General features: G+C 70.6%; 55 protein-coding genes, 3 tRNA genes and 1 pseudogene (2 of these 59 cut by a window edge). 21 read left to right on the top strand and 38 right to left on the bottom strand.

Annotated elements, in window-relative coordinates:
• From GH740_RS01135 to GH740_RS01160, 6 genes are all read right to left on the bottom strand, one after another.
• On the bottom strand, positions 1-312 hold the start of the coding sequence (locus GH740_RS01135; protein WP_153744281.1) for an ABC transporter permease. The gene continues 423 nt to the left of window position 1, outside the view; only the first 312 of its 735 coding nucleotides appear in the window; its start codon is at positions 310-312; the stop codon falls past the left edge of the window.
• Complete coding sequence (locus tag GH740_RS01140; RefSeq protein ID WP_153744282.1) at positions 309-1,073, bottom strand: ABC transporter ATP-binding protein; 765 nt, start codon at positions 1,071-1,073, stop codon at positions 309-311. Before GH740_RS01140 ends, GH740_RS01135 begins: the two co-directional genes overlap by 4 nt.
• Positions 1,063-1,731, bottom strand: coding sequence for a TetR family transcriptional regulator (locus tag GH740_RS14245; protein ID WP_367640229.1), 669 nt, complete (start codon positions 1,729-1,731; stop codon positions 1,063-1,065). The genes GH740_RS01140 and GH740_RS14245 overlap by 11 nt, the downstream gene beginning before the upstream one ends.
• Positions 1,732-1,763: 32 nt before the next feature.
• Positions 1,764-3,272: an L-serine ammonia-lyase, iron-sulfur-dependent, subunit alpha gene (locus tag GH740_RS01150; RefSeq protein WP_153744283.1), complete on the bottom strand. Its 1,509-nt coding sequence runs from the start codon at positions 3,270-3,272 to the stop codon at positions 1,764-1,766.
• 232 nt (positions 3,273-3,504) lie between these two features.
• Complete coding sequence (locus GH740_RS01155) at positions 3,505-4,509, bottom strand: hypothetical protein (protein WP_153744284.1); 1,005 nt, start codon at positions 4,507-4,509, stop codon at positions 3,505-3,507.
• Positions 4,510-4,831: 322 nt separating this feature from the next.
• Positions 4,832-5,197 (bottom strand): VOC family protein, encoded by a 366-nt coding sequence (locus GH740_RS01160; protein WP_153744285.1) that lies wholly within the window; start codon positions 5,195-5,197, stop codon positions 4,832-4,834.
• A gap of 35 nt (positions 5,198-5,232) precedes the next feature.
• Here GH740_RS01160 and GH740_RS01165 point away from each other — a divergent pair, with 35 nt between their 5' ends.
• Positions 5,233-7,302: a prolyl oligopeptidase family protein gene (locus tag GH740_RS01165; protein ID WP_367640231.1), complete on the top strand. Its 2,070-nt coding sequence runs from the start codon at positions 5,233-5,235 to the stop codon at positions 7,300-7,302.
• Positions 7,303-7,311: 9 nt separating this feature from the next.
• Positions 7,312-7,914, top strand: a complete 603-nt coding sequence (locus GH740_RS01170) for a histidine phosphatase family protein (RefSeq protein WP_153744286.1) — start codon at positions 7,312-7,314, stop codon at positions 7,912-7,914.
• Between the two features lie 52 nt (positions 7,915-7,966).
• Here the strand turns inward: GH740_RS01170 and GH740_RS01175 are convergent.
• The 4 genes from GH740_RS01175 to GH740_RS01190 form a co-directional block, all read right to left on the bottom strand.
• Positions 7,967-8,037, bottom strand: a tRNA-Cys gene (locus GH740_RS01175).
• A gap of 138 nt (positions 8,038-8,175) precedes the next feature.
• Positions 8,176-8,248, bottom strand: a tRNA-Arg gene (locus GH740_RS01180).
• Positions 8,249-8,342: 94 nt separating this feature from the next.
• Positions 8,343-9,023, bottom strand: coding sequence for an asparagine synthase (locus GH740_RS01185; protein ID WP_367640233.1), 681 nt, complete (start codon positions 9,021-9,023; stop codon positions 8,343-8,345).
• 474 nt (positions 9,024-9,497) lie between these two features.
• On the bottom strand, positions 9,498-10,439 hold the full coding sequence (locus tag GH740_RS01190) for an aldose 1-epimerase family protein (protein ID WP_153744287.1): 942 nt from the start codon (positions 10,437-10,439) through the stop codon (positions 9,498-9,500).
• 99 nt (positions 10,440-10,538) lie between these two features.
• Between GH740_RS01190 and GH740_RS01195 the strand changes: the two genes are divergently transcribed.
• Both GH740_RS01195 and GH740_RS14250 read left to right on the top strand, forming a co-directional pair.
• Entirely contained in the window at positions 10,539-11,120 is a 582-nt protein-coding gene (locus tag GH740_RS01195; protein WP_153744288.1) for a DUF1992 domain-containing protein, read from the top strand.
• A gap of 71 nt (positions 11,121-11,191) precedes the next feature.
• Positions 11,192-13,744: pseudogene (locus GH740_RS14250) on the top strand (AMP-binding protein); the annotation flags it as partial.
• 61 nt (positions 13,745-13,805) lie between these two features.
• Here the strand turns inward: GH740_RS14250 and GH740_RS13985 are convergent.
• The 7 genes from GH740_RS13985 to GH740_RS01235 form a co-directional block, all read right to left on the bottom strand.
• Complete coding sequence (locus tag GH740_RS13985; RefSeq protein ID WP_153744290.1) at positions 13,806-14,870, bottom strand: ABC transporter ATP-binding protein; 1,065 nt, start codon at positions 14,868-14,870, stop codon at positions 13,806-13,808.
• Positions 14,867-16,324 (bottom strand): ABC transporter permease, encoded by a 1,458-nt coding sequence (locus tag GH740_RS01210; RefSeq protein ID WP_367640236.1) that lies wholly within the window; start codon positions 16,322-16,324, stop codon positions 14,867-14,869. Before GH740_RS01210 ends, GH740_RS13985 begins: the two co-directional genes overlap by 4 nt.
• 95 nt (positions 16,325-16,419) lie before the next feature.
• Positions 16,420-17,436 (bottom strand): iron ABC transporter substrate-binding protein, encoded by a 1,017-nt coding sequence (locus GH740_RS01215; RefSeq protein ID WP_153744291.1) that lies wholly within the window; start codon positions 17,434-17,436, stop codon positions 16,420-16,422.
• Between the two features lie 70 nt (positions 17,437-17,506).
• Positions 17,507-18,559 (bottom strand): nitronate monooxygenase family protein, encoded by a 1,053-nt coding sequence (locus GH740_RS01220; RefSeq protein WP_153744292.1) that lies wholly within the window; start codon positions 18,557-18,559, stop codon positions 17,507-17,509.
• Positions 18,560-18,620: 61 nt separating this feature from the next.
• Complete coding sequence (araA, locus tag GH740_RS01225) at positions 18,621-20,123, bottom strand: L-arabinose isomerase (protein WP_153744293.1); 1,503 nt, start codon at positions 20,121-20,123, stop codon at positions 18,621-18,623.
• On the bottom strand, positions 20,120-21,718 hold the full coding sequence (locus GH740_RS01230) for a xylulokinase (protein WP_367640239.1): 1,599 nt from the start codon (positions 21,716-21,718) through the stop codon (positions 20,120-20,122). Before GH740_RS01230 ends, araA begins: the two co-directional genes overlap by 4 nt.
• Complete coding sequence (locus tag GH740_RS01235; RefSeq protein ID WP_367640241.1) at positions 21,715-22,419, bottom strand: L-ribulose-5-phosphate 4-epimerase; 705 nt, start codon at positions 22,417-22,419, stop codon at positions 21,715-21,717. The genes GH740_RS01230 and GH740_RS01235 overlap by 4 nt, the downstream gene beginning before the upstream one ends.
• Positions 22,420-23,374: 955 nt before the next feature.
• Between GH740_RS01235 and GH740_RS01240 the strand changes: the two genes are divergently transcribed.
• Positions 23,375-24,229, top strand: a complete 855-nt coding sequence (locus GH740_RS01240) for an NAD(P)-dependent oxidoreductase (protein ID WP_153744294.1) — start codon at positions 23,375-23,377, stop codon at positions 24,227-24,229.
• Between the two features lie 6 nt (positions 24,230-24,235).
• Here the strand turns inward: GH740_RS01240 and helR are convergent, their stop codons facing one another.
• Together helR and GH740_RS01250 are read right to left on the bottom strand one after the other, a co-directional pair.
• A complete protein-coding gene (gene helR / locus GH740_RS01245; protein ID WP_153744295.1) occupies positions 24,236-26,380 on the bottom strand; it encodes an RNA polymerase recycling motor ATPase HelR in 2,145 nt (714 codons plus the stop codon).
• Positions 26,381-26,494: 114 nt separating this feature from the next.
• Complete coding sequence (locus GH740_RS01250) at positions 26,495-27,244, bottom strand: hypothetical protein (protein WP_153744296.1); 750 nt, start codon at positions 27,242-27,244, stop codon at positions 26,495-26,497.
• A gap of 73 nt (positions 27,245-27,317) precedes the next feature.
• Between GH740_RS01250 and GH740_RS01255 the strand changes: the two genes are divergently transcribed.
• Entirely contained in the window at positions 27,318-28,118 is an 801-nt protein-coding gene (locus GH740_RS01255) for an aspartyl protease family protein (RefSeq protein WP_153744297.1), read from the top strand.
• Between the two features lie 17 nt (positions 28,119-28,135).
• On the opposite strand, the gene GH740_RS01260 is transcribed toward GH740_RS01255, so the two are convergent.
• The 4 genes from GH740_RS01260 to GH740_RS01275 form a co-directional block, all read right to left on the bottom strand.
• On the bottom strand, positions 28,136-28,654 hold the full coding sequence (locus GH740_RS01260) for a DUF6328 family protein (protein WP_216644876.1): 519 nt from the start codon (positions 28,652-28,654) through the stop codon (positions 28,136-28,138).
• A gap of 106 nt (positions 28,655-28,760) precedes the next feature.
• A complete protein-coding gene (locus GH740_RS01265) occupies positions 28,761-29,393 on the bottom strand; it encodes a cyclodeaminase/cyclohydrolase family protein (RefSeq protein ID WP_153744298.1) in 633 nt (210 codons plus the stop codon).
• A gap of 18 nt (positions 29,394-29,411) precedes the next feature.
• Entirely contained in the window at positions 29,412-29,693 is a 282-nt protein-coding gene (locus GH740_RS01270; protein WP_216644877.1) for a hypothetical protein, read from the bottom strand.
• Positions 29,690-30,415 (bottom strand): RNA polymerase sigma factor, encoded by a 726-nt coding sequence (locus GH740_RS01275; RefSeq protein ID WP_153744299.1) that lies wholly within the window; start codon positions 30,413-30,415, stop codon positions 29,690-29,692. Before GH740_RS01275 ends, GH740_RS01270 begins: the two co-directional genes overlap by 4 nt.
• A gap of 132 nt (positions 30,416-30,547) precedes the next feature.
• Between GH740_RS01275 and GH740_RS01280 the strand changes: the two genes are divergently transcribed.
• The 4 genes from GH740_RS01280 to GH740_RS01295 are packed head-to-tail and all read left to right on the top strand — an operon-like array spanning position 30,548 to position 33,747.
• Positions 30,548-31,258 carry a hypothetical protein gene (locus GH740_RS01280; RefSeq protein ID WP_153744300.1) on the top strand — a complete coding sequence of 237 codons (711 nt, stop codon included), beginning with the start codon at positions 30,548-30,550 and terminating at the stop codon, positions 31,256-31,258.
• Between the two features lie 12 nt (positions 31,259-31,270).
• Complete coding sequence (locus tag GH740_RS01285) at positions 31,271-31,891, top strand: hypothetical protein (protein ID WP_153744301.1); 621 nt, start codon at positions 31,271-31,273, stop codon at positions 31,889-31,891.
• A gap of 51 nt (positions 31,892-31,942) precedes the next feature.
• On the top strand, positions 31,943-32,518 hold the full coding sequence (locus GH740_RS01290) for a TetR/AcrR family transcriptional regulator (protein ID WP_153744302.1): 576 nt from the start codon (positions 31,943-31,945) through the stop codon (positions 32,516-32,518).
• A complete protein-coding gene (locus GH740_RS01295; RefSeq protein ID WP_153744303.1) occupies positions 32,515-33,747 on the top strand; it encodes a glycosyltransferase in 1,233 nt (410 codons plus the stop codon). Before GH740_RS01290 ends, GH740_RS01295 begins: the two co-directional genes overlap by 4 nt.
• A gap of 3 nt (positions 33,748-33,750) precedes the next feature.
• Here GH740_RS01295 and GH740_RS01300 read toward each other — a convergent pair whose 3' ends face one another.
• The 6 genes from GH740_RS01300 to GH740_RS01325 all read right to left on the bottom strand — a co-directional run bounded on the left by GH740_RS01300 (position 33,751) and on the right by GH740_RS01325 (position 40,568).
• Positions 33,751-34,773 (bottom strand): magnesium and cobalt transport protein CorA, encoded by a 1,023-nt coding sequence (locus tag GH740_RS01300; protein ID WP_367640247.1) that lies wholly within the window; start codon positions 34,771-34,773, stop codon positions 33,751-33,753.
• A 90-nt stretch (positions 34,774-34,863) separates the two neighbouring features.
• A complete protein-coding gene (gene aceB, locus GH740_RS01305) occupies positions 34,864-36,465 on the bottom strand; it encodes a malate synthase A (RefSeq protein WP_153744304.1) in 1,602 nt (533 codons plus the stop codon).
• Between the two features lie 91 nt (positions 36,466-36,556).
• Entirely contained in the window at positions 36,557-37,612 is a 1,056-nt protein-coding gene (locus GH740_RS01310) for an ABC transporter substrate-binding protein (RefSeq protein ID WP_153744305.1), read from the bottom strand.
• A gap of 89 nt (positions 37,613-37,701) precedes the next feature.
• Positions 37,702-38,556 carry an ABC transporter permease gene (locus tag GH740_RS01315; RefSeq protein WP_153744306.1) on the bottom strand — a complete coding sequence of 285 codons (855 nt, stop codon included), beginning with the start codon at positions 38,554-38,556 and terminating at the stop codon, positions 37,702-37,704.
• Positions 38,553-39,371, bottom strand: coding sequence for an ABC transporter ATP-binding protein (locus GH740_RS01320; protein ID WP_172978241.1), 819 nt, complete (start codon positions 39,369-39,371; stop codon positions 38,553-38,555). Before GH740_RS01320 ends, GH740_RS01315 begins: the two co-directional genes overlap by 4 nt.
• Before the next feature lie 141 nt (positions 39,372-39,512).
• The gene (locus GH740_RS01325) at positions 39,513-40,568 is read right to left on the bottom strand and encodes a LacI family DNA-binding transcriptional regulator (protein ID WP_153744308.1); all 1,056 of its coding nucleotides are present in this window, start codon (positions 40,566-40,568) and stop codon (positions 39,513-39,515) included.
• Between the two features lie 178 nt (positions 40,569-40,746).
• Between GH740_RS01325 and GH740_RS01330 the strand changes: the two genes are divergently transcribed.
• From GH740_RS01330 to GH740_RS01355, 6 genes are all read left to right on the top strand, one after another.
• A complete protein-coding gene (locus tag GH740_RS01330; RefSeq protein ID WP_153744309.1) occupies positions 40,747-41,643 on the top strand; it encodes a creatininase family protein in 897 nt (298 codons plus the stop codon).
• Positions 41,644-41,675: 32 nt separating this feature from the next.
• The gene (locus GH740_RS01335; protein ID WP_153744310.1) at positions 41,676-42,341 is read left to right on the top strand and encodes a class II aldolase/adducin family protein; all 666 of its coding nucleotides are present in this window, start codon (positions 41,676-41,678) and stop codon (positions 42,339-42,341) included.
• On the top strand, positions 42,338-43,600 hold the full coding sequence (locus GH740_RS01340; RefSeq protein ID WP_153744311.1) for a Tm-1-like ATP-binding domain-containing protein: 1,263 nt from the start codon (positions 42,338-42,340) through the stop codon (positions 43,598-43,600). Before GH740_RS01335 ends, GH740_RS01340 begins: the two co-directional genes overlap by 4 nt.
• 37 nt (positions 43,601-43,637) lie before the next feature.
• On the top strand, positions 43,638-44,720 hold the full coding sequence (locus tag GH740_RS01345; RefSeq protein WP_153744312.1) for an alcohol dehydrogenase catalytic domain-containing protein: 1,083 nt from the start codon (positions 43,638-43,640) through the stop codon (positions 44,718-44,720).
• Positions 44,721-45,010: 290 nt separating this feature from the next.
• Positions 45,011-45,616, top strand: a complete 606-nt coding sequence (locus GH740_RS01350) for a dihydrofolate reductase family protein (RefSeq protein ID WP_153744313.1) — start codon at positions 45,011-45,013, stop codon at positions 45,614-45,616.
• Between the two features lie 115 nt (positions 45,617-45,731).
• Positions 45,732-46,175, top strand: a complete 444-nt coding sequence (locus GH740_RS01355; protein WP_153744314.1) for a hypothetical protein — start codon at positions 45,732-45,734, stop codon at positions 46,173-46,175.
• A gap of 40 nt (positions 46,176-46,215) precedes the next feature.
• On the opposite strand, the gene GH740_RS01360 is transcribed toward GH740_RS01355, so the two are convergent.
• The 5 genes from GH740_RS01360 to GH740_RS01380 form a co-directional block, all read right to left on the bottom strand.
• Complete coding sequence (locus GH740_RS01360; protein ID WP_153744315.1) at positions 46,216-46,641, bottom strand: VOC family protein; 426 nt, start codon at positions 46,639-46,641, stop codon at positions 46,216-46,218.
• Positions 46,642-46,925: 284 nt separating this feature from the next.
• Positions 46,926-47,726: a tryptophan-rich sensory protein gene (locus tag GH740_RS01365; protein WP_216644878.1), complete on the bottom strand. Its 801-nt coding sequence runs from the start codon at positions 47,724-47,726 to the stop codon at positions 46,926-46,928.
• A complete protein-coding gene (gene crtI, locus GH740_RS01370) occupies positions 47,723-49,282 on the bottom strand; it encodes a phytoene desaturase family protein (protein WP_367640253.1) in 1,560 nt (519 codons plus the stop codon). The genes GH740_RS01365 and crtI overlap by 4 nt, the downstream gene beginning before the upstream one ends.
• The gene (locus GH740_RS01375) at positions 49,279-50,172 is read right to left on the bottom strand and encodes a phytoene/squalene synthase family protein (RefSeq protein WP_253941152.1); all 894 of its coding nucleotides are present in this window, start codon (positions 50,170-50,172) and stop codon (positions 49,279-49,281) included. Before GH740_RS01375 ends, crtI begins: the two co-directional genes overlap by 4 nt.
• Positions 50,169-51,065: a polyprenyl synthetase family protein gene (locus GH740_RS01380; protein WP_367640674.1), complete on the bottom strand. Its 897-nt coding sequence runs from the start codon at positions 51,063-51,065 to the stop codon at positions 50,169-50,171. Before GH740_RS01380 ends, GH740_RS01375 begins: the two co-directional genes overlap by 4 nt.
• Between GH740_RS01380 and GH740_RS14255 the strand changes: the two genes are divergently transcribed.
• Both GH740_RS14255 and GH740_RS01385 read left to right on the top strand, forming a co-directional pair.
• On the top strand, positions 50,970-51,218 hold the full coding sequence (locus GH740_RS14255; RefSeq protein ID WP_367640689.1) for a hypothetical protein: 249 nt from the start codon (positions 50,970-50,972) through the stop codon (positions 51,216-51,218). The genes GH740_RS01380 and GH740_RS14255 overlap by 96 nt on opposite strands.
• A 140-nt stretch (positions 51,219-51,358) precedes the next feature.
• Positions 51,359-51,874: a MarR family winged helix-turn-helix transcriptional regulator gene (locus GH740_RS01385; RefSeq protein ID WP_153744317.1), complete on the top strand. Its 516-nt coding sequence runs from the start codon at positions 51,359-51,361 to the stop codon at positions 51,872-51,874.
• On the opposite strand, the gene GH740_RS01390 is transcribed toward GH740_RS01385, so the two are convergent.
• From GH740_RS01390 to GH740_RS01400, 3 genes are all read right to left on the bottom strand, one after another.
• Complete coding sequence (locus tag GH740_RS01390) at positions 51,819-53,354, bottom strand: FAD-dependent oxidoreductase (protein WP_253941153.1); 1,536 nt, start codon at positions 53,352-53,354, stop codon at positions 51,819-51,821. The two genes, GH740_RS01385 and GH740_RS01390, sit on opposite strands and share 56 nt — an antisense overlap.
• Positions 53,355-53,469: 115 nt before the next feature.
• Positions 53,470-53,796, bottom strand: a complete 327-nt coding sequence (locus GH740_RS01395) for a lycopene cyclase domain-containing protein (protein WP_367640256.1) — start codon at positions 53,794-53,796, stop codon at positions 53,470-53,472.
• Positions 53,789-54,193 carry a lycopene cyclase domain-containing protein gene (locus GH740_RS01400; protein WP_153744319.1) on the bottom strand — a complete coding sequence of 135 codons (405 nt, stop codon included), beginning with the start codon at positions 54,191-54,193 and terminating at the stop codon, positions 53,789-53,791. The genes GH740_RS01395 and GH740_RS01400 overlap by 8 nt, the downstream gene beginning before the upstream one ends.
• A gap of 66 nt (positions 54,194-54,259) precedes the next feature.
• Between GH740_RS01400 and GH740_RS01405 the strand changes: the two genes are divergently transcribed.
• Positions 54,260-55,465 (top strand): cytochrome P450, encoded by a 1,206-nt coding sequence (locus tag GH740_RS01405; protein WP_367640258.1) that lies wholly within the window; start codon positions 54,260-54,262, stop codon positions 55,463-55,465.
• A 438-nt stretch (positions 55,466-55,903) separates the two neighbouring features.
• Here GH740_RS01405 and GH740_RS01410 read toward each other — a convergent pair.
• Positions 55,904-55,992: transfer RNA gene (locus GH740_RS01410), tRNA-Ser, on the bottom strand.
• Positions 55,993-56,135: 143 nt separating this feature from the next.
• On the opposite strand from GH740_RS01410, the gene GH740_RS13835 reads away from it, so the two are divergent.
• Positions 56,136-56,345: a hypothetical protein gene (locus GH740_RS13835; protein WP_172978242.1), complete on the top strand. Its 210-nt coding sequence runs from the start codon at positions 56,136-56,138 to the stop codon at positions 56,343-56,345.
• Between the two features lie 56 nt (positions 56,346-56,401).
• A protein-coding gene (locus GH740_RS01415) for an AAA family ATPase (RefSeq protein ID WP_172978243.1) crosses the window boundary here: on the top strand, positions 56,402-56,827 show its start. The gene runs 2,493 nt beyond the window's last position; only the first 426 of its 2,919 coding nucleotides appear in the window; it begins with the start codon at positions 56,402-56,404; its stop codon lies off the right edge, out of view.

Below are 56,827 nucleotides of genomic sequence, written 5' to 3' on the forward strand. Positions count from 1 at the left end.
GCCGAACGCGAGCGCGTACCCCACGATCACATCGCCCTTGCCGATCGGGGTCGTCAGCAACCGCTCGAGCGTGCCGGAGCGGCGCTCGCGCAGCGTCGTGACCGAGGTGATCACGAACATCACGATGAACGGGAACAACGCGAGGATCGGGGCGCCGAAGCGCTCGAAGACGCCCTCCTGCTCGCTGAACAGCCAGGAGAAAAGGCCGACCAGCAGGCTCGGCGCGACGAGCATCAGCACGATCGAGCGCGGGTCGTGCGCGAGCTGGCGCAGGACGCGGCCCGCCGTGGCGAGCGTGAGTGCCGGGTTCATCCTCGTCCCTCCTCCCGCTCCGCGCGACGCCGGTGGGGGTGCGCGCTCTCATCCTCCTCGATGAGCTGGAGGAACGCACTGTCGGGATCGGCCGCGCCGGTCCGGGTGAGCAGGCCCTGCGGCGTGGTCTGCGCGAGCACCCGGCCCGCGTGCACGAGGACGACCTCGTCGCAGCGCAGCGCCTCGTCCATCACGTGGCTCGAGATCAGCAGCGTCGCGCCGTCGGCCGCAAGCGCCCGGAACACCTGCCACAGGCTCTCGCGCAGCACCGGGTCAAGACCGACGGTCGGCTCGTCGAGCACCAGCAGGTCGGGCTTGCCGAGCATCGCGGTGGCCAGCGACACGCGCCCGCGCTGTCCGCCGGACAGGGACCCGATCAGCTGCCCGGCCTGCGGCCGCAACCCCACCTGGTCGATCACGCGGTCGACCTCGGCGCGCGCCAGGCCCAGGGCCCGCGCGAAATACCGCAGGTTCTGCGCGACGGTCACGTCGTCGTAGACGGACGCCTCCTGCGTGTCGTACGCGACCCGGCGGCGCAGCGCGCGGGAGCCCGCCGCCTCGCCGAGCACCGTGACGGTTCCGGCATCCGACTTCTGGACGCCGACGATCGACCGCATCAGGGTCGTCTTGCCGCCGCCGGACGGTCCCAGCAGCCCGGTGACCGCCTGCGCGGACAGGTCCAGGTCGAGGCCGTCGAAGACGGTCGTACTCCCCCGGCGGACGTGCAGTCCGCGGATCGCCACCGCCGCGTTATTCACCATGTGATGAATTATGGAGCCGCCGCGGGTCGGCGTCAACATCCGCCCCGGGGACGTCGCCGAAGAGATATCGCTGCACCGTGGGTCCCACCCGGGCGACGAGCTCGTCGACGGATGCCTCGACGGCGGCAGGGAGCCGGACGACGTAGCGGGCCACGAGCAGGCCGACCACCTGTGAGGCCACGAGCGTCGCCCGCAGCTCGGCGTCCGGCGCGTCGATAGCGCCGGCGATCCGGGGCAGCAGCTCGCGGGTGAGGAACCCGGTCACCAGCGGCGTCGCCAGCTTGCCGTCGACGGCGGTGCGCAGCAGCAGCACGCCGCGTCGGCGCACGTCGGAGCGCTCGAACGCCGTGAGCACGAAGCGGATGATCTGCTCGCCGGCCCGATCCCGGGGGCCGCGCAGGATCAGCGGCACCTCGACATCGGGTCGCAGCGGGAAGCCGAGCACATCGGCGAAGAGGTCGGCCTTCGTGCCGAAGTAATGGTGCACGAGCGCGGCATCCACCCCCGCGCGGGCGGCGATGGCGCGGATCGTCGCGGTCTCGTATCCGGCCTCGGCGAACTCGGCGGTCGCGGCCGCGCGGATCCGCTCGCGCGCGTCGCCGCCACCGCCGCGGGGCCGTCCGCGACGGCGCTTGACGGGGCGGACGTCCTCGGGCACGGCCTCAGCCTAGGCCGTGCCGCGGCGCTCCGTCAGCACTCGATGACGTTGACGGCGAGGCCGCCCTCGCTCGTCTCCTTGTACTTCGTGGACATGTCGATGCCGGTCTGCCGCATCGTCTCGACAACGGTGTCCAGCGGCACGTAGTGCGAGCCGTCGCCGCGCAGCGCGAGGCGTGCGGCGGTGACGGCGGTCGACGCGGCGATAGCGTTGCGCTCGATGCACGGGATCTGCACGAGCCCGGCGACGGGGTCGCACGTCAGCCCCAGGTGGTGCTCCATCGCTATTTCGGCGGCGTTCTCGATCTGCCGGTTCGTACCGCCCATCACGGCGGTCAGTCCCCCGGCGGCCATGGCGCACGCGGACCCGACCTCGGCCTGGCATCCGCCCTCGGCGCCGGAGATCGAGGCGTTCGCCTTGAACAGGGAGCCGAGCGCGGCGGCGGTGAGCAGGTAGCGGCGGATGCCGCGGCGCCGGTTCGCCTCGGCGATCTCAGCGTCGTCCGGGTCGGGAACGTCCGCACCGGCGGTGCGGCCGGGCGCGGCATCCTGCCCGAAGCCGAGCAGGGCGCTGCCGACGAGCTCGCCGTGCGGGGTGACCGCGTTTCCGACGCCGAGGCCGGAGTCGGCGAGGAACCGCCACCAGTACATCGCGACGGCGGGGACGATGCCGGCGGCGCCGTTCGTCGGCGCGGTCACGACGCGGCCGCCCGCGGCGTTCTCCTCGTTGACGGCGAGCGCGAAAGCGCCGAGCCATTCGCCGGGGATCTCGCGACCATGGTCGGACTCGGCCTGCTCGAGCTGGGCGCGGATGCCGCGGGCGCGGCGCTTGACCTTGAGGATGCCGGGCAGCACGCCGTCCGCCTCCAGGCCCGCCGCGACGCAGCCGGCCATGGCGTCCCAGATAGCGTCGAGTCCGGCGGCGATGTCGGCTTCGGAGCGCAGGCTCTGCTCATTGATGCGGGCGGCCTCGGCGATCGACAGGCCGCCCTCGTCGCACAGCTCGAGGAGCTCGGCGGCGCTGTCGAACGCGAGGGGGAACGGATGCCGCAATACGGCGGCCGGCTCGCCCTCGCGCCGGATGAATCCGCCGCCGATCGAGTAGTACGTGTCCTCGGCGAGGACCGCGCCGTCGGCGCCGAAGGCGGACAGTGTCATCGCGTTGGGGTGCCCGGGCAGCCGCGTGCGTGCGGCGAACGAGATGTCGTCCTTGGCGAACGGCACCGGATGCGTGCCGTTCACCGCGAGCGTCGCACCCTCGGGCCAGTCGACCCAGGCGGCGCGGACCCGGGCCGGGTCGACGGTCTCCGGGGCGTCGCCGCGCAGCCCCGCCACCACCGCGTCGGGCGTGCCGTGGCCAAGCCCTGTGGCCCCGAGGGATCCGAACAGGGTGCACGTGACGCGGGTCGTGCGGGACAGGACGCCGGATGCCGCGACCCGTGCCGCGAAGTCCCGCGCGGCCCGCATCGGGCCGACCGTGTGCGAGCTCGAGGGTCCCACGCCGATGGAGAACAGCTCGAACGCCGAGACGTATGCGCTCATCCGCCCAGCGTATGTCCTCGGGTGGGGTGCGCGCGGGGGCCGGGTGGGGCGGTCCGCGGCGCGGGTGGCCGGGCGTCTGGCGCGGAGTGGACGGGATTCCCCACGAAACCGCCCCGGGACGCCGAATCGCGACCACTCCGGCCCGCCAGCATCCCGCACAGTGGGCAGGATTCCGCACGAATCGGCCCGGCGATGCCGGATCGCGACCACTCCGCGCGCCAGGGCATGGGTGTCACACGACGGGATCCCCCGGGCGCCACCCCGCCCTGACCATCAGGGTCCGGATTCGGCGGACGTTCTCGTCGGCCTGCCGATGGATGAGCCGGTCCGTGGCGCGCATGACCGACCATCCGGCTTCGGCGTACGCCTGATACTTGTCGATGTCGCGGTCCCACTGCGCTCGGCTGGTCCGATGCTGGTCGCCCTCGCACTCGATCGCGATCCGCAGGCGCGGATACGCGATCTCGCTGCAGCCGAGTAGGACGCCGCGTGCCGAGTACACGTCATGATCAAGGACGGGCTCGGGCAGGCCGGCCTCGAGCATGACCAGTCTCTGCTCGGTCTCCCCCGGTGACGAACTGCCCTGACGGACGAGCCCGAAGGCCTCCCGCAGCGTCTCGACGCCCGCCCGAGGGCCGGCTTCCACCGCCGCCTTCAACTGCGCGAGAGTGCCCTTGGGCGGACCCGCCCGTTCGATCGGCAGCGGCGGGATCCGCGGAATGCGGATGATCGCGTCGCCGAGGGCCACCAGTTCGTGCGCCGTCAGCCGATCGGCGAGCATGGCCCAGACGGACGCGGGGCTCGCCACCGGGATGCCGTCGCGCGTGACGACGTGACACAGCGCCGGACGGATCTGTCGCGGCAGCACGCCGGTCGCGCGGACACTCCGCCGCGGCGCGAACACGGAGATCTCGACGACCCTGGGATCGGGCATCGCGTCCGGGTGCCACCGCGGCGTCGGCAGACCCAGTACCGCGAGGGCGGTGAACCCGCCGACGAAAGCGCCGATCGGCATGACCCGCGCATAGGCCCTCGCGTGCAGCAGGGCCGTGCGCTTCCACGCGTCCCACGGCGACTCCTCCTGCCGCGGAGGATCGACGCGGACGCGCACGCCGGAGAAGGGTGCGGCGACACGCGGATGCCGGTCCAAGCGCCCCGCCGAGATGCCGAACCGCAGCGCCTCCGCCGGAGTGAACACGTCACCCAGTTCGCCGGGGAGGATGAGTCGCTGCGCCATCCGTCCACGGTCGCGCACGCGGCGCTGCGCTCGTGCGGGTCACGAGCGATCTGTGGGTGGAGGGCCCGGAATGCCGCGCAGCGGCGGTCTGGGGAGGCGGCGACGCACGGGGGCGGCGGGCCCGGACCGACGGCGGAGTGGTCGCAAAATCACACGTCCGCGGCATCCGGCACGAAATCCCGTCCACTCTGCGGGGCGCTCGCAGACGGAGTGGACGGCATTCGGCGTTTCCAGGCCGGAATCCGTGGAATCGCGTCCACTTCGCGGCCCGACACCCCGAGCGCCGCCGCTGCGCGCCCGGGGGCACCGTTCGCGCGCCGGCTCACCCTCGCTGGAACGCGACCAGCCCGACCATGTTGCCCTCGCTGTCGCGGATGAACGCCTGCCACTCGTCGTGGCCGGCGGGGCCGAGCCGGTCGTCCTCGTGCGTGAAGATCACGGCGGGCCGCGACACGACCTCGGCGAGCCCGTCGAGCCGTTCGAGCGTGGCGTGCACGTTGTCCACGTGCAGATACAGGAGCGCGGAAGGCGCGTTGCGATCCAGCAGCAGGCGCACCCCGTCCAGATCGAAGAACAGCAGACCGGGCGGATCGAATCGGCCGGTGGGCTCGGTCCGCAGCAGCTCCGCGTAGAAACGGGCCGCGCGGTCGAGGTCATCCGCGTGCTGGGCCACCTGGACCAGTCTCATGCGAGTCAGCGTAACCCCGCCCGTAGGCTGAGCGGGTGCACGATCCGATCGACGACGACCCCTACCTGTGGCTCGAGGCCATCCGCGACGACCGCGCCCTGGACTGGGCCCGCGAGCGCACCGCCGCGACCGAGACCGCCTACCACGCGCCCGCCCTCGCAGGGCGGTTGCGCGACATCCTCGACGACCCGGACCGCCTCGTGGTCCCGTCCCGTCACGGCGACTGGATGTACGACCTGTGGCGGGATGCCGCGAACCCGCGGGGACTGTGGCGGCGCATGCCGCGTGCGGCGTTCGCCGCGGGCGGCTCCGACTGGCAGGTCCTGCTCGACGTCGATGCCCTCGGCCGGGCCGAGGGCACGCCGTGGGCTTTCGCAGGCGCGGTGCACGGCCCCCGCGGCTCGGACCGCGCGCTTGTGCAGCTGAGCCCCGACGGCGGCGACGCGCACGTCGTGCGCGAGTTCGATCTCGCCGCCGTCCGCTTCGTCGACGACGATCCGTTCACGGTGGCCGCCGACAAGTCGCACGGCGCCTGGGTCGACGCCGAGACGCTGCTGATCGCCTCCGCGCTCGACGGCGGGTCGACCACCGCGTCTGGATACCCGCGCACCGCACGCGTGTGGCGCCGCGGGACCGCGCTGGCGGCGGCATCCGTCGTCACGGAGGCGACCGAGCAGGATGTCGCCGTGTTCGTCGGCGTCGACCACACGGATGACGTCGCGACGGCCGTCACGGTGCTCGCGCACGACTTCTTCCACGACGAGGTCTTCGCGTGGCCGGCGGCCGAGGACCCCGCGCCGGTGCGCATCGACGCGCCGCAGGACGCCCACGTGGACGTGCACGGCGCGTTCGTGTCGGTGCGTCTGCGCACCGACTGGACGGTCGCGGGCACGACGCATCCCGGCGGCACGCTCCTGATCGGCCCGCTGCACGCCCTCACCGGCGGCGGCCCCGCACAGCTCGTGCCGGTGTTCACCCCGACGCCCACCACGATCCTCGAGACCTGGACATGGACGCGCACCCGCCTCGTGCTCACGGGTTTGGACGACGTGCGCAGCCGCATCCTGTCCCTCGATCCCGCGAACGGCTGGGCGCCCACTCCTCTCGAGACGGGGATGTCGGCCGACGACATCCTCACCATCGACGTCGCGACCGCCGACGCCGACGAGGACGACGAGCTGTGGCTCGTGGCCCGCGGATTCCTCACCCCGCCGACGCTCATCGTCACGGATGCCGCGACCCCGGCGCCGCGCATCGTCGACCGCGCCCACGCCGTCTTCGAGGCCGACGACCTCGTCACCACGCAGCACTGGGCGGTCTCGGCCGACGGCACCCGGATCCCCTACTTCCAGGTCGGGCCGCGCGCGCTCGAAGAGCCGGCGCCGGTCGTGCTCAGCGGATACGGCGGGTTCGAGGTGTCGCGGCTCCCCGAGTATGCGACGATCGTCGGCCCCGCCTGGCTCGAGCGCGGCGGCGTGCACGTCGTCGCGAACATCCGCGGCGGCGGCGAGTTCGGGCCGTCCTGGCACCTCGCCGCTCTGCGCGAGAACCGGCACCGGGCGTATGAGGACTTCGCCGCCGTCGCCCGCGACCTCGTCGCCCGCGGCGTCACGACACCGGAGCGGATCGGATGCCACGGCGGCAGCAACGGCGGCCTGCTGGTGGGCAACATGCTCACGCAGTACCCGGAGGACTTCGGCGCCGTCGTCTGCGGCGTCCCGCTGCTGGACATGCGCCGCTACACGCAACTCTCGGCCGGGGCGAGCTGGATCGCCGAGTACGGCGACCCCGACGATCCCGACGACTGGGCCTTCATCCGCACGTTCTCGCCGTACCACCTGGTCGACCCGCGGCGCGCGTACCCGCCGAGCCTTTTCTACACCGCGACCAGCGACGACCGCGTGGGCCCGGTGCAGGCGCGCAAAATGGTCGCGCGGCTCACGGACGAGACGGATGCCGAGGTGCACTACCTCGAGCAGACCGACGGCGGGCATGCGGCATCCATCGACAACGCGGACAAGGCCGCACTGCAGGCGACGATCTACACGTTCCTCGACGACGTGCTGATCCGGCGGCCGGGACGGTTGGCCGAGCGACCGGCCTAGGCTCGGGGGATGATCCCCTCTCCCGCCGGACCCTCGATCGTGCTCGTGCGCCATGGGGAGACCGAGTGGAGCAGGGACCACCGGCACACGTCGGTTACCGACGTCGACCTGACCGATCTCGGACGGGAGCAGGCGCGCCGGGTGGGATCGGTCCTCGATCCCGATCGATTCGGCCTGGTGGTGTCCAGCCCGCGGGTGCGCGCGCTGCGCACAGCGGCGCTCGCGGGGTTCGACGCCCCGACGGTGCTCGACGACCTGGCGGAATGGGCCTACGGCGACATCGAGGGGCGGACGACACAGGAGATCTCCGCCGAGGTGGGACATCCGTGGAGTGTCTGGACCGCGCGCCCGCCGGATCCGGTCCCCGCCGAGTCGGTCGAGGAGCTGGGACGCCGCGCGGACGCCGTCGTCGCACGGCTGCGGACCGCGACCGACGGCGGCGCGGACGTCCTCGTGTTCTCGCACGCGCACTTCCTGCGTGTGCTCGCGTGCCGGTGGGTCGAGCTCCCGGCGATCGAAGGACGCCGGCTCGCATTGTCCACGGGCAGCATCGGCACGCTCGGGTTCGAGCACGCCGCGCCGGTGATCACCCGCTGGAACCTGGTGCCGTAGCGAGCCGCTGGCGGGGAGGTACACCTTGGACGCCGCGACAGCGGGCATCTTGAGGTGCCTGCGGGAGTCGAACCCGCCTGTCCGGCTTTGCAGGCCGCTCCCTCACCGCTCGGGCAAGGCACCAGGAACAGCTACGCTACCGGCGGGGCGTCGAGCAACATCGTTTGTGACGATGTCCGCTCGGTAACCCCCGTCAAGACAAAACCCCGGCCGTCTCGTTTTGCGAGATTGACCGGGGCTTTTCACTGTCTCAACACAGTGCGCGCTCGAAGGGACTCGAACCCCCAACCTTCTGATCCGTAGTCAGATGCTCTATCCATTGAGCTACGAGCGCTCGTGCGCATTGCTGTGCACAGGGGTCTATCTTATCCGACGCAGGACGTCACCGCGAATCGCCCTCAGCGTCACGACGCGACGCGGAAAGCTACCTACTCGAGCTCCGACAGGTCGACGCCGGCGAACGTGTCCGCGGCATCCGTCGCCACGGGCGCGTGCAGTTCTCCCGCCGCGCCCTGCGCGTTGCGGCGGCGGTGCGCGGCGAGCTTGGGCAGGTCCACGAGCCGCAGCGACTGCATCCGTGCCTCGCGCAGCTTCGCGTAGTCCGGTTCCAGGTCCGGCCGGGCGGCCTCGATGCGCAGCGTGCTGTCGATGTTGCGCTCGACATCCCCCCACGCCGCCTCGCGCGCGGCCTCGACGAGCGCCCGCAGCTCCTCGGGATCCTCGGCACGGTCGCGGAGTTCCTCTGCCACCCGCTCGGACTGCCGCTGCCGCTTGCGGAGATTCCGCACATCGCGGCTGCGATAGTCGTGCGTGCCGATCGAGTCGCTGTGGCGGCGACTTGCGCGCTTGCGCGCGGCCTCCACCCGGCGCGCGTCCTGCTCTGCCTCCTCCGCGAGCCCGAGCAGCGTCTCACGCGCCACGGGCACGAAGCGGCCCACGTCGAAGTCCTCGCCGCCCGCGATCGTCTCCACGAGGATCCGGTTCTTCAGCGACAGGCGCGTCGCCGCCGAGGCCACGTAGATCCCGTCGGCGACCATGTCTGCGACCCTCGTCGCCCCCGCGCGGCGCCAGGCGCGCCGATGCCCGCCGTCACGCTTCGTGTCCGCCACCCGTGCTCCTGAGCTGCCGCCGGAATCGCCTCATCCAACGATAACCGTCGACGCCCACGCGGCACTGCCCGGCATCCCATGACCGGAGGGCATTCCGCCCAGCGGAGGGCTAATCGCGCGCAGACGCCCTCCTCTCGGCGGCATCCCCTCGCCTCGGCGACCGCGATGCGTCAGCCGATCGCTGCGATCCGCCACTGCGCGGGCGCCCACGCGGCACTGCCCGGCATCCCACGACCGGAGGGCATTCCGCCCAGCGGAGGGCTAATCGCGCGCAGACGCCCTCCTCTCGGCGGCATCCCCTCGTCTCGGCGACCGCGATGCGTCAGCCGATCGCGGCGATCCGCCACTGCGCGGGCGCCCACGCGGCACTGCCCGGCATCCCACGAGCGGAGGGCACTCCGCCCAGCGGAGGGCTAATCGCGCTCAGACGCCCTCCTCTCGGCGGCATCCCCTCGCCTCGAGCGGCGCGATGCGTCAGCCGATCGCGGCGATCCGCCACTGCGCGGTGGCCGTGCCACCGGGGGCGAGGACCACCAGGCCGGTGTCATACGGGTAGGACGCGGCGTTGAAGGCATCCGGCGCGCACGTCATCGGCTCCACGGCGACCGCCGCACGGGTCGCCGGATCCCCCGCCGGGCCGTCGGAGGTGTACACCTGCACCCACGGGCACGCGGCATCCCACGCCATCTCCACCCCGGAGCCGGCGGCATCCGTCAGCCGCGCCGTCACCGTGCCGTCGCCGTCGCCGTCAAGACCCGTGAACGCGTGGTCGAGCTGCGCCACGCCGATCCGGCGCGGTGCGCGGAAGTCGAACCGCTCGGCGTCCACCGTCACGTCCTCAAGTCCCGCCGGGACCATCCGGTCGCTCGCGAGCAGCACCTGCGCGGCCGGCAGCTCCAGCGTCCAGTCGTCGGCATGCCCGGCGCCGGCGACCAGGTACGGGTGCGCCGCGGTGCCCCAGGGGGCGGGATGCTGCGACTCGTTCACCGCGGTCACCGACTGCACGAGCCCGATCGACGTGAGCGAGAACGATGTGCGCACCACCACCCGCCACGGGTAGCCCTTCTGCGCCTCGATCACGGCTTCGAGCGTGACGTGGCTCGCGCCCTTGTCGACCGGCATGAACTCGATCCAGGACGCGAGGCCGTGCAGAGCGTGGCCTCGCGCCGGCTCAGTCAGCGCGAGCTGCTGCTCCACGCCGTCGAAGACGTACCGGCCGTCGACGATCCGGTTCGGCCACGGCGCGAGCGTGGCGCCGCGGTGGCGAGGGCGCATCTCGTCGGCGTCGAACGGGACGACGAGGTCACGGCCCGCGTAGGTCAGCGTGCGCAGGGACGCCCCGACGCCCGCGATCACGGCTTCATAGCCCCCCGCGCGGAGGGCGTGCTGAGTTCCGGACAGGGGGGTGCGTGCCATGGTGCGGTCCTGGGGGTTCGTCGTCGGGTCAACGGGCGAGTCTACTCCGGCGGGGAGCGTGCCCCCGTCCGCGCGTAGGCTCGAGGCACGGAGGTGCTCATGGCCGACGATCCGCGCGAAGCTGCTGACCGGTACCGGCAGGACCGTGACCGACAGCGGCATCCTGAGCTCTACGGCGACGAGCCGGAGCCGGCCTCCTCCCCGCGCCCGACGACCGAGAGCGAGCGGTGGGCGTACGTGGAGACCTCCATCCAGCAGGCCATCCGCCGCGGCAAGTTCGACGATCTGCCCGGCGCCGGCAAGCCCCTGGAGGGCCTCGGCGATCACCACGATCCGGACTGGTGGATCCGCCGGAAGATCCAGACCGAGGGCCTTACCGGGCTCGGCCCGCCCGCGCTGACCCTGCGCGTCGAGAGCGCCCGGCTGCACGAGACGCTCGATGCCGTGACGCGCGAGGAGGACGTGCGGGAGCTCCTCGAGGACTTCAACCGCCGCGTGGTCGAGGCGCGACGGCAACTGCTGGGCGGCCCGCCCGTGGTGACCCCGACGCGGGATGTCGAGGACGAAGTGGCGCAGCGGCACGCGCGGCGAAGCCGACTCGAGCAGACTGCCGCCGATGCCGCCCGCCGCGCGACGGAGACATCCGCCCGACGCCGGCGTCCGCTGTTCCGCCGCCGGTAGGGCTCACGCCCGGTCGGCGGGGCGTCATCGAGGAGGGCGCCATTGTTGACTTAGGGTAGGCTAACCTCGCCATGTCCTCCGTCGCTGCCGCGTCCACGCCGATCCCGTCAAGGCCGATCCCGTCCACGCCGATCCCGTCCACGCCCAGCCCGTCCGCGTCGCGGCGCCGGCCGGCACGGCGGCTGTTCCGCGGACGCGGGCAGGATCCGGCCCTGGTGACGGATGCCGAGACGGTCACCTACGCCGAGCTCACACGTCGCGTCGAAGCCCGCTCCGCGCAGCTGGGCACGTCCCGCCGGCTGGTGCTGATCACGGCGGGCAATGCCATCGAGCCGATCGTGACGTACCTGGCGGCGGTGGAGGGCGGACATCCCGTGCTGTTCGTCCCGGACGGCCCCGCGCACGCGCGGCACCGCGCCGCGCTGATCGAGCGGTTTGATCCCGATGTCGTCGCCGGCGGACGCGACGCCGGGTGGCAGGTTGCCGTTCGCCACACGGCGCCGCGCCACCGATTCCATCCCGACCTCGCGATGCTCGCAAGCACCTCCGGATCCACCGGCTCCCCCAAGCTCGTCCGGCTCTCGTTCGAGAACCTGCGCAGCAACGCCGTCGCCATCGCCGACTATCTCGGGCTGGAGCGGCGCGACCGGGCGGCCACCACGCTGCCGCTGCAGTACTGCTACGGACTCTCGGTCGTCAACAGTCACCTCGCCCGCGGCGCCAGCCTGCTGCTCACCGAGCGCAGCGTCGCCGACGAGGAGTTCTGGGCGGACATGATCCGCTGGCGGGCGACCTCGTTCGCGGGCGTCCCGTACACGTTCGAACTGCTCGAAGCGGCGGGGTTCGAGCACCGCGACCTGCCGGAGCTGCGCACCATCACTCAGGCGGGCGGTCGACTCGCCCCCGACCTGGTCCGCCGCTACGCGGCCCTGGGCGCCTCCCGCGGATTCGAGCTGTTCGTGATGTACGGGCAGACCGAGGCCACCGCCCGCATGGCCTACCTGCCTCCGCGGCTCGCCGGCACGGCCGCCGGCGCAATCGGGCAGGCGATCCCCGGCGGGTCGCTGCGCGTCGAGGATGCCGGCGCCGGCGTCGGCGAGCTGGTGTATTCCGGCCCGAACGTGATGATGGGATACGCGCACGAGCCCGCCGACTTCGCCCTGGGCCGCACCGTCCGCGAGCTGCGCACCGGAGACCTGGCCCGCCAGCGCGACGACGGCCTGTTCGAAGTGGTCGGCCGGATGAATCGCTTCGCGAAGGTGTACGGCCTGCGCGTGGACCTCGACGAGCTGGAGCGGCAGTTGCAGGACGCCGGCTACCCGGCGCGGGTGGTCACCGTCGACGAGCGGCTGCTGGTGTTCGTCCCGTCCGAGCGGCTCGTGACCGACGCGGCGTCCACGGCGGCGGCGGTCCTCGACATCCCCCCGCATGCGGTCGAGGGATTCGCTGTCGCCGAGTTCCCGCGCACCGCCAGCGGCAAGCCCGACACGGCCGCCCTGATCCGGTTCGCCCACGAAGTGCGCGCCGCCGCCCCGGACGAGGATGCCTCCGCCGACGGGATCCGGACCCTCTACGCCCGGCTGCTCGGCCGGCCCGGCGCCACCGTCGACGACTCGTTCGCGGCGCTGGGCGGCGACTCGTTGAGCTACGTGGAGGTGTCGGTGCGGCTGGAGGATCTGCTGGGCGCGCTGCCGCGGGACTGGCCCGAGCTCTCACCGCGACAGCTGGGCGCGCAGGCACGCCCGGAAGGCGGCGACGTGCCGGCCGCAGCATCCCGGCCCGCGCGTCGCGTCGGGAGCCGCCGGTTCGCACGCCTTGACACGAGTGTCGCGCTGCGGGCGATCGCCATCGTGCTCATCGTCGGCAGTCACGCCGACCTTTTCGTCGCGCAGGGGGGCGCGCACCTGCTGCTGGCCGCGTTCGGATTCAATCTCGCGCGGTTCCAGCTGTCCGGCCGCCCGGGGCGGCGCAGCACCGGACTGCTGCGCAGCGTCGCGCAGTTCGCCATCCCGGCCGTGGTCTGGATCGGGGCCGTCGCGATGATCTCCGGCAGCTACCGTCTCACGACGGTGTTCCTGCTCAACGGCTTCCTGCCGGGCGACGGCCGCTGGCACGCGCAATGGGACTTCTGGTTCCTCGAGCTCGCCGTGTGGAGCATGCTCGGGCTGGCCGCCCTGTGCGCGGTGCGCCGCGTGGACCGCCTCGAGCGGGCCCACCCGTTCGGCTTCGCGCTGGCGCTGCTCGGCGTCGCGCTCGTGGTCCGGTTCGCCGTGACCGGCGTGGAGGCGGGTCTGGTGGAGCGCTACACACTGCCGGCGGCGCTGTGGCTGATCGCCCTGGGATGGGCGGGCGCGCGTGCGACCCGGTGGCAGCAGCGGCTGATGCTCTCGGTGGTGACGGTCGGCGCGACGTTCGGGTTCCTCGGCAACCCCGCGCGGGAGGCGGTGATAGCAGTGGGCATCCTCGTGCTGCTGTGGCTGCCGGCGGTGACCCTGCCCCGGATGCTGGTGCCCGCCGTGACCGCCCTGGCCGGCGCGTCGATGTTCATCTATCTCACGCACTGGCAGGTGTTCCCCGCCTGGGAGAAGACGGTCCCGCTGGTGGGCACCCTGCTGTCGCTGCTGGTGGGGATCGTCGTGTGGCGCCTGTACCGGGTCACCGAGCGGACGGTGTTGCGGCGGGTGCCTACCGCACGGCGTGCGACTCGGCTGGCGCGGCATACAGGACGACTCCGCCCGACACCGCGACGGCGGCCGGAGTCCCCGGCCGGTAGTCCAGCGCATCGCGGGCAGGTACGCGCGTGGTGAGCTCGAGCGTCGACCCGTCCCCCACCGCCACCTGAACGCACACGTCGGCGTGCGCCCCGCGGTGCCGGACGGACGCTATCACCGCGGACCCTGCTCCCGGTGTGACACGGATCTGGTCGGGCCGCAGCATCCCGGTGGCGGCTCCCCCGTCGCCGAAGCAGTGCCGCACCGGAAGCAGGCCCAGCGGGGTCCACGCCTGCGCGTCGTCGACACGGTGCGCGGGCACCACCACGACGTCGCCGAGGAAGCGGGCGATGTCCAGGTCGGCCGGCACGTCGAACACCTCGGCCGGGGCACCCACTTGCGCCACCGTGCCGCCGGCGACGATGCCCAGCACATCGCCGAACAGCAGCGCCTCGTTCTGGTCGTGCGTGACGAGCACCGCCGTCACGCCACTGCGCTCCAGCACGTCGATCACGGCCTGCCGCGTCTGCGCGCGCAACCCGGTGTCCAGGGCGCTGAACGGCTCGTCCAGCAGGACGATGCTCGGCTCGATGGCGAGGGTGCGCGCGAGCGCCACCCGCTGTTGCTGCCCACCGGACAACTCGTGCGGCAGCCGGTCGGCCAGCGCGGGGTCGAGCGAGGCCAGCTCCATCAGCTCGGCGACCCGGCGACGCGCCCGGCGGGCACGGCCCAGCCCGAACGCTATGTTGCGCGCGACGGTCAGGTGCGGGAAGAGTGCGCCGTCTTGGGGCACGTAGCCGATGCCGCGCAGGTGCGCCGGCACCGCGGGGCCGTCTCCGGCGAGGGTGCGCCCGTCCAGGACGATGCGGCCGGCATCGGGCTGCTCGAACCCAGCCATCAGCCGCAGCAGGGTCGTCTTGCCGCTGCCGGACGCACCGACTAGGGCGAGCCGGCTGCCGGTCGGGATCTCCAGCGAGACGTCGCGGAGCACCGTCGTGGACCCGAACGACTTCGTGACAGTCTCCAGTTGCAGCGTCATCGCACGCTCCGTCCTCGGGTGGCCTCGGCGAACATGATGATCACCGCGGGTATCGACAGCAGCACCAGCACGAGGGCGTACGGCGCGGCCGCGGGATAGTCGACGGCGGATGCCTCGGCCCAGAACTGCGTGGCGACGGTGCGGGTCCCGGTGGGGGCCAGCAGCAGAGTGGCGGTGAGCTCGTTCGCGGCGCCCAGCGCGACAAGGGCCCCCGCCGCTCCCAGCGCCGGCAACAGCAGCGGCAGCGTGACCCGCGCGCGAGCCCACATCGGAGACACGCCCAGCGCCTGCGCGGCCTCCTCCAGCCCCACCGGCACCTGCGCGATGCCGGCCCGCAGGGTCACCAGGGCGCGCGGCAAGAAGACGATGACGTACGCCGCTATCACGGTGACCGGGGTCTGGTACAGCACAGGGATCAGCCGGATGGACACCGTCACCACGGCGAGCGCCACGATGATCGCCGGCAGGCTCCCGGCGAGGTACGCGGTTCCCTCCAGCAGACGCGACGCCCGGGTGGGGAACCGGACCGACAGCCACGCGATGGGCAGGGCGACGGCCACGGCCGTCACCGCGCCCGCCGTGCTCAGCGCCGCGGTGCTGACGGCGGCGGAAACGAGCGTGGCGACATCCAGTCCGCCCGCAGCCAGCAGCCAGCGCAGCACCATCACCAGCGGCACGCCCACCGCCGCCACCGCGAACACGACGAGAGCCGCCACTGCCGGAACCGTGGCGCGGCCCAGCGGCAGCCGGGTTGCGGCGCGCGGACTGCCGCTGCCCACCCGGGCGTAGCGGCCGCGGCCGCGCACGGCGCCCTCCAGCGCCAGCAGGACGACGGTGAGCCCGGTGAGCACGACGCCCAGTGCCGCGGCGTTCGGACCGGCGAACGTGGACTGGAACGCCACCACGATGGCGGTCGTGAACGTCTCGAAGCGGATGAACGCGAACGCGCCGAACTCGGCCAGAAGGTGCAGTCCGACCACGAGCGCTCCGCCGGACGCGGCCAGGCGCAGCTGTGGGAGCACGACGCGGAAGAAAGCGCGCCACGGTCCGTGGCCGAGCGAGCGGGCGGTCTCCTCCCAGGCCGGGTCCAGCCCGCGCAGGACCGCGAGCACGGGAAGGTACACGAACGGCGTGTACGCGAGCACGGCGATGAACACTCCGCCCCCGAGGCCCCGCACGAACGGCATGCTCCCGCCCCAGGCGTAGCTGCTGACGAAGGCGGGCACGGCCAGCGGGGCGGCCAGGAGGATCACGAAGACGCGGGCGCCGGGCAAGGTCGTCCGCTCGACGAGCCATGCGCCGCCCACGCCCAGCACCACGGTGCACGGCACCACCAGGACGACGAGCAGGACGGTGTTGGCCAGGAGCTCGCCGGCGCGCGGCCGGAAGATCAGCGCCGCCAGCTCGCCGCCCCCATACGCGAACGCCGCCTGCACCACGTACCACACCGGCACGAGCGCACCCGCGCACAGCAGCGCGACGACGACGACCAGGCCCCCGGGTGCCCGGGTGCGCCCAAGTCGTCGGCGGACGGGTTCGCGCAGTGCGGTCAGAGGAGTCCGGCTTCCGTCATCAGGTCCACCACCTGGGTCCCGTTCAGGGTCGACGGGTCGATGGTGGGCGCGTCCAGGCTGTCCAGCGGCGGCAGCGGCGAGCGCGCCGGAACACCCGCTATCACCGGATACTCGAAGCTGTAGCCCTGGCCGAGGATGCGCTGGCCCTGCTCCCCGGTCACCCACGCCAGGAAGCGCTGCGCGTCGGCCTGGTGCGTGCTCGAGGCGAGGACACCGCCGCCGGACACGCTGACGAACGCCCCGGGGTCCTGATGGCCGAAGTAGTGCAGCCGGGTGTTGCCGGAGTTCTCCTTCGTGCCGTCCTGGTCGCGGTACCAGTAGTAGTGATAGATCACGCCCACCGGAATCTCGCCCGCGTTCACGGCCTTCATGGTGGCGATGTTGTTGGCGTAGATCTGGGCACCGGCCTTCATGCCGGCCAGCCAGTGGCGTGTGGCGTCGGCGCCCTGTGACTGCAGCATCGCCGACACGATGGCCTGGAAGTCGGCGCCGCTGGGCGCCGCGCCCCACTTGCCGTTCCACGCCGGATCCGCCAGATCCATGAGGGATGCCGGAAGGTCCTTCTCGGCGATGAGGCTCGGGTTGTACACGAGGACCGTGGAACGGGCGGCGATTCCCACCCAGGTCCCGGAGGCCGGCCGGTAGGCGGCGGGTACGGCGGCGAGCGTGTCGGGGTCCACAGTGGCGAACAGGCCAGCGTTGTCCACGAGCGACATCGCCGGGGAGTTCTCGGTGAGGAACACGTCCGCCTTGGAGGCCTTGCCCTCGGCGACCAGCTGATTGGCCAGTTCGCTGTCGCCCCCGTTGCGCAACGATACGGCGATGCCGGTCTGCTTCGTGAACGCGTCGGCCCACTCCTGGGTCAGCTGTTCGTGCTGCGCGTTGTAGATCACGAGCGTGTCGGACCCGGCGGCGACGCCTGCGCTCGAGGAGCAGCCGGTGAGGAGAACGGTGACAGCGGCGAGAGTCAGGATCGCGGCACGGTGGAGCATTGGTGGTCTTCCGAAGACGAACGGGGGTGAGGTTATCCTAACCTACTCTCGGACCTCCCCGGTCGGAGCGTCACACCATGCGGTCGCTCGGGACCCCGGCCCGCAGCTCCGCGAACACGTCGGCCGCCTCGGTGCGCGTCGCCAGCGGGGCGGACTGCCCCGCCCACAGCGACAGGAATTCGCCGAGGTTGCGCGGTCCGGCTTCGGCGCGGAACCGGCCGGTCAGCCAGTTCTGCGCCGGGAACGCGGCGATGGCGCCGGCCGCCTCGATCGTGCGCACGGCCGTGTTCGGGATGCCGCGGCTGAGCCGTCCGCTCATGGCGCGCGTGAGCCGGGTCGTCGTGTCGTCGGCCGCCGCGATGGCCTGCCGGTGCGCCTCGGGTGCCGCCGACTGCCGGGTGCGAAGGAACGCGGTGCCCACCTGCACGCCCGCCGCGCCCAGCGCAAACGCGGCCGCCACTCCCCGCCGGTCCGCGATCCCACCGGCGGCGATGACCGGCACGGCGACGGCGTCCACCACCTGCGGCACGAGCGCGAAAGTGCCGATCAGGGACTGCTCGGCGGGCGCGAGGAACGACACCCGATGCCCGGCCGCCTCGGCGCCGCTGGCGACGATGGCGTCGACGCCGGCGGCATCCATCGCCCGTGCCTCGGCGACGGTCGTGACGGTGCCGGTGATCCGGATGCCGCGGGCGTGCGCGGCCTCGACGAGCTCGGGCGAGGGCACGCCGTACACGACACTGAGCACGGCCGGCGCAGCATCCAGCACGGCGGCGAGCTGGTCCTCCACGGGTGGCAGGAACCGTGCCGGCACGTCCGGGATCGGCACGCCGAGCTCGTCGAACAGCGGCTGCACCGCCGCGGCGGCTGCGGTGAGGTCGACGGCGTCGGGGGCGACCTCGTCGCCGGTGGGCAGCCACAGGTTCACGGCGAACGGGCGGTCGGTGGCGGCGCGCAGCGCGGCGACGGTCTCACGGATCCGCTCCGGCGCGTACCCGTACAGGCCGTACGAGCCCAGTCCCCCGGCGCTGCTCACGGCGGCGGTCAGCTCGATGGAGGACAGTCCGCCGAACGGACCCAGGACGATGGGATGCTCGATGCCGAGCACGTCGCGCAGGCTCATACTGCCGACGCTACGCCCTGTGGCCTTCTGCGCGCGGTCCGCACGTCGCGCATCGCCCCGGTTACAGGCCCTGCGCGAGCCGGTAGTACGCCTGGTTCCACCGCAGCTCATGGTGGAAGGACCGGACCGTGGTGTCCGCGTCGATCACCAGCAGCTCGGTGCGGGCCATCTCGGCGAAGTCGCGCCACGTCTCGATCCCGGCCGCCGTCGTCATCACGGTGTGGTGCGCGGCGCCGGCGGCCAGCCAGCAGGCGGCGGAGGTGGCGAAGTCCGGCTGCGGCTTCCACACCGCGCGTCCGACCGGGAGCTTCGGCAGGTCGGGCGCGGACACGTTCTCGACGACGTTCGCGACGAGCCGGAACCTGTCGCGCATGTCGCTGAGGGCCACCACGACCGCGGGACCGGGGTCGGCCGTGAACACCAGACGCACCGGATCGGCCTTGCCGCCGATGCCGAGCGGATGGACCTCCAGCCGCGGCGTGGCGGTGGTCAGCGCCGGCGACACCTCCAGCATGTGCGCGCCGAGGATCTTCTCGTCCCCAGGGACGAGGTCGTATGTGTAGTCCTCCATGAGCGAGGCGCCGCCGGGCCGTCCCGCACCCATCACGTTCGCGACGCGCACGAGGATCGCCGTCTTCCAGTCCCCCTCGGCGCCGAAGCCGTACCCGTCCGCCATCAGGCGCTGCACGGCCAGGCCCGGCAGCTGCGTGAGCGTGCCGAGGTCCTCGAACGAGGTGGTGAAGGCGCCGAACCCACCCGCCTCGAGGAAGTCCCGCAGGCCGGCCTCGATCGCGGCGCCGTCGCGCAGCGACTGATGCCGGTCGCCGCCGGGTCGCAGTTCCGGCGCGACGTCGTAGACATCCAGATACTCGTCGATGAGGGCGTCGACGGCGGCGGGGGCCGCGGCATCCACCGCCTCCGCGAGCTCGTTCACGCCCCACGTGTTCACCTGCACGCCGAATCGCAGCTCGGCCTCGGTCTTGTCGCCCTCGGTGACGGCGACGTAACGCATGTTGTCGCCGAACCGGGCGAGCTTCAGCGACCGCGCGGCCGCCCAGCCTGCCGCCGCACGCTGCCACTGTTCGATCTGCTGCCGCACGGCGGGGTTCGAGACGTGCCCGACGACGGTCTTGCGCGGCACGCCCAGGCGGGTCTGGATGTACCCGAACTCGCGGTCGCCGTGCGCGGCCTGGTTGAGGTTCATGAAGTCGAAGTCGATGTCGGCCCACGGCAGCTCGACGTTCGCCTGCGTGTGCAGATGCAGCAGCGGTGTGCGCAGCGCATCCAGGCCCGCGATCCACATCTTCGCAGGGCTGAACGTGTGCATCCAGGCGATCACGCCGATCACGTCGTCACGCGCGTCCGCGTCCAGGGCGAGGCGGCGGATGCCGTCGGCGTCGGTGAGCACCGGCTTCCACACCACGGTGACCGGAAGGCCCTCGAGGCCGGATGCCACGGCCCGCGACTGCGCGGCGACCTGGCGGAGGGTCTCCTCGCCGTACAGCGTCTGGCTTCCCGTGACGAACCACACTTCGTAGCCGTCGAGGGAGGTGGACAGGGTCATGGGGCGTCCTTCCGTGGCGCGAGGTGCGCTATCGCGGCGTGTTCGATGGGCAGGCCCGAGCGGTACCGCTCCAGGTAGGCGGCGAACCCGGCGACGTCCTCCGGGTACGGCGCGACCTCGTCGGTCGGGGCGTCCGCGAACACGCGCTCGGTGAGGAAGTCCGACAGCGGGAGGCCGGATGCCGCGGCCGTGAACGCCGCGAGCACGGCGATGCCCCACGCGCCGCCCTCCGACGCGGTGCGGCGCACGACGACGGGGGCGTCCAGCGCGCCCGCCAGCAGCCGCTGGGCGACGCCGGCCGTCCGGAACATTCCGCCGTGGGCATGCATCCGCTCCAGGGCGACGCCCTCATCGACGAGGATCCGCATGCCGAGGGCGAGCGTGCCGAACGCGCCGTACAGCTGGGCGCGCATGGCGTTGGCGAGCGTGAATGCACTGTCCGGGGTGCGCACGAACAGCGGACGCCCGGTGTCGGTGCCGGCGATGGGTTCGCCCGCGAGGTGGTTGTAGGCGAGCAGGCCCCCGGCATCCGGGTCCCCGGCGAGCGCCTCGCGGAACAGGACGTCGTAGACGGCGTCCGCGGCCAGCGGAGCGCCGGCTGCGGCGGAGAACCGGGCGAACATGCCCACCCACGCCGCGAGCTCGCTGGCGCCGTTGTTGCAGTGCACCATCGCGACGGGATCGCCGGCGGGCGTGGTGACGAGGTCTATCTCGGGGTGGGCGTGCGCGAGGGGGCGCTCGAGCACGACCATCGCGAAGATGCTGGTGCCGGCGCTGATGTTGCCGGTCCGCGGCGCGACGGCGTTCGTGGCGACCATGCCGGTGCCGGCATCCCCCTCCGGGGGGCACGCGACGGCGCCGGGGCGGAGCGATCCGGCGGGGTCGAGGAGCGCGGCGCCGTCGGCGGTGAGCTCGCCCGCCGGCGCACCCGCGCGCCGGACGTCGGGCAGCAGGGTGCGAAGCGGAGGGATCCGGCCGGCGGTGAGCTCGTCGTAGCGGCGCAGGAGCGCGTCGTCCCAGTCGCCGGTCGCCGGGTCGATGGGGAACATGCCGGACGCATCGCCGACGCCGAGCACGCGGCGGCCGGTGAGTCGCCAGTGCACGTAGCCGGCGAGGGTGGTCAGGGACGCGGTGTGCGGCACGTGCGGTTCGTCGTCGAGGACGGCCTGGTGGAGGTGGGCGATCGACCAGCGCAGCGGGATGTTCTGGCCGAAGAGTGTCGACAGTTCGGCGGCGGCGGGCCCGGTCGACGTGTTCCGCCAGGTGCGGAAGGGAACCAGCAGGTCGCCGGCGGTGTCGAAGGCAAGGTAGCCGTGCATCATCCCGGACACCCCGATCGCGCGAAGGCGCTCGATCGGCACGCCGTAGCGGCTGCGCACCTGCGCGGCGAGGTCAGCGTAGGCGGCGCGCAAGCCGGTCCAGGCGTCCTCGAGTGCGTATGTCCAGCGCCCGTCGACGTAGGCGTTCTCCCATTCGTGGGCGCCCACGGCGAGCACGTCGGCGGGATCGTCGCCGACAAGGCACGCCTTGATCCGCGTGGAGCCCAGTTCGATCCCGAGGATCGCGCGGCCGGCGGCGATCGCCGCGGCGGTCACGACCTGCTCCGACGGTCGTCGCCGGCCTGGCCGTAGACGTGCTGGTATCGCTGGTAGAGCCGGTCCACGGCATCCTGCGGGATCGGGATCGGCTGGCCGCCCTGCCGGGCGATGTGCACGGTGCGGGCGACGTCTTCGAGCATGACGGCGGCCTTGACGGCGTCCTTCGCGGTCGCCCCGATCGTGAACGGCCCGTGGTTCTGCATCAGCACGGCGCGGGAGCGGTGCTCGCGCAGCGTCTGCACGATGCCGCGGCCGATCGAGTCGTCGCCGATGATCGCGAACGGCCCGACCGGGATCGGTCCGCCGAACTCGTCGGCCATCGCCGTGATCACGCAGGGGATCTGCTCGCCGCGCGCGGCCCAGGCCACCGCGTACGTCGAGTGCGTGTGCACGACGCCGCCGACTTCCGGCATATTCCGGTACACGTATGCGTGCGCAGCGGTATCGCTGGAGGGGCTGCGGTGGCTGCCCGGGCTGTTGGGTACGACCGTACCCTCGAGGTCGCAGAGGACCAGGTCCTGAGGGGTGAGGTCGTCGTAGGAGACGCCGGACGGCTTGATCACGAACAGGTCGGCGCCGGGGACGCGGCCGGACACGTTGCCGCCGGTCCACACGACGAGCCCGTAGCGCACCAGTTCGCCGTGCAGGCGGGCGACATCCTCGCGCACCTCCGCGATAGCGGCATCGATATCCGTCACGGTTCCTCCGTATCTGCAAGGTCTGTTATGTTACCGGTAACACCCCAGGTTGGCCAGCGCGCCACTTCGTGGGGGCGCGGCGGCGGCAACGTTTCGCGGTTGCCGGCGCGCCCCGTGGGATCGTTCGCGCGCCACCGTCCGACATCCGCGCTACCGTTCCACATCCGCGCCACCGTCCGACGTCCGCCCCACCGTTCGACATCCGCGGATACCTCGCGCGCCACGAATCGACACCCGCGCCACCGATTTCCTGCAGCGGATGCCGAATCCGTGCAGCGGGAGCGATGGGGTACTGCCCCCGCATGCCCGCGAAGTGCAACCGCGGCGTCCGCTCCCTGCCGCGTCCGTCCGTGCTCGCGCGCCACCGTTCCACATCCGCGCCACCGTCGGACATCCGCGCCACGATTCGGCATCCGCGCCACGGTTCGACATCCGCGGGTACCTCGCGCGCCACGAATCGACAGCCGCGCCACCGATTCCCTGCAGCGGATGCCGAATCGTGCAGCGCGAGCGCTGGGGTGGCGCCCCGTGTCGACGACGCGAGCCCCCACATCCCGCCCGTGCTCGCGACCACATCCTGCCCGTGCTCGCGACGGTATCCACCCGCGCTATCGATCTCCGCCCCGCCCGGTGCGCCACGTCCCTGCGCGCTCGCGCGCCACCGTTCGACATCCGCGCCACCGACTCCGCGCAGCGGACGTCGAATCGCGCAGCGCGAGCGAGGCAGCGCCGCGCATCGCGCAGCGCGAGCGAGGCAGCGCCGCGCCCTGCGCAGCGCGAAGAGTCCCGGCCCGTGCGCCACCGCTCCACGGTACCGCGCCGGTTTTCGACGTCCGCGCCACAGATTCCGTGCAGCGGATGCCGAATCGTGCAGCGAGAGCGGGAGTGGGGCAATCGCGGTCCGTCGACGATGCGGGTGTGGATCCCGACGCAGTGAGGGTGGAAAGGTAGAACCATGCGGATCGCTGTCACCGGATCGTCGGGAAAGCTCGGCTCCGTCGTCGCCCGCGAGTTGCGCGCGGCCGGGCACGACGTCATCGGACTGGATGCCACGGGCACGCGCGGACCGGGCTTCGTGCAGGTCGAGCTCACCGACTACGGCCAGGTCGTGGACGCGCTGACCGCGGTGAACGACCGGCACGACGGCGTGGACGCCCTCGTGCACCTGGCCGCGATCCCGGCGCCCGGGATCCGCAGCGACGTCGCCACGTTCCACAACAACATGGCGGCCACGTTCAACGTGTTCTGGGCGGCGACCCGCCTGGGCATCCGGCGCATCGTGTACGCGTCCAGCGAGACGGTCCTGGGGCTGCCGTTCGATGTCCCGCCGCCGTATGTTCCCGTCGACGAGGAGTACCCGCCCCGTCCGGAGTCGGTGTACTCGCTCGTGAAGGTGCTCGAGGAGCGGATGGCGACCGAGCTCGTGCGCTGGCATCCCGAGCTGTCCATCACGGCACTGCGCTTCTCGAACGTGATGGCACCCGAGGACTACGCCGCTTTCGCGTCGTACGACGACGATCCCCGCGCCCGCAAGTGGAACCTGTGGGGCTATGTGGATGCGCGCGACGGCGCGCAGGCGGTACAGCGCGCGCTCGAGCGCGCGCCCGCCGGGTTCGACCGGTTCATCGTGGCCGCCGCCGACACGGTGATGTCACGCGGCAACGACGAGCTTCTGGATGCCGTGTTCCCCGGCGTCCCCCGCCGGGCCGACGTGGGCGTGCATGACACGCTGCTGTCGATCGACAAGGCGCGCCGCCTGCTCGGCTACGAGCCGCGCTTCTCGTGGCGCGACCCCGCCGCGCACGCCTGACCCCGCTCACCCCTCGAGCACGACGAGCTCCTGCGTGGCGCGGGTCATCGCGACGTAGCGGTCGACGGCGCCGGTGACACCGTCTCCGAACGTTCCCGTCTCGCGGATCAGCACGAGGTCGAACTCCAGCCCCTTCACGTGCGCGGGGCTCAGTGACAGCACGCGGTCCGTCCCCGTGTAGTGGGCATCGCCCACCACGCACGCCGTGCCCTCGGCATGCGCGGCGAGCCACGCGTCGAGGACCGGGTCGCGGTCGACGGCCGGGCGACGGCGCACCGGGATGCCGGTGACCCGTACGGACGTCGGGATGTCGGCATCCGGCAGCACCGCGCGGATCACGGGGGCCGCGGCATCCATCACCTCCCGCGGAGTGCGGTAGTTCACCGTCAACGACATCTCGCGCACGTGCCGCATCCCGACTCCCGAGAGGCGGTCGGCCCACGACGGCCCGAACCCGCGCCGGGACTGCGCGCGGTCGCCCACGATGGTGAACGAGCGCTGCGGGCACCGCCGCACGAGCATCTGCCACTGCGCGTCGGTGAGCTCCTGCGCCTCGTCGACGATGACGTGCGCGAACGGACCGGCCAGCGCGTCGGGATCGAGGCGGGCGAAGCCGGTCTCGTCGTCCAGCGCGTTGCGCAGGTCGTCGCCGCGCAGCATCGAGACGAGGTCCTCGCCGTCGTCGGCCGTCGCTATCAGGTCGTCGGCGATGTCCGCCCGGTAGGCCTGCTGCGCGGCCGCTTCGGCCGCCCGCTCGCGCCGCACCCGCCCGGCGCGCGGATCGCCCAGGCGCAGGCGCGCGGCATCCAGCAGCGGCAGGTCCTCGACGGTCCACGCGGCGTCGGCGTCCCGCTGCAGCATCCGCACCTCGTCGCCGGTCAGCCACGGTGCGCAGCGGCGCAGGAACGCGGGCACCGTCCACAGGTCGGTGACGACGACGGATGCCTCCACAAGCGGCCACGCGCGACCGAACACGCGGGCCAGACCCTCGTCCTGCCCAAGCGCCTGCCGGAGCAGCCGCAACGGCACGTCGGCGTCGCCGAGCCGCTCGTGCAGGATCGCCACGAGCGACTCCCAGACCTGATCGCGGGCGTCGTTGTGCGCGGTCCCCAGCTCGACAGCATCGAACGCGTCTGCCCAGTCGTCGGCGCTGAGCCGCACGTCCGCCCACGGCGTGTGCACGAGCGTGTCCGCGGTGGGCGGCTCCTCGTAGAACCGCACCGCGCGCTCGATGGCATCCTCCCAGCGCGCGTCCCCCTTCAACCGCGCCACCCGCGCATCCGGTTCGGGCGCGGCATCCGTGCCCTCTCGCACGAGGTCGGCGAGCGTGCACACCTGCACGCCGTCCTCGCCGAGGCCCGGCAGCACATCCGCGACGTACGCGAGATATGGATGATGCGGCCCGATGAACAGCACTCCCCCGCCGCCGCCGGAAAGCCGCGCGTCGGCGTACAGCAGGTACGCTGCGCGGTGCAGGGCGACGACGGTCTTGCCGGTGCCGGGTCCGCCGGCGACGACGAGCGCGCCGTGCGACGGGGCGCGGATGATGGCGTCCTGATCGGACTGGATAGTGGCCAGCACGTCCCGCATGCGCGGTGACCGGCTCGCGCCGAGGCTCGCGATGAACGCGGACTGGTCGTCGAGTGCGATGGTGCTGGCGCCCGCGTCGGGCGCGAACACCTCGTCCCAGTAGTCGCTGACCCGGCCCGCGCTCCACCGGTAGCGGCGGCGGGCGCGCAGCCCCATCGGGTCGGCGGCGGTCGCCGCGAAGAACGGGGCGGCCGCGGGAGCGCGCCAGTCGACCAGCAGCCGAGCCCCGGAAGCATCGGCCAGGCCGATTCGGCCGATGTAGACGGGATCACCGCCCGCGGGATCCATCCGCCCGAGGCAGATGTCCAGCCGGAAGCGGCGCAGCATCCGCAGCCGCGACTGCAGACGCCGCACTTCGACGTCCCGCTCGATCGCGTACTGGCCGTGCCCTGCGGGCGTGGCCAGGCTGGCGGCGAGGCGCTCGTCCAGCTCGGCGACCTCGTCGGCGATCCGGGCGGAGATCGCCGAGAACCGATGGCGGTCGTCGTCGATGAGGTCGGGGGCGGCCTTGGCTGCCAATCGGGCTGGAAGGGCGAAGACGTCGACGGATGTCGCGGGCATGAGACTCCTGCAGGGTGGGCGGAACGACGATTCTGCACCCGACGGGGGCCCTTGCCGCAAGCCCCCACCCGCTGGATACAATGGGAAGGGAAGGATGTCGCAGCGCGGCATCCTTCAGGCGTCTGTGCCCCGCGCGCGCACCCAGTCCCGCGGCGGGTTCAGCCAGTTCGGCGGCGGCCCCGCACTCGGGCGCAGCGGGCGGTAGCGGTGCCATACCGCCAGGAACCGGTTCGACATGTACCACAGTGTGACGGCGGTGACGACGGCGCCCACCACGATCCCCACTGCGACGGCGACGGCCCCCGGGGCACCGAGCGCCGCGCACAGGCCGCCGCAGAACATCCCGGTCACCGACGCCGTGACCAGGATGCTGAGCATCGAGGACGAGCCGAGCACCTGCTCGAATCCGCTGCGGTGCCGCAGGAACGAATACGTCACCCGCATCCCCAGCTCGTCGTCGTGCGTCGAGGCGAGGAACGCTGTCGCGGCGGCGGGATCGATCTCGGCGTACGCGCCGCGGATCCGGTTCATCGCGACGACGTACATGAAGTCCTCCTCCGACACGCACAGCACGCGGATGAGGGTCAGCAGTCCCACGACGGACAGGAACGCGAGGATGCCGAGGGCGGCGACTGCGAACCACGCCGCGAAGTGGCTGGCCTGGCCGAGCAGCCCGACCGTGACGAGCCCCGCCGACACGAGCGTGAGATAGATGGTGATCCGCGTGAGCACCTCGCTCTGCGCGGTGCTGCGTGCGGCGAGCAGCCCCCAGTGCTCGGTCGCGAGGATCTGGAGCCTCCGGGCGAGCGCCGCATCGGCGTCTCCCGCGCCGCCGGTCCCGGCGGAGTCGGCCTGTGTCGCCATGGTCCATGGTCCCACCGCGGTCCCCGCGCGGACATACCCGATCGGCGGCGGGGCACGGACGTAGGGTGGCCCCGTGGCATCCGTTCCCCTGGTGGTCCGGCCCGACGACGAGCCGGCCACGGCGCTGATGTTCGTCATGGCTGCCGTCGACGGCGCGGACGAGGAGTTCCTGCTGGACACGGGCGGGTCGCGCAGCCGTGTGCGCCGCAGCGCCCGCACCGACGCGTGGGCCGTGGACGCCGGCGACAGCGGGTCACGCGGCGTGTTCGGGGCGGCCGGGATCGCCCGGCGGGCGCGGGTGCCGTCGCTCACGCTGGGGCCGATCCAGGCGCGCGATGTGACGATGGATGTCTCCGACGGCGACGCCGACGGGCCGGCGGCGATCCTGGGCCTGGACGTCCTGCGCGGGCATCGGCTGGGGGTGCGCGCGGCGGCCGGCGTGCTCGAGCTCGATCAGCAGGCTGCGGTCGACCGCTGGCGCCCGCTCGCGCAGTCCTCGCGGGGGCATCCGTTCGTGACGGTGGAGTGGGACGGCGCGTCCGCGGCGGCGGTGTGGGACACCGGCGCGAGCATCACCGTCGTCGACACCGCGTTCGCCGCCGCGCATCCGCAGCTGTTCGCGCCGACCGGCACAGCCGGGGCGGGCATCGATGCGCACGGGCGCACCGGCCAGACGTCGCAGGTGCGGATGGCGCCGTGCGAGATCGGTGGCCGTCGGTTCTCCGGATCGGTGGCGGCGACCGCACCGATCGGCGGGCTCGCCCGCCCCGGCGATCCGGCGTTCAGCATCATCCTGGGCTATCCGGTCATCGTGCAGGCGGACTGGGCCGTGGACCTGAGCCTGCGCATGTGGGGATTCCTCGACCGCGTCTGACGACCGGCCCGTGCGCCTCAGCGACGGCGGCGGCTGCTCAGCAGCGGGAACACGAACAGCACGGCCACCATTCCGAGTGCGACGACGATTCCGACGGCCACCGCGATGGGCAGCGTCGTGGCGACGTCGAACAGGAAGAACACGACGCCGGCGGTGAGCAGGCTCACGAGGACCAGCACGGCCTTCAGGATCACGTCGGCCTGGGTCACCAGCCGCGCCTTCTCATGCCGGCGGAACATGCTGCGGTGCAGGCTCACCGGCAGGAAGCCGAGAGTCGTGGTGGCCGCCGCCAGCAGCACCAGGACGAGGTAGGTGACGTGCTGGTGGACGGGCAGGTCCGCGAACGTGGACTGGAACGCCACCGTCAGCAGGAATCCGGCGAGGATCTGCGTCCCGGTCTGGGTCACCCGCAGCTCCTGCACGATCTCGAGCCAGTTCCGGTCGGCGCGCTCGGCGGACGTCTCGTCCCGCCCGTCGGAGACGTCCTCGCGCGCCGACGACTTCTCCTGGTCGCCGGGGGCATCGGCACCGCTCATGCATCCTCCCTCCGCGGGCCGCGTCCGCCGCGGACTCGGACACATGGTGGCATCGGCGCGCGGCCGCCGCCAGGGGCTTGACCGGACCCGTGGATGTCGATCATCCTCACCCGTGCGCGAACGCCGCGGCGAGAACGTCCGCCAGCGCCTGTGCGTCCCGGTGCAGCCCCACGAGTCGTTCGGCCGCGACATCCAGCGCGCGGAGGTCCTCGCCGTGTCGGTCCTCGACGTCATGCGCACGGGCGAGCCGGAGGTCCGAATGCAGGTTGATGGATGCCGCGGCCGTGCCGGCCACGAGCGCCTGGGCGGCGACGGCCAGGTCCACCGCAAGGGCGGGGTTTCCGATGTCGGCGAGCAGGCGCAGCACGTCCCGCAGCGGGACACCGACCTCGCCCAGGTCTGCCGACGACTGGGCGGCCGCTATCGCGGCGCGTGCGACCCGCTCATCACGCGCAGGATCACGGGCGTTCAGCGCCAGTGCCGCCCCGAGCTCGGCCGACTGCACCCCGTCCGCCTCGGATCCCTCGAGTGCATCCACGCTCAGCTCGGAGAGCTGGCGGCGGCATTGCGCGATGCGGGCATCATCGGACGAGTAGCCGGCGACCATCCGCAGCAGAGCCGCCGAAAGCCCGAGCATGACCGCACTCGCGGCCCCGCCCCCGGGAGCCCCGCTGGGCTGGCCCAGCCGATCCAGCCACGATGCGAGTGAAATGGATGCCGGCACCCGCGAGGAGTCCATGCCTGCTCCGATCCTTGGTCAGGGCTGCACAATCTGCGCATCCACGCGGTCCCGGACCGCGTGCGGGTCGAGGCCCCGGTCGACAGCGCTGAGCTCGGCGAGGGTCTCCATCTCGTCGCGGCAGGCCGCGCACCCGGCCAGGTGGGCGCGGAACGAGTCGGGCAGGGGGATGTCGCGATCCAGGAGATCCTCGAGCACTATGTCTGAGCGGTCGAAGCAGGCGTCGCAGGACATCCACGGCTCGAAGCTGCGGGCGGTCTGGGCGAGCACGGCGTGCATCCCGGGTTCTTCGATGGTCATCGGTTCACCTCCTCCGCGGCCGCGGGCGGCAGGAAGCCCTGAGCCTGCAGCTGCTCCCGCAGACGCTTGCGAGCATCGTGCAGGGTCTTGTACACAGTGTTGCGGGTCGTGCTCAGCCGGTCTGCGACGACGTCGATGGGGATGCCCTCCACGACGATCGCCAGCAGGATCCGGCGCTGGTGCGGTGTGAGGCATTCGTCGATCCCCCGGCGCAGGGCCTGCGCCAGCGCGCGGCCCTCGGCATGGGCGAGCGGGTCGCCGATCGGGGACGCCAGGTGCGGGATCGCATCCAGGTCGACCTCGGCGTGCGTCCACAGTTCGCGGCGCACGGCGGTCGCCGTGTGCAGGATCGCGAACTTGTACGCCCACGTCGTGAAGCGGCTGCGCCCTTCGAAGCTGTCGAGCCTGCGCAGGATCGCCATCACCGCCTCGTCGGCGCTGGACTGCACGATCTCCTCGGCGCGGGCACGTCCGAGGCGGCGCGCCTCGCTCATCCGCGCGAGCTTGTATCGCGACGCACGGATCATCAGCTCGTGCAGTCGGCGGATGGCGTCATCCCGGACAAGGCCGTCGCCGTGCAGGCCCGCGATCCAGTCGTCGTCCGGATCCGCCGGCGCCGCGTCGATCTCGAACGCCACCACGGGGTCGACGGCGCGGGCGACTCCGCCGTCATCGTCGAGCGGTTCGTCCCGGTCGAGCACATCCTCGGCGCGGTTCTCCATGCCCTGTTTGTATCACCGGCCGGCGAGTTCTTACCAGGCATTTCTCGTCCCGCCGGATCCGGTAAGACCGGGCACCGCCACGGCACTGATCGGTAATGGCATTCAGCCACCCGAACAGAGAGGTACCGGATCATGTACGCACACAACAACCGTCCCGGGATCGCCGTCGCCACGCTGTCGGTGGTCGGGGTGCTGGGCACGCTGGGACTGGCCGGTTGCGCGCCCGCCGGCTCGGTCACCGCCGAGGCCGCACCGATCGCCGTCGGCGCCATGGACATGTCGCAGATGCACAAGGGGTCGGATGCCGACGCGCGGGTCGCCATGTATACCGCGATGGCGCACCTGTGGGCCCAGCACATGGAATGGACGTACGCGACCGTGGTCGCTTTCGCCGAGGGCTCCCCCGCACTGGGTCCGACACTGCAGCGGCTGCTGCAGAATCAGGCCGACATCGGAGACGCTATCCGTCCGTTCTACGGCGACACGGCCGGCGACCGGCTCACCGCTCTCCTGAAGACGCACATCGAGGAGGCCGTTCCCGTGCTCACGGCGGCGAAGGCCGGAGACAGGGCCGGGCTGAAGACATCCCTCGACGCCTGGTACGCGAACGCGACCGAGATCGGCGACTTCCTCGCTTCCGCCAACCCGCGCTGGCGCAAGAGCGACATGGAGGAGATGATGCGCACGCACATCACGCAGACCGTCGCATACGCGTCGGACGCGCTGGCCGGTGACTACACGAAGGCGATCGCCGACTACGGCGTCGCCGAGCACCACATGCAGGACATGGCCGACATGCTCGCCGACGGCATCATCCGGCAGTTCCCCAAGCAGTTCCGCTGAGCGGCGACGATCATGGCCACGCAGCTGCTGCAGGAATCCGCGCCCCGACCCGCCGGCGACGTCACGTCCGCCGGGGCCGACATCACTCCCGGCCGCCGTGCCGCCTCGGGCGGGCACTACCTCCGGGCCCGCGAAGCGCGGGCGATAGCGGTGGTGCGGATGGCGTTCGGCGTGATCTGGGCCGTGGATGCGGCGCTGAAGTGGCTGCCGTCGTTCGCTGCGTACGCCCTCATGGACACGCTCGGCGACGCCGCCGTCGGCCAGCCGCCGCTGGTCCAGGGGTGGATCGACGGCTGGATGAGCGTGGCGGACGCGTTCCCGGTGGGCCTGGCGATCTCGCTCGCGCTGGCCGAGACATCCATCGCCGTCGGCCTGCTCAGCGGCGCCTTCACGAACGCCGTGTGCCTGGCGGGCGCCGTCGTGTCGCTGCTGATCTGGTCGACCGGCGAGGGGTTCGGCGGACCGTACGGCGACGGCTCGACGGATGTCGGCGCCTCGCCCATCTACATCCTCGTCTTCGCACTGCTGGCCGTGGTCGGTGCCGGCGGCACGTGGGGACTGGACCGGCTGCTGCACCCGCACCTCGGACGGTTCCGGTGGGTCAGCAGCCGGCCCTCAGGGGGGCTGGACTGACGGCATTTCCTCCTCTTGCGGGCCCCGCGATTCAGCGTTAATCTGATTAACATGAAATCGCGGGGCTACCGCATGCGGGCTCGCGCGGACGCGGTCGCCGCTACCGGGGCCCAGATCCTCGCGGCCGCGCAGGCTCGGCTGACAGCACAGGCGTACGACGAGGTCATGCTCGACGACGTGGCGGCGGATGCCGGGGTGACCGTGCAGACGGTGCTGCGCCGCTTCGGGTCCAAGGAAGGGCTCGTCCGGGCGATCGCCGGGCGGCTGGGCGACCAGGTGGTCCCGCAGCGGGATTCCGCTCCGGCCGGGAATACCGCGGCCGCGCTGCGCGTGCTGATCGACCACTACGAGCAGTTCGGCGACATAGTGATGCAGGTTCTCCGGCAGGAGCTGCGGATTCCGGTGTTCGCCGAGATCACGGCTTTCGGGCGGTCGTATCACGACGCCTGGGTCTCGCGGGTGTTCCAGCCCTGGCTCGAGGCGGCCGACGATCGCGACATCCTGCACGCCCAGCTCGTCGCCGCGTGCGACGTGTACACGTGGTTCCTGCTGCGCCGCCAGACGGGGCTGTCGCGCCGCTTCACCGAGGACGCCATCCGAGGACTCGTCGAAGGAGTTCTGACATGAAGATCCTGGCATACACCTCGCCCTCGCGAGGCCACCTGTTCCCGCTGCTGCCGATCCTGATCGCGCTGCGCGACCGCGGCCACGAGGTCGCCGTGCGCACTCTCGCGGCCGGCGTGGACACCGCGCGCGCGTGCCGCTTCACGGCCGCCGCCATCGATCCGCGCATCGAGGCGATCGAGCAGGACGACTACCGCGCGAAGACGGCGCTGGGCTCAGTGAAGCGCAGCACCGCGGTCTTCGTGGTCCGCGCGGGCATCGAGGTCCCCGACCTGCGCGCGGCGATCGCCGCAGAGGCCCCCGACATCCTCATCGTCGACATCAACTGCTGGGGCGCCGCGGCGGCGGCTGAGAAGTCGGGGCTGCCGTGGGCGACGTTCCTGCCGTACCCGGCGCCGTTCCCCGGCGCAGGCATCCCGCCGTTCGGGCCGGGGCTTCGACCCGCGCGCGGGATCGCCGGCCGGCTGCGCGACCGGCTCCTGGGCCCGATCGTCATCGGCGGCGTCGAACGCTCGATGACGCCCCCGCTGAACACGGTGCGCGGCGGCGTCGGCGTCCCGCCCACCCGCACCGTCCGGGACATCTTCACCCGCGCGCCGCTCACGCTGTACCTGACCGCGGAGCCGTTCGAGTACCACCGCACCGACTGGCCGGCCTCGTACCGGCTCGTCGGCCCGGTCTCCTTCGATCCGCCCGCGGCGGCCCCGGCATGGCTCGACGACATCCACACGCCGATAGTGCTCGTCACGACGTCGTCGGAGTTCCAGGACGACGGCTCCCTGATCCAGGCGGCCCTTGACGGCCTGCGCGACGAGGACGTGTTCGTCATCGCCACGCAGCCGGCCGGCGATCCGACCGCCTTCGAGATCCCGGCCAACGCCCGCGTCGAACGATGGGTGTCGCATGCGGCCGTGCTGCCGCGGGCGGTGTGCGTTGTGACGCACGGCGGGATGGGAGCGACGCAGAAGGCGCTCGCTGCAGGCGTGCCGGTGGTCGCGGTTCCGTTCGGCCGCGACCAGCACGAGGTCGCGCGGCGCGTCGAGGTCAGCGACGCCGGCGTGCAACTCCCGTCGTCGAGACTGTCCCCCGCCCGCATCCGCGAGGCCGTCCGCGACGCCCGGACGAAGGGGGAAGCCGCGCGCAGGCTCGCCGGCGAGCTCGCCGCTGCGGGCGGAGCGGCGCGGGCGGCCGCGGAGGTGGAGGCACTGCCGCGGGCGGTGCAGCGGGCCTAGCCGCTACAACCAGCTCCGCGACTTGAAGACGAGGTACAGCGTCACGCTGAAGCCGGCCATCACCAGCAGCGCGAGCGGATAGCCGAACGGGAACGACAGTTCCGGCATCGCGTGGAAGTTCATGCCGTAGATTCCGGCGACCAGCGACGGGGCGAACAGGATCGCCGCCCAGCTGGAGATCTTCTTGGCCTGCTCGGCCTGCTTCAGGCTCGTCTCGCTCAGTCGCTGCATCTGCTCGTTCTGGCGTTGGGCGACGAGGGTTGCATGCACCTGGAGGGCGTTCTGCAGCGTCTGGCGCAGCTCGTCGGCCTTCTCGGTGATCCGGATGACGTGGTCGGCGACGTCACGGAACGAGCGCCGCAGCTCCAGGCCCGCGGGGTCGGACTCCGGCAGCCGCGCGCGCACGCCTTCGATCATCTGCGCGAGGGGCTTCACGGCGCGCTGGAACTCCATCACCTCGCCGGACAGGTCGTAGATCCGCCGGGCCACGGCGGCGTCCCCGGTGAACAGCTGCTCCTCGATCTCGTCGATGTCGTTCTCGAGCCCGGCGATGACGGGCGCGTAGTCGTCCACGATCCGGTCGACGATCCCGTAGAGCACGGCGAGCGGTCCCCGGGCCAGCAGCTCCGGTTCCCGCTCGAGCCGGTCGCGCACCTGCGCGAGGTCGGGAGCCTCGGCGTGCCGGATGACCACGACGAAGTTCGCCCCGACGAAGAGATGCACTTCGCCGAACTCGACACGCTCGTCGGGATCGAGGTAGCGCGCGGGGCGCAGCACGATGAAGCGGGTGTCCGCGTACTGTTCGAGCTTGGCGCGCTGGTGCCCGCTGAGCGCGTCCTCGACGGCCAGGGTGTGCAGGCCGAACTCCGCGGCGACCGCGTCCAGTTCGGTCGCGTCGGGCCGATACAGGCCGATCCAGGCGAAGCCGCCGTGCTCGTCCAGCGCCTCCCACGTGGCATCCAGGCTCGCCGGTGTCGCCACACGGTGCCCGTCGTCCGCGTAGATGGCATTGCCCATGACCGTCACGCGCTCCAGTGTGGCACGGTGGGCGTGAGCCCCGGCGCCGAGCCTGCGCTGGGGACGCGGGGGATGGGGCTCGGGCGCCGGGGAGCCTTGTCAGGGCATCTTCGCGTAGGCCGGCAGGGTCAGGAAGTCCGCGAACCTCTCGGACAGCGCCATCTCGGTGAACGTGTCCCGCGCGTCCGCCCAGCGGCCGGCGGCGAAGCCATCACCCTCCCGCCGGCGGATGGCGTCCAGCTCCTCCTCGATGATCTGCTCGACCAGGCCACGGGTCACCGCCTGTCCGTCGGCGAGCGTGACGTCGTTGTGCAGCCACTGCCACACCTGACTGCGGGAGATCTCGGCGGTCGCGGCGTCCTCCATGAGGTTATTGATGCCGACGGCGCCCGAGCCGCGCAGCCACGACTCCAGGTACTGGATGCCGACGCTCACGTTGCCGCGCAGACCCTCCTCGGTGACCTGTCCACCCGCCGAGGCGATGTCCAGCAGCTGTGCGGCCGTCACGTCGACCTCGGGTCGTGTGCGCTCGAGCTGATTCGGCCGGTCGCCGAGCACGGCGGTGAACGCCTCGCGGCAGATCTCCACCATGCCGGGGTGCGCAACCCACGAGCCGTCGAAGCCGTCGGCGGCCTCCCGGCGCTTGTCGTCGAGCACTTTCGCGAACGCCTTTTCGTTGGCTTCCGGATCCCGGCTCGGGATGTACGCGGCCATCCCGCCGATCGCGTGCGCACCGCGCTTGTGGCACGTCGCCACCAGCAACTCGGTGTACGCCCGCATGAACGGCACCGTCATCGTGACCGAATTGCGGTCCGGGAGCATGAAGTCGCGGCCGCGCGTGCGGAAGTACTTGATGATGCTGAACTGGTAGTCCCAGCGGCCGGCATTCAGCCCGGCGGAGTGCTCACGCAGCTCGTAGAGGATCTCCTCCATCTCGAACGCGGCGGGGAACGTCTCGATCAGGCACGTGGCGCGGATGGTCCCCCGGGGGATGCCGACGAGCTCCTGCGCGCGGATGAACACGTCGTTCCACAGGCGGGCCTCCAGATAGCTCTCCATCTTCGGCAGGTAGAAGTACGGTCCATGTCCGCGGGCGATCTGCGCCCGCCCGCACGTCACGAGGTACAGGGCGAAGTCGACGAGCGCCCCGGACATCGGCTCGCCGTCGACGAGGATGTGCTTCTCGGGCAGATGCCATCCGCGTGGCCGCACGACGATCGTGGCCAACTCCGCATCCGGCCCCAGCTCGTAGCGCTTGCCGGCCTTGTTCGTGAAGTCGATAGTGCGGTCGATCGCGTCGCGCAGGTTCAGCTGCCCCTGAATGACGTTCTCCCACAACGGGGTGTTTGCGTCCTCATGGTCGGCCAGCCACACCTTGGCTCCCGAATTGAGCGCGTTGATCGTCATCTTCCGGTCGGTCGGGCCGGTGATCTCCACACGCCGGTCGACCAGGCCCGGCGCCGGGGGCGCCACTTGCCAGCCAGGGTCGTCCCGGATGGCGGCCGTGTCGGGCCGGAATCCGAACACGTCACCCGCCGCGATCTCCTGGAGCCGGCGCTGGCGCATCGCGAGGAGCTCACGCCGGCGGACATCGAACTCCCGATGCAGGGCGGCCAAGACCCCGAGGGCCTCCGGCGTGAGCACCTCCTCGAATCGGTCGAGCATGGGACCCACCACGTGCGCGTTGGTGTCGGTGCTCATGGATTCATACCTTTCGGATCGTCGGATGTCGTCGCGGCCGATGCCGTGCTGCGCTGGAGTGGGGTGCGGGCGGCGCGTGGCCCGAGGGGGGTCACGATCGCGCCGCAACGCTGCCGAGGTTCTGCACGGCCTGCGTGATGGGGGTGCGGTCGACAAGCTTGGAGACATCCGCGGACGCCCCCGGCCGGAGAGTGCCGAGCTTCTGCATCCGGCCGACCGTGTAGTCGATGTTGGCCTGATCCAGGCCCTCGTTCTTCGCGAACGCCTGGATGTCCTTCATGTAGACGGTCCACGCCTGCGTGATGATGTCTTCGCTGAACCCGGTGGCCTTGGCGATGATCGGGACCACTTTCGCTTCGTCGTCGTACATTGTGCGGTGCGCTTTCGTGAGGGCCTGGGCGAACCGGACGGCCGCCTCGGGGTTGGCCTGCAGCCAGCTCTGGCTGGCGAAGTACGTGCCGTAGAAGTACTTCGGCTCGATGCTGTAGAGGTTGACCAGGGAGTGCAGATCCGGGTCCTTGGTTTCGGCCGAGATCAGTTGTTCGGGCTGGAGGATGCCCGACTGGATCTGCCCGGCGACGAGTCCGGAGACGATGGCGTTCGCGTTGGTCGGGACATAGGAGACGTCGCTCTGGGTGAGGCCGGCGCTTTCCAGAACCATCCGGGTCATCACTTCGCGGAACGAGCCGACCTCCTGCACGCCGAGGTTCTTGCCGGCCAGCCCCGCCGCGTCGGAGATCGACTTGGGAGTCACCAGGTCGACGACGAGCCGGTCCGCATAGCTGGCGATGATGTTCAGCTTCGCCCCGGTGACGTACGCGTTGATGACCGGTTCGATGCTCGCGCCGCCGATGTCGAAGGACCCGCTGACGACGCCCTTGACGGCGTCGCCGCCGGCCTTCAGATTGGTCGTCTGCACGGTCAGCCCGAGCTCCTTGAAGTACCCCAGGTCCTGCGCGACGGCAATGTCGGAGTTCGAGAAGCTCGTGACGCTCGTCGGCAGCGCGACGCGGATGGTGACGGGTGCGAAGCTCTCGCCGGGGCTGCCGCCCGGCTCGGCGGCCGTGCCTGAGCAGGCCGTGGCGACGAGGGCGATGCCGAGTGTGAGCGCCGCGGCGGTCATTCCCTTTCCGGTGGTGATGCGCATGGTTCCTCTTCCCTGCTTTTGAATCCGGACCCGTCCGGCAGTGCGCTTCCGGGTCGATATGGACGAACTGCTCCTCCAGGGCGCGGTCCTCAGGTCGCCGCCCGCCGCCACGGCGCCATGCGGGCTTCCACCAGGCCGAGCAGCGAGGTGAGCACGACGCCGATCACCGACAGCAGGACGATCGGCACGAACATCCGCGCCGTCTGGAAGTTGTTGGCGTTGGTCACGATCAGGTTGCCGAGGCCCGTGATCGCGGTGAAGAACTCGGCGACGATGATGCCGATGAGGGCGCGGCCGATGGCAAGCCGGAGCCCGGTGACGATGTACGGCAGCGCGGACGGCAGGAGCAGGTCGCGCCACAGCTTGCGCTCGCTCGAGCAGAACGACCGCGAGACCTCGAGCAGGTCGGGATCCACTTCCTGCACGCCGCGCATCGTGTTGATGAGGACGGGGAAGATCGTGAAGAAGAAGACCACCACGATCTTAGCGATGTCGCCGTACCCGAACCAGATCACGATGACGGGGATCAGGGCGACGGCAGGGACCGCGTACAGGGCGTTCAGCGGGATCTCGATCATCGCGTCGAACGTCTCGCTGCGGCCAGCCCACAGACCCAGGATGATCCCGACGATCGAGCCGATCAGCGCGCCGATCACCATCACCAGAAGGGTGTGGCCGGTGGCCACGATCAGCGTTCCGTCCTTGACCATGTCGACGAAGGCGCCGGCGATCGCGGTGGGATACGTGAACAGCACCGGGTTCACCGAGCGTCCGTAGATCTCCCAGATGATGAGCAGGACGATGGTGGATGCCGCGGCGATCAGCTGGCGACGGCGGGGGCTGAGGGACCGCGGGCTGTGAGGGCGCCGGCGCCGCTTCAGGACCCGCCCGCTGCGCAGGGCCGCGACCGTCGCCGTGTCGACGCCGACGCGTGCGTGCATCATGAGCGGACCTCCATCGCGTCATCGGAGGAGCCGTCGGATGCCGGCGGTCGTCCGTGCGCCGCCGCCTGCGTGTTCTGCAGGGTTTCCCACAGGCGCGCGCGCAACGGGGCGTACTCGGGGTTCGAGCGGATCGTGCGCGGATTGCGCGGCCGCGCGATGGGGACCGTGGTCTCGAGCAGCACCTGGGTCGGTGGACCGCCGAGCACGATGATGCGGTCGGCCATCAGGATCGCCTCGTCGAGGTCGTGGGTTACCAGCAGCGCGTTCATGTCGCTCTGGCTGTCCCACAGGTGGAGGATCTCGCCCTGGAGCACCTCCCGGGTGATCGCATCCACAGCGCTCAGCGGCTCGTCGAGCAGGAGCAGCTCGGGCTCCATGCACAGGGCCCGCGCTATTCCCGCGCGCTGCTTCATGCCGCCGGACAGCTGGAACGGGTATTTGCGGCGGCTTTCGGTCAGGTGCATCATCTCGAGGAGCCGATCGATCCGGCCGTCGGGGTCGGGCCGGCCGATCACGTCAAGCCCGTAGGAGACGTTCTTCTCGACCGTCTTCCAGGGGAACAGCCCGAAATGCTGGAACACCATGGCGACGCGGGACTCGGGCCCGACGACGGGCTTGTCGTGAAGCGCGATGCTCCCGTCGACGTGGGGGATCAGACCTGCGACGGTGCGCAAGAGCGTGGTCTTCCCGCATCCCGACGTCCCGATGATGGCGACGAATTCTCCGTCTTCGGCAGACAGGGAGAGGTGCTGCATGATCGTGGCGCCGCCGAGGTGGACTTCCAGATCGTCGACGATCAGGCTTGCGTGCGCCAAGGCGATTCTCCTTCGCATGCGGCCCGAACCGGACCGCGGCGTCCAAGGATCGGGTAACGGCTTTCAGTAACCGTTTTCACCCACAGTAGCCAGGCCGCCGATTTTGTCAAGGGGTCGAAATCAGCGGACCCCCCGAACGGTTCAGACCGCCGGCGAAGCTTCGGATGCCCGGCCGCGGGCCTGCCGGGCCGATGCGCCACAGCTGTCGCGCACGACCAGCCGCGTCGCGACGCGGATCCGGCGGCGTCCCGGGCGCCCGTCGCCGTTGATGTCCTTGACGAGCGCTTCCATCGCGCGCACGCCGAGTTCCTGGGCGGCCACCGACACGGTGGTCAGCGACGGGCGCAGGAATGCCGACATCGGCACGTCGTCGAAGCCCACCAGGGCCACGTCACCGGGGACCGCCAGGCCGAGATCGGCGACGGCCGCCATCGCCCCCAGCGCCATCCGGTCGTTCGCGGCGAAGATGGCCGTGGGCGGGTCGGGCAGCCGCAGCAGCCGCAGCGCGGCCGCGTGCCCGACAGCTTCGCTGAAGTCTCCGTCGACGATGAGGTCCTCGTCGACGGCCCCCCCGGCGGCCTCGATCGCCTGCACGTAGCCGCGTCGGCGCTCGGTCACCGTGGTGGAGCTGGTGCCGGCCGCGATGAAGCCGATCCGGGTGTGGCCGAGGCCCAGCAGGTGCTCGGTGGCATCGCGGGCGGCACCGATGTTGTCGATGCGCACCGTCGAGAAGGCCTTCGACGGGCGGCCGATGAACACGACCTTCGTGCCGTAGGTCGCCACCGACGACTCCGACAGCTGGATCTCATCGCCTCCGCCGACCACCACCAGGCCGTCGACCCGCTTCAGGAGCAGCGCCTCGATGTACGAGGCCGCCTTCTCCGGCAGCCGGTCGGTGCTGCAGAACATCACCGTGAAACCGTTCGCACTGGCGACATCCTCGATACCGCGTGCGACCTCGGGATAGTACGGGTTGGAGATGTCCGGCACGAGGATGCCGATCAGCCCGCTCCGCTTCTGCAGCAGGCGCCGCGCGTTGTCATTGGGCCGATACCCGAGCCGGACGATCGCCTCGAGGACGCGTTCCCGGGTCTGCGGGCGCACGGGGTAGTCGTTCGTGGAACCGTTCGCGACCCGCGAGACGGTGGCGACCGAGACACCCGCCGCCTCGGCCACGTCACGAATCGTGATCGCCATGGCTACAACCTTTTCTGTAACGCATTTCTGAAACGGTAACCGACGTCACCCATGCGGTCAATCGAGTCTATCGATGCCCCACGCTGTGCTCTGAGACGGATCTCTTGTGCAGCCCTGAGGCGAGTGCTATCTTCCGCATGTAACCCTTTACTGAAACCGATAACTAGGAGAACTAGCAATGAGTGACCTGGACTACGTGCACCAGGACGCGGACAACGCGTCACGGAAGCACAACATTCTGTCGTTGTCGTTCGCCGAAGTCGCCGAACGGCTGAAGGAGAAGGATCAGGACACGGTGCTGATCTCCCTCGGCAGCACGGAGAAGCACGGTGCCCACATTCCGCTCGGGACGGACAGCTACGTGACCATGGAGGTCGTCAAGCGCACCGCCGAGGCGACCGACATCCTGTACACGCCGCTGATGCCCTTCGGGTACTCCCCCCACCACATGGGCCGCCACCTCGAGGGCGCCGGCACCATCACGCTGCGCGCCGAGACGTACCGCAACATCATGCACGACATCGGGCGGAGCCTGATCTTCCACGGCTTCAAGCGCCTGATCTTCGTCAGCCACCACGGCTCGAACGTGAAGCCGATCGACGAGGTGCTGCGGCAGCTGCGGTACGAGACGAACGCGTACATCTCGTACTACAAGACGCCCACCGAGCGCGACGCGTCGTTCCTCGACGACATCTTCGAGAACCCGCCGGAGGAGACCCCCGGGTGGCACTCCAGCGAGCTGGAGACCTCCGCGCTGATGGCCGCCGGCGAGGAACTCGTACACATGGAGCGGGCCGTCCAGGATCGCGCGCACGTCCCCGCGTACATGACGGACAAGTTCACGAAGTCCGACGGCACCGCCACCGTGAAATTCCTCGGCTCGGAGAACATCTGGGTGCCGATGGACCACCACGAGTACTGCGACACCGCAGTAATCGGCAACCCGTTCCGGTCGACGCGCGAGAAGGGGCTGCGGATGCTGGATCGCATGTCCGAGCACCTGTCTGCGTACGTGCAGGAGGTGCGCAAGTTCCCGGTCGAGACGACGGACACCGACTACCCGGGCCGGGCCTGAACGCCCACTCCGAAGCCGAGAAGGGATCCGCCATGGCTTCCGATGTCGCCCCGGGCATGCTGCGGCTGCTGCGCGAAGAGCTCGTCGCGATCTCGCGTCGCGCGTACAACCGGGGCCTGGTCCCCGGCGTCAGCGGCAACAACAGCCTGCGCGTGCCGGGCACCGACCTGGTGCTGATCAAGGCGACCAGCTGCTGCCAGGGCGATATGACGGTGCAGGACACGGTGCTCGTGACGATCGCCGGTGAGGTCCTGGATACCGGGCGCAAGCCCTCCAAGGAGTGGCAGTTCCACCTCGGCATCTACCGGGAGCGCCCGGATGTCGGCGGGGTGGCCCACCTGCATCCGCCGTACTCAGTCGCCTTCTCCGTAGCCGGCCAGGTGCCCAAGCTCGTCAACGCCGCCGCGCGTGGGCACCTGCGCCAGTTGGGCAGGGTTGACCTGATGCCCGCGGGCTCGATAGAACTGGCGGACGCGATCATCCACGAGTTCGAGAACCCGGAGGTCCACGGCGTGCTCATGCGCGAACACGGCACCGTCACGATCGGCCCGGACCTGCGCACGGCGTACCACCGCACCGAATACCTTGAGGACAACGCCAGGATCGCCTACCTCGCCGCCCAGATCGCCGGCGTCCGGCCGGCGGAGCTCCAGCTCGCCGTCGACCTCGACCCGCTTGCCGAAGTGAACGACGGATGACCCCCACCGTGGCCGTCGTGGCCACCGTCGACACGAAGGCCGGCGAAACGGAGTTCCTCCGCGGCGAGCTCGTCTCACGCGGGTGCCGTGTCGTGGTGGTCGATGTGGGGCTGCACACCGACCGGTTGACGACGGGAGCGGACGACGTCGACGCCAACGCGGTGGCCGCCGCCGCCGGGAGCACGGTCGAGGGTCTGCGCACGCACGCGCGTCGCGACCACGCGATGGCGACGATGGCGGCTGGCGCCGCCGACATCCTGAATCGCCGGCGCCGCGAGGGCGCGCTGGATGCGGTCCTCGGCATCGGCGGCAATCAGGGCACGGCGATCGCCGCCGCCGCGATGCGGGAACTGCCCTTCGGCATGCCGAAGTACATCGTCTCCACCGTTGCGTCCGGCAACGTGCGCGGCTATGTCGGCGACTGCGACATCGTCTTCGCGTTCTCGGTGGGAGACCTGCTCGGAGGGCCGAATGCCGTGACCGGCACGATCCTGCGGCAGGCGGCGGCCGCCGTCGCGGCGATGGCCGCCATCGGCGCAGATGGCGCCGCGGCATCCGGGCGCCGACCGCGGATCGCTATCACGGCGTTCGGAAATACCCAGCACGCCGTCGACCGCGCGATCGAACGGTTCGGGGACGCCGGCGTGGATGTCGTGCCGTTCCACGCGTCCGGCGCATCCGGATCGGCGATGGAGCGGTTCATCGCCGATGGCATGTTCGACGGCGTGCTCGATATGACGACCCACGAAGTGCTCGCCGAGCTGTACCCGGACGACATCTACACGCCGGTGCGGGCGGGCCGGTTGACGGCGGCCGGCGCCGCCGGTCTTCCCCAGGTCGTCGTGCCGGGCGGGCTGGAGTATCACTGCTTCGCGGCAGCCGAAACGATCCCGGAGGTGTTGCGGGAACGCCGCACCCACTTCCACAACCCGAACAACACGAATGTGCGCTCGTCCGCCGACGAGCTGACCGCGGTGGCGCGCCTAATGGCCGAGCGGCTCAACGCGGCCAGCGGGCCGGTGGCGGTGATGATCCCACTGCTGGGCTGGTCGCAGGTGGGTTCTCCAGGCGGCGTCTTGCACGACCCCGAGACCAACGACGCGTTCGTGCGCGAGCTCAATCGCCGAGCGGGCGCGCAATTGATGGTTCGCGAGTTGCCGCTGGCGATCAACGACGACGAGTTCGGATATCTGGCGGCTCAGCAGCTCCTGGAGTTCATGGGCATCGACCATCACCGACGTGACACAGAAGCGAGGTAGTGCCGTGCAGACACAAGGCATCGTCGAATTTCCCCCCGTGCCGTCCCAGCTGCCCGCGACGATGCGGGCGGCCGTGCTGTTCGGTCCCGGCGACCTGCGCGTCGTGGACCGGGACGTGCCGTCACCGGGTCCCGAGGAGGTGCTGGTGCGGGTCGCGGCGTGCGGTGCGTGCGGGACAGACCTGAAGATCCTCGACGGGCACTTCCCGCAGACGCCGCCGTACGGTCAGTTCACGCCGGGCCACGAGTGGACCGGGACGGTGGTGGCGGTCGGGTCGACCGTCGACGAGTTCGCGGTCGGCGACCACGTGTGCATCGAGGCGCACCGCGGGTGCGGACGCTGCGACAACTGCATCGTCGGCAAATACACAGCGTGCCTGAATTACAACAACGCGGCGAAGGGCCACCGGGCGACCGGGATGACCGCCGACGGCGGGTTCGCGGAGTACGCCGTGCATCACGTGTCCGCGCTGTACCGGATGCCGGCGGGGCTCACCCCGGAGGACGCCGTGCTGATCACGACGGCGGGGACGAGCCTGTACGGCCTGGACCACCTGGGCGGCTATATCGCCGGCGAGAGTGTGGTGATCTACGGCCCGGGAGCTGTGGGCATCATGGCGGCGCAGGTGTGCAAGGCGCTCGGCGCCGACACCGTGATCCTCGTCGGCACCCGGCAGTCGCGACTGGATCGGGCACGAGCCGTGGGCATCGAGCACGTGATCAACTCGCGCGAGGTCGACCCGATCGAGGCCATCAAGGAACTGACCGGGTCCGAGGGCGCGGACCTGACGATCGACGCGTCGGGCGCCCCGCCGATCCCGCAGCTGTGCGTGGAGGGCACCAAGCGCGGTGGCAGCATCCTGTTCCTGGCGTTCTATCCCGGCCCGGTGGAGTTCGACCTGAGCGCCGCGATCCGCAAGGACATCACGTTGCACACCTCACGCGGTGAAGGCGGGAACAACGTGAAGCGTGCGGTCTCGCTCGCGGCGCACGGCGCCCTGCATTGCAAGGAACTCGTATCGCACCGCTTCGGCCTTGAGGACATCGGCGAGGCGTTCCGCGTCATCCGCGAGCGCATCGACGACCCGATGAAGGTGGTCATCACCCCGTACCGGGAGTGACCGGGCCGCGCCGTGAATCCGGCCTGCATCACCGATTCACAAACCCGGTCGAGCTCGTGAACGCGGCACCGATGCCAGACCCGACGGCGGATCCGACGATCGCGACCAGGAGTCAGGTGCCGAGCATCTCCGCGAGAGCGCGCCTCCAGAGCGAGTGCGTGCTCAGCGAGATTGACGCTGTTCGGGGCGGCGGGCCGCAGGTCCGCACGCGCAGCCAACACGCGCCGCGTGCGGCCATGTAGATTACGGCCACTGACGCCCGTTCTCCCCCATCGCCGAAGGAGTCGCCAATGCCGGACACCACCTGCCACATGTCGATCTCGCTCGACGGCTTCGTCGCCGGCCCCGACCAGAGCCGGGACAACCCGTTGGGTCGGCGCGGAATCGAACTCCACCGATGGCACATCGGCGACGAGCGCGCCACCGAGGCGGACAGCGTCGCGGCGGAATGGCTGATGCGGCCCCGTGGTGCGTATGTGATGGGCCGCAACATGTTCGGGCCGGTCCGCGGAGAGTGGGAGGGCGATTGGCGCGGGTGGTGGGGGTCTGAGCCGCCCTACCATGCGCCGGTGTTCGTGCTCACCCATCACGCTCATGAGCCGATCCAGATGGAGGGCGGCACCACGTTCCACTTCGTCACCGATGGCTTCGACGCCGCTTTTGCCCGGGCGCTCGATGCCGCCGGCGAGGACGGCGTGGACATCGCCGGCGGCGCATCCACCGTGCGCCAGGCGCTGATGGCCGGGGTCGTCGACGAACTCACGCTTGACATCGCGCCGGTGCTGCTGGGCTCCGGCGAGCGGATCTTCGACGGCGTCGACGGTTTCGCGTTCGAGCCGGTGGAAGTGCTGCATTCGCCGCTGGCGACCCACGTCCGGTACCGCCGAACGATCTGAGACCCGCCGCATCGCCACCGGAAGTCGCGTCGGCGATCGAACGCCAGCGGTGCCGCTCGTGATTCCATGAAGTCATGAGCAAGACATCCACCGCCCCCTCCCGCATGGTGTTGCGGTGACCACGTCACCGCCGCAGACGCCGTACCGACAACTGATCCACGAGGTCACCGAGACTGTCGCACTGCCCCATACGTACACGCTCCTCATCTGGTGCACGACCATGGTCACGGTGGAGCACCACGGACTGCCGGATCTGGTCTCGATCGTGCTCATGCTCGCGGGCGCCTGCGCCGCCTATGTCGGCGTGGGTCGTATCGCACATCGCCGGCACGGGGCGCGGCCCGCTGTCGAACGTCGGGCCATCGCGCACCCTTATCTCGTGGCCAGCGGGAACATCGCGACTCTGCTGGCTGCAACCGGGGTGTGCTGGGCGGTCTCGACCGTTCCGCCCGTGCACGTTGCCTGGCTGCTCACGGGCCTGGCGGGAACGACGACGTACCTGGCGGGAGTCGCTGTGCAGGCGTACGTCGTGGCACGCCTTGCACCGGTGACGGAATGAACCGCGACCGGTGACGGGGACCGCCGTGCCCGGGTGGGGCTCAGCCCGCGGCTCCGGCGCGCATCTTCTTGGCCATCTCCATCATCTCGGGCGTCGGCTGCGAGATAGCGATGATGTTGTCTTCACTGTCACTGAACCACGCGCCGCGCATGCCATCCATGTCGGCGACCCCGTCCTCGGTCTTCAGCCCCGGAAGGTCGTAGTCGTGGAAGACGACGCCGTGCGTGCGCAACTCCGTCATGTCGCGGTCGAGGTTGTCGGTCGCGAGGTTGAGTGCGGTGTTCTTGGCGGTGCCCGCGTAGTTGGTCTGATACACCAGCACCACGGTGCCGCCGATCTCGTAGAACGTGTCGCCGGACTCCCCACTGTAGACGGGGTCGCGGCCTAGAACGTCGTGCCACCAGCGCTTCGCGCGGTCGAGGTCCGCTGCCGGGAGGACGGCCGTCGCCATGAGGTTCTCGAACATGATGATCCTCGGTCCGGGGGCGTTGTCATCCCACACCGGCCCAGCGCAGCGCCGCGGCGATTCGGGTGCGCGAATGTGGCCCCCGCGGGGAGTGTAGCGCCGCATCCGACCCTGCGGAAGTGTCGATCTCGAGCGTCGCCGTCGGCCGGACGGAGCCAAGTGCCGGGCTGCCTGCCGATGTGCAGCGCCTGTCCGCATTCGTGCGACGCGCGGGGATGTCGGTCGCGGTGCCGGTGTCGCTCACCAGCGGCGTGATCGCCAGCCGGCTCGGCCCAGGGCCTCGCTCATGCGGGGACCGGCGGGCGGCCCATGACGCGGAAGGAAATCGTCACCACCGCCACCGCGCCCACGGCAACCAGGGCAGCGACCGCCGCTGCCACCGAGTGTGGCTCGCCGGTCAACCGCGCCACGGCCACCCAAACGAGCCCCCAGCACAGCGAGAGAGCGGGCGCCAGGCGCCCGAAGCTACGCCAGGCCAGTGCTGCTCCGACGGCGCCCGCCATCAGGAGCACGATAACCGCCCAGACATCCGCGGACGGGCCTCCGGTGAACCCCGCCGCAACCAGAACAGCGGTGATGTTCGCGGCGGTGGCCACACACACCCAGCCGAGATACAGTCCGATGACCCCGTCCACCAGCACGGTCTCGACCCATCCGCTGCTCCGGGTGTCGGCGCATACGAGGAACGAGAAGGCGAGGACGGCAAGCAGCAGCACGATCACGACCACGCTGACCAGCAGCCATCCGGCCTGCACGCTGAGAATCCAGGCGGCATTCAATGCGAGGGATGCCGCCACCCAGTAGCCGAGCCGCCGTAGCCGCGGAGAGGCGGTCTGTGCAGGTAGAGCCTGCCAGACCGCGAATGCGGCCAAGCCCAGGTAGATCATCGACCAGATCGCGAAGGCGGGGACGGCCGGTGCGATCCGGGTCGCGTCTGCGGCCAGTGCACCCCCGGCCGCTTCCTGGATGGGGGTGCCGCCGAAGGCCCCGGATCCGACAGCGGCTGAGATGATCGCGACGACGGCAACGACGATCACGACGGTCTGCCGGACGCGGTCTGCGGGGTGGATGCTGGCATTGTTCACAGTGGCTCCTTCAACGGTCGGGTGGAGGTGTCTGCGCGCAGGCGCTTGATGACGAGTTCCGCGCTGATCAGGCACATCGGCAGACCGATGCCCGGGATCGTGCTCCCCCCGGCGTAGAACAGGCCCTCGATCTTCGCGGAAGCGTTTCGCCCGCGCAGGAACGCGCTCTGGCGAAGGGTGTGCGCCGGCCCCAGCGCACCGCCCCGCCAGGCGTTGAGCTCGTCGGCGAAGTCCGCCGGACCCGCCGTGCGTCGCACGACTATCCGCTCGCGCAGGTCGGGGATGTCCGCCCACGCGGCGATCTGCTCGACGGCGTCATCGGCGACCCGTTCCACAACCGGGTCTCCCCCACCGGATTCGCCCCCATGTCCGATGGTGACGTCGGCGGGTACCGGCACCAGCAAGAACAGGTTCTCACAGCCGTCCGGAGCCACCGTGGGATCGGTCGCACTGGGCCGACATACGTACATCGACGCGGGACGGGGTATCGCGGTCGGGGTGTGGAAGATCGCTGCGAAGTTGTCCTCCCAGTCCTTCGTGAACAGCAGAGTGTGGTGGGCGAGTTGCGGCAGCTCGCCGGTGACACCCAGGCAGACCACCACGGCGCCCGGGCCGGGGGATCGCTTCTCCCACCATCGCTCGGGATAGGTCTGCAGTCGCCTCGGCAGAAGAGCGGTCTCGGTGTGGTGCAGGTCGGCGGTCGAGACGACGCAGTCAGCGGCCACGGTCTCGGCACGGCCGGCGACATCCTCGATCCGGACGCCGGTGACCCGTGCCTTGCCTGACCGGGTGATCGTCTCGATCGCGGTCGCGGTCACTCCGGTACGGATCACCACTCCCGCCCCGACCGCAAGCCCGCGGATGCGCTCAATGACGCGAGCGATCCCGCCGATCGGGTACCACACGCCCTGGTCCAGATCGAGATGGCTCATCAGGTGATAGAGACTGGGCGTGAGATGGGGCGCGGACCCGAGGAAGACTGCCGGGTATCCGAGGATCTGTCGCAGTCGCCGGTCTGCGAACGAGCGCGCGACGAAAGAGTCCAGAGGTTCCCGCAGAAGCCGGGGCAACCGCGTCGCTCTGGCAAGCACGGCTCGGGTCACGAGGGGGCGATAGGCGGCGAAGGTGGTGTACAGGAACGAGTCCAGCGCCAGCCGATATGTGTCCGCGGCGGAATCCAGATACCGCACGAGCCTGAGGCCTGCACCCGGTTCGATTCGCTCGAACAGGTCGGTCACCGCCCGCCGGCCGCTGCGCACATCGACGGGGAGATCGTCGTCCTGAAACAGCACCCGGTAGCCGGGGTCGAGCAGTTGCAGGTCGAGCTGGGCCGGAGTCCTGGTGCCCATCAGGTGGAAGAAGTGATCGAAGACCTCGGGCATGAGATACCACGACGGTCCCGTGTCGAACCGGAAGCCCGCCTTCTCCCACGACCCGGCGCGGCCGCCGACCTGGTCCCGGGCTTCGAGCAGCGTCACGTCATAGCCGGAGCGCGCAAGCAACGCAGACGAGGCGAGGCCGGCGATGCCCGCGCCGATCACGACGGCTCGGCTCACTTCAGCGTCCTCCGCAGTCCTGTCAGCTGCGCGCGTAGGACGATGATGGCCTTGCGCGCTCCGGACACGCGCACGCGCGTGGTGAGCAGCTGCGCGGCTGGCACCGCACGCGCGCGAACGCAGAGCGCCCGGAACAGGTCATGTGCGGCCAGCACGGCCGCTCGGCTGCCCCTCGGCAACTCGTCGATGATCGAGTGTGCTGCCAGAAGGTCGACTTCGATGTGGGTGACCAGTTCGTCCCGTTGGGCATCGGTCAGCCGCTCGGGGGTGATGCCCGGAAAGTAGTTCCTTCCCAACTGCCGCCAGTCCTCGGACAGATCGCGAAGGAAATTGATCTTCTGGAAGGCAGCGCCCAGGCGACGGGCGCCGGCTTCCAGGCGTTCGCGCTGTTCTTCTGTGACCGGTTGATCCAGCAGAAAGACCCGCAGGCACATGAGGCCGACGACTTCGGCAGAGCCGTAGATGTAATCCTCGATGTTCCGCGTGGTGAACGGCGCAGGATCGAGATCGCGACGCATCGAGGCGAAGAACGGGCCCGTCAGCTCTGACCCGATACCTGCGGCCCGTGCGGTTTCGGCGAAGGCATGAACGACAAGATTCGTGCTGTACGCGGTGGCCACGGCGCGGTCGACGTCCTCCTCCAGCGCGTCCAAGATCGCCCGCTGGTCATCGACGCTCAGCCCGGCGGCGGCGGCGGCGCCATCGACGAGCTCATCGGCGATACGCACCAGACCGTAGATGTTGCGGATATGAACGCGCACCCGCGCGTCGAGGAGACGCGTGGCCACGCCGAAGGACGTCGAGTAGTGCCCGATGACCCGCGCGGCACTGGACTGCGCGCAACGGCTGTATCGCGCGAGGCTCGTCTCCTCCGTGGTGCTCGCGGTCATCGCATCCGCCCTCCCGCCACCTCGGCGACCTCGCCGAGGTGCTCTCGCAGAGCCCGGGGGATACTGAGGTCGCTGAGTGCCGCCTGCGCTGCTGCGACATGCTCGGCGACGAGGTCTTCGACGGCTGCGCGCGCGCCGGAGACCTCCAGCAGTCTGCGCGCTTCAGCCTCATTCGACACCGCGCCATCCCGCCCTAACGCCTCCAGCAGAGCATCGCGGAACGATGTCTGCAGCGCATAGGCCACCAGCGGGGTCATCGTCGCACGGCGCAGGTCCGAACTGGTGCTCTTGCCCATGTCGGTGAACCGTCCGAACACGCCGAGGAGGTCGTCGCGCAGTTGGAACGCCGTGCCCGCGTGGCGGCCGTAGTCGTCGAGCGCGGCGAGGACCGAATCGGCAGCACCGGCGATGATCGCACCGGCTCGCAACGGGGCCCGGAACGAATAGTGGGCCGTCTTCGCGTCGCTCATCGCGAGCACCTCCGGCAGCACCGGCGGAAGCACACCGGTCGTGAGCCCGACATCCGCCAATTCGCCGGCGGCAGTCACGGCGAGAGACTCCTCCATCAATTCGAGTAGTAGTCGGCGCTGCGCGGGTTGCAGCGCAGCAGCAGCCACGAGGCCCTGCGCGGCGTGGATGAGGAGGTCGCCTCCGAGGATGCCTGCCGCCTGCGCCCAGGCGAAGGCCGCGGACTCGCCGCGGTGCAGCGCCTGCGCACGGAACGCGCCGACCAGGTTCGGGCGCCCGCGTCGGATCGTGTCGTCGTCGATGACATCGTCATGCATGAGGAAAGCCGTATGGAGCAACTCGAAGGCGACCGCAACCTCGACGGCGGCTTCATGCTCCGCGCCGCCGAACGCCCGGTGGGTGGACGTGACAAGCGCCGGCCGGATCCGCTTTCCGCCTCTGGTCGCCTCGTGAACCTGCTCCCAGAGGGCCGTGAACGCGGCGCCCAGTTGCCGAGCGTGCACAAGACGCTTCGCGAAGAACTCGTCGAGCCGTTCATCGACCGCGGCAGCATCCTCAAGGTCATGCGACACCGATGAAAGTATGGCGACCCCATTGCCCATGGCTTCCCCCAGAATCCGTCTCGCTCGGCAGGAATGTAGCCTAGCATGCAATATCCATTCGCAGATATGATCAGATCGTGAACGCACCCCCCGCCGAGCCCGATGCCACGCATCGGATGATCGACCCCCGCGTGCTCGACCCCCGGGGCGATGTGGTCGACTACCTGGCGATGAATGACGCCGAGGTGACACAGGTCGTTCGCGTGCTCGCGGCGATGAGGCGATGGCGTGAGGCGGAAGAGCAGATGAGCCTGCATTCCCGCAACCACATGAAGCTGAACGAGACCGACATGAAGGCACTGCGATTCCTTGTGGCGGCAAAGAACGAGGGCCGCACCGTCACACCCGGGGCGCTGTCCGAACATCTGCACATCTCATCGGCATCCACGACCAAGCTCCTCGATCGGCTCACCGCCGCGGGTCACATAGAACGCGCACCACACCCCTCCGACCGGCGGGCTGTCGTGGTCACAATCATGCAGAGCACACACGAGCAGGTTCGTGACACGGTGGGTGTGCGCCAGGCGCGCCGGTTCCGCGTCGCGGCAGCCCTCTCGCCGCAAGAGCGTGAAGTCGTCATCCGCTTTGTGAACGCGTTGGCTGACACCGCCGCAGACCAGCCGACGTCGTGACATTCTCCTCACGCGGCGCATGGTCCCGTCGTGCTCGCGGCCTCGCCAGCAGGCCGCTCATGGGGACCGTCCAGACGTCGTGCCCTGCCAGACCCCAGCCGGCCAGCAACCGATCGGCGGCGAGGATACCGGTCGTCGCCGCCCGCTCCATCAAGGCCACTGGATAATCGCACCGCACAGCGTCGCCCGCCAGCACAAGTCGCGACCAGGGCGTGACGACGCCCGGACGCGCGGCCCACTCCTCGGGGGTGATCACGGGGCAGTCATCCCTCACCAGAATCTCCCGATGCAGCGTGGCCGCCGATGCGGTCTCCGGGTAGATGCGGTGCAGTTCACGTTCCATCCGCGCAACAAGCCGAGCAGCGGCGCACGGGTCCAACCCCACCGTCGCGTCGCAGGCGTAAGCGTGGAGTTCGATGACGGATCCGCGATGACCTGCCGACCAGGTGGCGGCGCCCTGTTCGAATCTCTCGAGCACCGTCACGTTGTCGACCGGTCCGTACCCGCTCGTACCAACGAATGCGGGGCGGGACTCGTCCACCAGTGTGTCCAACCACAGCCGCACCACGGTGAACGGGGGCGCATTCTGCGTGCGGCACACCTGTTCCCGCCACTGCGCTCCACCCGCAGCATCCAAGCCTTGGACGAGTGCGCGGGCGGCTCGGGGGTCTGCAGCCAGCACCACCGCGTCCGCGGCGATCCTCTCATCGCCTGTCGTCACGATGGCGGCACCATCGGTGAGGTGGATGCTCGTGGCCGAAGCGCCTGTGCGGGTGGTCACACCCTGCGCGTGGAGGTGGCTTCCGAGGGGACCCCAGAGCGTTGAGTCATAGTCGTCGACGGGCACATCGAACAGCAACCCCTCGGCCGATCCGAGGAAGTAGGTGTGGAACATGGCGATCAGCTCCCCGGCGGCGAAGTGCTCCGGGTGCGCGAAGAACGACCGCGCGAAGACCTCGAGCGCGAGATCCCGCGCGCCGGCGGGGAAGCGCAGCCGCTGCAGAAACGCTGCCGCCGATTCGCCGTCGTAGCGCGAGAACGTCTCGGGGAACGACACGCGCAGAAGCTCGACAGCGGCCGGGATGTTGACGCGGGCGAGCGTGCGAACAGTGAAACCGGAACTGCGTCGCATGAATCCGAGAACGCTGAACGGCGGTGTCCGGGGAAGACCTGCGAACGAGTCGCGAGTCCCATCCGACCGCTGCAGAGGGTAGTCCTCCACCGGCATGAGGCTGACGAGTCCGGGATCGGCCCTGCGTAGAAGTGATCGCAGGTTGTAGTACTGCCGGAAGAAGGCGTGGAAGCCACGGCTCATGGTGCGCCCATCTCCGGTCGGCCACGCGGACACCCGCCCCCCGAGCCGGTCACCCGATTCCAGCAGCGTCACCCGGATGCCGCGGTCAGCGAGCGATGCGGCCGCAGAGAGCCCTGCAATCCCCCCGCCGATCACCACGACGTGCCGTTGCACGTCCGACTGCATCTCGCCCGGGGTTCCCGGGTGTCGGACGGCCCTGCGGTCGCGTCCGGGCCGCGCGACACGATGCCCACCGGGTTCGGCGCTCCGGTGCCGATGCGTCTGACTGCGGCGCACTCGATCAGGTCTCGACGTCATCGGCCGGTTCCGTTGTCCGGGCACGCAACCAGACGACGAGGGTGAGCGTGACCATTGCGAACCCGAACCCGAAATCCTCGACCGGGATGTCCCAGGGGAACCGGATACCGGAGAACTGCGCAGCGTCGTATTGAACGATCGGGGCGGTCAGCTTCGTGAGCCATCCATCCACGAGGACCTGGAATCCGAACACGATCGCCATCGTGATCCAGTACCGCGCCGAACCGAAGATCCCTGTGCGCGCCCACACCACTTCGACCAGGACGACGGCGGCGAGGGCGGCGAGGGTGAGAGCACTGTACTCAGGCACCCCTACCGCCGCCCGTCTCCGCGTATCCGTCGGCCCGGTCGCGGACGAGGCCGTCCGGCCAGCGAAATCGCAGGCGCCCCGGTGTGCGGGCCAAGCGAATGATCTTGCCCACCGCCTCGAAGGTCAGCACGCCGCACAGGGGGATCACGAGGAAGAACACCAGCTCTTCCACGGGGATGACTCCGAGCCTCAGCCCCGTGACGTAACGATCGTTGTAGGTCCAATGTCCCCGGACGATGCCGGCGAGATCCCATAGCGTGAAGGCCACGAACGTCGGGAGCACCGCTATCAGTAGACGTCGCGGTGACCGGTAGACCCGCGCCCCGACCACGAACTCCAGGGGAAGAGTGATCACGACGCACGCGGCCATGAGGAGCAGGTACTGTTCATGCCCCATGAATCCTCCTCGACGATCCGGATTGCATCCTGATCTAGATTAGAGCCAAGCGAGAGGAAGTGCCGCGTGACTGAGACGAACAGTTCCCGGCGTGCCACCCGACAAGGCGACGACGCCGAATCGAGGGTGGAACACCACGGCGCGGTGTGGCGGATCCGATCGCTGCACCTTGCGCGCCAGATACTCGCAGCGCGCGATGCCACCACGCAGGCAGGGTTCACCGCCGAAGCGATCCCGAAGGGGTATCTCCGACATCATCCGATCCTGATCTCGGATGGGCCGCTGCACGACGATCAGCGACGCAAGGTCGGCCGGTTCTTCGCCCCCCGGGTTGTCGCGGAACGGTACGGCGACGACATGTGCCGTACTGCGGCGCGGCTGTTGGACGACGCCGCGCGACGTGGCTGCTGTCGGCTGGATCAGATCGCCCTGGAATACACCGTCGAGATCACCCGCCGTGCGATCGGGCTGGAACACTCCTCAGTGGCGGGCATGTCCCGCCGACTGGAAGCGTTCTTCCGGCAACCGCCGTTCGACATCACCGCGCCGAAGCTGGGACGCAGCAAGCGTCAATGGGCACTCGCGGCCTGGAACGGCCTGCTCCCCGTCCTCCGGTTCTGGTTCGCTGATGTCCGTCCCGCCATCCAGGCCCTCCGGAAGTCCCCGAGACAGAACGTGATCAGCCACCTCATCGCTGAGGGATACAGCAACACGGACATTCTCGTGGAGTGTGTCACCTACGGCACGGCGGGCATGGTGACCACGCGCGAATTCCTCACGATGGCCTGTTGGCACCTCCTCGACGACGATCCGCTCCGCAATCGGTACCTGCTCGCCGAGCGCGAGGAGCGTCACGCGATCCTCGAAGAGATCATCCGCCTCGAGCCCGTCGTCGGACATCTCTACCGCCGCGTGCGATCCGAACTGACCATCTGCGAAGACGACCACGAGTGGATGCTCCGCCCCGGCGACCTCGTCGACGTGTGCGTTCGCCCGGCCAACGCCGACAAGGCCGATGTCGGCGAGAACCCGCTTCTGATCTGCCCCGGTCGCGACATGCGCCATGGAGTAGACCCCGCCGGTCTTTCCTTCAGCCACGGTCCACACAAGTGTCCCGGTCATGCTCTGGCCATCGCCGAGGCCGACGCGTTCCTCACCGACCTGCTCCGCCGGCGACCCACTCTCGTCACGGCACCACGACTCGACTGGGACGACCTGGTCACCGGCTACACGTTGCGCGGCATGATCCTCGGAATGAGCAGCCAGACATAAGATCGCATGGTCACGATGAGGATCCGGCGGCCGGTGATCCGACGGAGGTCCTCGAGCAGGGCGGCCTCGGATCATGTCCTCCTTGAGGTTCGATGCCGCTGCGGGCACATCGGGCACCACGCATCCGCCTCCGGAAGCGCAGCTCGTCGACGGACGGCCTGATATGACCGCTCCGCAGCAGATCGAGGCAGCCAACCACCTTGTGGATGCGGGCCGGACGAGGCGGTCGCGCTGACTCTGAGCGGGGACGGCGCCGTGGTCGTCTCGTCGGAGGGCGCCCTGCGTGTTCCGACGCCTCGGGTTGCGGTGTGCGCGCCGACGAGGTCGAGCGCCTCGAGAATGCGCCGATGTTCTGAGCGTGCCCCGGGCGTGTGCACGGGCAGTTCCTGATCAATCACGTGCAGATCGGTGCGACATACGCTCACGGTAATCACACGGCGGAGACGGAGGGATTTGAACCCTCGGTCCCCTTACGAGGACTCCACCTTAGCAGGGTGGTGCACTAGGCCTGACTATGCGACGTCTCCCCGCATCAGAGCCTGGGCCCAGACGCGTCTGTCCATGATAACCGGTCCGCCGACGACCGACGAACCGCAGGAAATAGGGCATTCGCCCGATGTACGCGGGGTACCTCAGCGCGGAGCGTAGATGGTGCAACCAAGGAGACACCATGACTCTGCACCCTTCACTCGGCTACACGATCATCACCCAGGAGCTCGAGGAGCGCGCCCGTCTCGCCGAGCTCGACCGTTTCATCAAGGAGCACCCGGACCAGGTCCTCCGACCCGCCCGGGGCCGGTGGGCGCGGCTGATTCACCGCATCCTCCCTGCCCGGGCCTCGTCCCGGTCGCTTCAGGCGCCGTGCGAGACGGCGTCCTGATCGTCCGGCGGCCGATCCGCGCGGACCGTGTCCGAGGGGGCTGGCACCATGGAGGAATGCCCTTCACCGCCAGCGCCTCGCCGAGCGCCGCCCGCATGGTCGGCCGCGACGAGGAGCGCGCCCGGCTGATGGCGCTGTTCGACCGGGCGTCCGCGGGCGAGCCGTCCGCGGTCGTCGTGGCCGGCGAGGCCGGCATCGGCAAGTCCCGCCTCCTCCGCGAGTTCGCCGACGCGGTGGCCGACAGGGCGGATGTCGCCGTCGGCCGCTGCGTCGACCTCGGCGGCACCCCCGCCCCGTACGGCGCGATCCTCGGGCTGCTGCGCGATATCACCGCGCAACGCGGCGCCGCCGACGTCTGGCAGGCCGCGGGCCCCGGACGTGCGGCGCTGCTCCTGCTGATGCCCGAACTCGCGGAGGCCCCCGAGGTCGCGGCATCCGCCTCCCCCACTGCGGCCGTGACCAGCCCCGACCGGCTGCGCGAG

The sequence above is a fragment of the Microbacterium sp. SYP-A9085 genome, from assembly GCF_009649635.1.
Classification (GTDB): Bacteria; Actinomycetota; Actinomycetes; order Actinomycetales; family Microbacteriaceae; genus Microbacterium.

Excerpts from the sequence above, each read along its gene's own strand:
- GH740_RS01140 (WP_153744282.1), bottom strand. The coding sequence starts at position 1,073 with ATGGTGAATAACGCGGCGGTGGCGATCCGCGGACTGCACGTCCGCCGG.
- GH740_RS01275 (WP_153744299.1), bottom strand. The coding sequence starts at position 30,415 with ATGGAGAACCGCGCCGAGGATGTGCTCGACCGGGACGAACCGCTCGAC.
- GH740_RS01310 (WP_153744305.1), bottom strand. The coding sequence starts at position 37,612 with ATGCGCATCACCACCGGAAAGGGAATGACCGCCGCGGCGCTCACACTC.
- GH740_RS01315 (WP_153744306.1), bottom strand. The coding sequence starts at position 38,556 with ATGATGCACGCACGCGTCGGCGTCGACACGGCGACGGTCGCGGCCCTG.
- GH740_RS01150 (WP_153744283.1), bottom strand. The coding sequence starts at position 3,272 with ATGAGCGCATACGTCTCGGCGTTCGAGCTGTTCTCCATCGGCGTGGGA.
- GH740_RS01350 (WP_153744313.1), top strand. The coding sequence starts at position 45,011 with ATGCCGGACACCACCTGCCACATGTCGATCTCGCTCGACGGCTTCGTC.
- GH740_RS01190 (WP_153744287.1), bottom strand. The coding sequence starts at position 10,439 with ATGGCACGCACCCCCCTGTCCGGAACTCAGCACGCCCTCCGCGCGGGG.
- GH740_RS01170 (WP_153744286.1), top strand. The coding sequence starts at position 7,312 with ATGATCCCCTCTCCCGCCGGACCCTCGATCGTGCTCGTGCGCCATGGG.
- GH740_RS01285 (WP_153744301.1), top strand. The coding sequence starts at position 31,271 with ATGGCCACGCAGCTGCTGCAGGAATCCGCGCCCCGACCCGCCGGCGAC.
- GH740_RS01400 (WP_153744319.1), bottom strand. The coding sequence starts at position 54,193 with ATGGGGCATGAACAGTACCTGCTCCTCATGGCCGCGTGCGTCGTGATC.
- aceB (WP_153744304.1), bottom strand. The coding sequence starts at position 36,465 with ATGAGCACCGACACCAACGCGCACGTGGTGGGTCCCATGCTCGACCGA.
- GH740_RS13835 (WP_172978242.1), top strand. The coding sequence starts at position 56,136 with ATGACTCTGCACCCTTCACTCGGCTACACGATCATCACCCAGGAGCTC.
- GH740_RS01390 (WP_253941153.1), bottom strand. The coding sequence starts at position 53,354 with ATGCAGTCGGACGTGCAACGGCACGTCGTGGTGATCGGCGGGGGGATT.
- GH740_RS13985 (WP_153744290.1), bottom strand. The coding sequence starts at position 14,870 with ATGACGCTGCAACTGGAGACTGTCACGAAGTCGTTCGGGTCCACGACG.
- helR (WP_153744295.1), bottom strand. The coding sequence starts at position 26,380 with ATGCCCGCGACATCCGTCGACGTCTTCGCCCTTCCAGCCCGATTGGCA.
- araA (WP_153744293.1), bottom strand. The coding sequence starts at position 20,123 with ATGACCCTGTCCACCTCCCTCGACGGCTACGAAGTGTGGTTCGTCACG.
- GH740_RS01335 (WP_153744310.1), top strand. The coding sequence starts at position 41,676 with ATGGCTTCCGATGTCGCCCCGGGCATGCTGCGGCTGCTGCGCGAAGAG.
- GH740_RS01220 (WP_153744292.1), bottom strand. The coding sequence starts at position 18,559 with ATGAGCCTGCGCGACGTGCTCGGCATCGAGCATCCCATCGTCCTGGGT.
- GH740_RS01260 (WP_216644876.1), bottom strand. The coding sequence starts at position 28,654 with ATGAGCGGTGCCGATGCCCCCGGCGACCAGGAGAAGTCGTCGGCGCGC.
- GH740_RS01240 (WP_153744294.1), top strand. The coding sequence starts at position 23,375 with ATGCGGATCGCTGTCACCGGATCGTCGGGAAAGCTCGGCTCCGTCGTC.
- GH740_RS01155 (WP_153744284.1), bottom strand. The coding sequence starts at position 4,509 with ATGGCGCAGCGACTCATCCTCCCCGGCGAACTGGGTGACGTGTTCACT.
- GH740_RS01325 (WP_153744308.1), bottom strand. The coding sequence starts at position 40,568 with ATGGCGATCACGATTCGTGACGTGGCCGAGGCGGCGGGTGTCTCGGTC.
- GH740_RS01360 (WP_153744315.1), bottom strand. The coding sequence starts at position 46,641 with ATGTTCGAGAACCTCATGGCGACGGCCGTCCTCCCGGCAGCGGACCTC.
- GH740_RS01215 (WP_153744291.1), bottom strand. The coding sequence starts at position 17,436 with ATGCTCCACCGTGCCGCGATCCTGACTCTCGCCGCTGTCACCGTTCTC.
- GH740_RS01250 (WP_153744296.1), bottom strand. The coding sequence starts at position 27,244 with ATGGCGACACAGGCCGACTCCGCCGGGACCGGCGGCGCGGGAGACGCC.
- GH740_RS01265 (WP_153744298.1), bottom strand. The coding sequence starts at position 29,393 with ATGGACTCCTCGCGGGTGCCGGCATCCATTTCACTCGCATCGTGGCTG.
- GH740_RS01375 (WP_253941152.1), bottom strand. The coding sequence starts at position 50,172 with ATGACCGCGAGCACCACGGAGGAGACGAGCCTCGCGCGATACAGCCGT.
- GH740_RS01290 (WP_153744302.1), top strand. The coding sequence starts at position 31,943 with ATGAAATCGCGGGGCTACCGCATGCGGGCTCGCGCGGACGCGGTCGCC.
- GH740_RS14255 (WP_367640689.1), top strand. The coding sequence starts at position 50,970 with ATGGAGCAACTCGAAGGCGACCGCAACCTCGACGGCGGCTTCATGCTC.
- GH740_RS01270 (WP_216644877.1), bottom strand. The coding sequence starts at position 29,693 with ATGACCATCGAAGAACCCGGGATGCACGCCGTGCTCGCCCAGACCGCC.
- GH740_RS01385 (WP_153744317.1), top strand. The coding sequence starts at position 51,359 with ATGATCGACCCCCGCGTGCTCGACCCCCGGGGCGATGTGGTCGACTAC.
- GH740_RS01295 (WP_153744303.1), top strand. The coding sequence starts at position 32,515 with ATGAAGATCCTGGCATACACCTCGCCCTCGCGAGGCCACCTGTTCCCG.
- GH740_RS01195 (WP_153744288.1), top strand. The coding sequence starts at position 10,539 with ATGGCCGACGATCCGCGCGAAGCTGCTGACCGGTACCGGCAGGACCGT.
- GH740_RS01160 (WP_153744285.1), bottom strand. The coding sequence starts at position 5,197 with ATGAGACTGGTCCAGGTGGCCCAGCACGCGGATGACCTCGACCGCGCG.
- GH740_RS01280 (WP_153744300.1), top strand. The coding sequence starts at position 30,548 with ATGTACGCACACAACAACCGTCCCGGGATCGCCGTCGCCACGCTGTCG.
- GH740_RS01330 (WP_153744309.1), top strand. The coding sequence starts at position 40,747 with ATGAGTGACCTGGACTACGTGCACCAGGACGCGGACAACGCGTCACGG.
- GH740_RS01340 (WP_153744311.1), top strand. The coding sequence starts at position 42,338 with ATGACCCCCACCGTGGCCGTCGTGGCCACCGTCGACACGAAGGCCGGC.